52 protein-coding genes and 3 pseudogenes (2 of these 55 cut by a window edge) are annotated in these 57,671 nt (G+C 59.4%); 19 read left to right on the top strand and 36 right to left on the bottom strand.

Annotation, left to right across the window (positions count from 1 at the left end; translation table 11 throughout):
- From BI327_RS35400 to BI327_RS42060, 8 genes and pseudogenes are all read left to right on the top strand, one after another.
- Window positions 1-184 carry the 3' portion of a hypothetical protein gene (locus BI327_RS35400; RefSeq protein ID WP_076865992.1) on the top strand. 185 nt of this gene lie to the left of the window's left edge, so only the last 184 of its 369 coding nucleotides appear in the window; the start codon falls outside the window, past its left edge; it ends in the stop codon at window positions 182-184.
- A gap of 19 nt (window positions 185-203) precedes the next feature.
- The gene (locus BI327_RS35395; protein WP_076865991.1) at window positions 204-506 is read left to right on the top strand and encodes a helix-turn-helix domain-containing protein; all 303 of its coding nucleotides are present in this window, start codon (window positions 204-206) and stop codon (window positions 504-506) included.
- Window positions 507-986: 480 nt separating this feature from the next.
- Window positions 987-1,178: a hypothetical protein gene (locus tag BI327_RS35390; RefSeq protein ID WP_076865990.1), complete on the top strand. Its 192-nt coding sequence runs from the start codon at window positions 987-989 to the stop codon at window positions 1,176-1,178.
- Between the two features lie 235 nt (window positions 1,179-1,413).
- Window positions 1,414-1,770 (top strand): annotated as a pseudogene (locus tag BI327_RS35385) (AMP-binding protein); the annotation flags it as partial.
- A gap of 38 nt (window positions 1,771-1,808) precedes the next feature.
- Window positions 1,809-1,988 (top strand): AMP-binding enzyme, encoded by a 180-nt coding sequence (locus tag BI327_RS43815; RefSeq protein WP_394329908.1) that lies wholly within the window; start codon window positions 1,809-1,811, stop codon window positions 1,986-1,988.
- A gap of 461 nt (window positions 1,989-2,449) precedes the next feature.
- Window positions 2,450-3,379 (top strand): TauD/TfdA dioxygenase family protein, encoded by a 930-nt coding sequence (locus tag BI327_RS35375; RefSeq protein ID WP_076865987.1) that lies wholly within the window; start codon window positions 2,450-2,452, stop codon window positions 3,377-3,379.
- A 466-nt stretch (window positions 3,380-3,845) separates the two neighbouring features.
- Window positions 3,846-4,487 carry a DUF938 domain-containing protein gene (locus tag BI327_RS35370; RefSeq protein WP_245335027.1) on the top strand — a complete coding sequence of 214 codons (642 nt, stop codon included), beginning with the start codon at window positions 3,846-3,848 and terminating at the stop codon, window positions 4,485-4,487.
- A gap of 514 nt (window positions 4,488-5,001) precedes the next feature.
- Complete coding sequence (locus BI327_RS42060) at window positions 5,002-5,370, top strand: hypothetical protein (RefSeq protein WP_143271751.1); 369 nt, start codon at window positions 5,002-5,004, stop codon at window positions 5,368-5,370.
- A 172-nt stretch (window positions 5,371-5,542) separates the two neighbouring features.
- Here the strand turns inward: BI327_RS42060 and noeE are convergent, their stop codons facing one another.
- The 3 genes and pseudogenes from noeE to BI327_RS35355 form a co-directional block, all read right to left on the bottom strand.
- A complete protein-coding gene (gene noeE, locus BI327_RS41410; RefSeq protein ID WP_089025693.1) occupies window positions 5,543-6,703 on the bottom strand; it encodes a nodulation protein NoeE in 1,161 nt (386 codons plus the stop codon).
- 513 nt (window positions 6,704-7,216) lie between these two features.
- Window positions 7,217-7,477, bottom strand: a pseudogene (locus BI327_RS35360) (transposase); the annotation flags it as partial.
- Between the two features lie 31 nt (window positions 7,478-7,508).
- Entirely contained in the window at window positions 7,509-7,703 is a 195-nt protein-coding gene (locus tag BI327_RS35355; protein ID WP_076865984.1) for a hypothetical protein, read from the bottom strand.
- Between the two features lie 1,021 nt (window positions 7,704-8,724).
- Between BI327_RS35355 and BI327_RS43375 the strand changes: the two genes are divergently transcribed.
- Window positions 8,725-8,874: a hypothetical protein gene (locus BI327_RS43375; protein ID WP_245335026.1), complete on the top strand. Its 150-nt coding sequence runs from the start codon at window positions 8,725-8,727 to the stop codon at window positions 8,872-8,874.
- A gap of 157 nt (window positions 8,875-9,031) precedes the next feature.
- Here BI327_RS43375 and ccoS read toward each other — a convergent pair whose 3' ends face one another.
- The 10 genes from ccoS to tssA all read right to left on the bottom strand — a co-directional run bounded on the left by ccoS (window position 9,032) and on the right by tssA (window position 19,313).
- On the bottom strand, window positions 9,032-9,199 hold the full coding sequence (gene ccoS, locus BI327_RS35345) for a cbb3-type cytochrome oxidase assembly protein CcoS (RefSeq protein WP_076865982.1): 168 nt from the start codon (window positions 9,197-9,199) through the stop codon (window positions 9,032-9,034).
- Window positions 9,199-11,385, bottom strand: a complete 2,187-nt coding sequence (locus tag BI327_RS35340; protein WP_076865981.1) for a heavy metal translocating P-type ATPase — start codon at window positions 11,383-11,385, stop codon at window positions 9,199-9,201. Before BI327_RS35340 ends, ccoS begins: the two co-directional genes overlap by 1 nt.
- Window positions 11,386-11,396: 11 nt before the next feature.
- Window positions 11,397-11,897, bottom strand: a complete 501-nt coding sequence (locus BI327_RS35335; RefSeq protein WP_076865980.1) for a FixH family protein — start codon at window positions 11,895-11,897, stop codon at window positions 11,397-11,399.
- A 15-nt stretch (window positions 11,898-11,912) separates the two neighbouring features.
- Entirely contained in the window at window positions 11,913-13,370 is a 1,458-nt protein-coding gene (gene ccoG / locus BI327_RS35330; RefSeq protein ID WP_076865979.1) for a cytochrome c oxidase accessory protein CcoG, read from the bottom strand.
- Between the two features lie 96 nt (window positions 13,371-13,466).
- Window positions 13,467-14,339, bottom strand: coding sequence for a cytochrome-c oxidase, cbb3-type subunit III (ccoP, locus tag BI327_RS35325; protein WP_076865978.1), 873 nt, complete (start codon window positions 14,337-14,339; stop codon window positions 13,467-13,469).
- A 6-nt stretch (window positions 14,340-14,345) separates the two neighbouring features.
- Complete coding sequence (locus BI327_RS35320) at window positions 14,346-14,510, bottom strand: cbb3-type cytochrome c oxidase subunit 3 (RefSeq protein WP_076865977.1); 165 nt, start codon at window positions 14,508-14,510, stop codon at window positions 14,346-14,348.
- Window positions 14,511-14,520: 10 nt separating this feature from the next.
- A complete protein-coding gene (gene ccoO / locus BI327_RS35315) occupies window positions 14,521-15,255 on the bottom strand; it encodes a cytochrome-c oxidase, cbb3-type subunit II (protein ID WP_076865976.1) in 735 nt (244 codons plus the stop codon).
- Between the two features lie 8 nt (window positions 15,256-15,263).
- The gene (gene tssC / locus BI327_RS41200; RefSeq protein ID WP_083742339.1) at window positions 15,264-17,090 is read right to left on the bottom strand and encodes a type VI secretion system contractile sheath large subunit; all 1,827 of its coding nucleotides are present in this window, start codon (window positions 17,088-17,090) and stop codon (window positions 15,264-15,266) included.
- Between the two features lie 36 nt (window positions 17,091-17,126).
- Complete coding sequence (gene tssB / locus BI327_RS35300) at window positions 17,127-17,618, bottom strand: type VI secretion system contractile sheath small subunit (protein WP_076865975.1); 492 nt, start codon at window positions 17,616-17,618, stop codon at window positions 17,127-17,129.
- Window positions 17,619-17,648: 30 nt separating this feature from the next.
- Window positions 17,649-19,313, bottom strand: a complete 1,665-nt coding sequence (tssA, locus tag BI327_RS35295; RefSeq protein WP_076865974.1) for a type VI secretion system protein TssA — start codon at window positions 19,311-19,313, stop codon at window positions 17,649-17,651.
- A gap of 1,527 nt (window positions 19,314-20,840) precedes the next feature.
- Between tssA and BI327_RS35290 the strand changes: the two genes are divergently transcribed.
- From BI327_RS35290 to BI327_RS43370, 3 genes and pseudogenes are all read left to right on the top strand, one after another.
- Entirely contained in the window at window positions 20,841-21,530 is a 690-nt protein-coding gene (locus BI327_RS35290; protein WP_076866113.1) for a response regulator, read from the top strand.
- A 69-nt stretch (window positions 21,531-21,599) separates the two neighbouring features.
- Complete coding sequence (locus tag BI327_RS35285) at window positions 21,600-22,931, top strand: type II and III secretion system protein family protein (protein ID WP_083742357.1); 1,332 nt, start codon at window positions 21,600-21,602, stop codon at window positions 22,929-22,931.
- A pseudogene (locus tag BI327_RS43370) lies at window positions 22,891-23,094 on the top strand (IS21-like element helper ATPase IstB); the annotation flags it as partial. The gene BI327_RS35285 and the pseudogene BI327_RS43370, both read left to right, overlap by 41 nt.
- 324 nt (window positions 23,095-23,418) lie before the next feature.
- On the opposite strand, the gene BI327_RS35275 reads toward BI327_RS43370, so the two are convergent.
- Genes BI327_RS35275 through BI327_RS35265 form a run of 3 tightly spaced genes read right to left on the bottom strand, consistent with a single transcriptional unit; the run spans window position 23,419 to window position 24,880 of the window.
- A complete protein-coding gene (locus BI327_RS35275) occupies window positions 23,419-23,844 on the bottom strand; it encodes a hypothetical protein (RefSeq protein WP_076865973.1) in 426 nt (141 codons plus the stop codon).
- Window positions 23,841-24,521 (bottom strand): nucleotidyltransferase domain-containing protein, encoded by a 681-nt coding sequence (locus tag BI327_RS43000; protein WP_076865972.1) that lies wholly within the window; start codon window positions 24,519-24,521, stop codon window positions 23,841-23,843. Before BI327_RS43000 ends, BI327_RS35275 begins: the two co-directional genes overlap by 4 nt.
- Window positions 24,518-24,880 (bottom strand): type II toxin-antitoxin system RelE/ParE family toxin, encoded by a 363-nt coding sequence (locus BI327_RS35265; protein ID WP_076865971.1) that lies wholly within the window; start codon window positions 24,878-24,880, stop codon window positions 24,518-24,520. The genes BI327_RS43000 and BI327_RS35265 overlap by 4 nt, the downstream gene beginning before the upstream one ends.
- Window positions 24,881-25,168: 288 nt before the next feature.
- On the opposite strand from BI327_RS35265, the gene BI327_RS42515 reads away from it, so the two are divergent.
- Both BI327_RS42515 and BI327_RS35260 read left to right on the top strand, forming a co-directional pair.
- Window positions 25,169-25,324, top strand: a complete 156-nt coding sequence (locus BI327_RS42515; protein ID WP_159450514.1) for a hypothetical protein — start codon at window positions 25,169-25,171, stop codon at window positions 25,322-25,324.
- A gap of 79 nt (window positions 25,325-25,403) precedes the next feature.
- Window positions 25,404-26,645, top strand: coding sequence for a cytochrome P450 (locus tag BI327_RS35260; protein ID WP_076865970.1), 1,242 nt, complete (start codon window positions 25,404-25,406; stop codon window positions 26,643-26,645).
- Between the two features lie 268 nt (window positions 26,646-26,913).
- Here the strand turns inward: BI327_RS35260 and BI327_RS35255 are convergent, their stop codons facing one another.
- From BI327_RS35255 to BI327_RS35215, 9 genes are all read right to left on the bottom strand, one after another.
- On the bottom strand, window positions 26,914-27,219 hold the full coding sequence (locus BI327_RS35255) for a hypothetical protein (RefSeq protein ID WP_076865969.1): 306 nt from the start codon (window positions 27,217-27,219) through the stop codon (window positions 26,914-26,916).
- 247 nt (window positions 27,220-27,466) lie between these two features.
- Window positions 27,467-28,783 carry a nucleotidyl transferase AbiEii/AbiGii toxin family protein gene (locus BI327_RS35250; RefSeq protein WP_076865968.1) on the bottom strand — a complete coding sequence of 439 codons (1,317 nt, stop codon included), beginning with the start codon at window positions 28,781-28,783 and terminating at the stop codon, window positions 27,467-27,469.
- Window positions 28,776-30,296 (bottom strand): group II intron reverse transcriptase/maturase, encoded by a 1,521-nt coding sequence (gene ltrA / locus BI327_RS35245; RefSeq protein WP_076865967.1) that lies wholly within the window; start codon window positions 30,294-30,296, stop codon window positions 28,776-28,778. The genes BI327_RS35250 and ltrA overlap by 8 nt, the downstream gene beginning before the upstream one ends.
- 578 nt (window positions 30,297-30,874) lie before the next feature.
- Complete coding sequence (locus BI327_RS35240) at window positions 30,875-31,111, bottom strand: nucleotidyl transferase AbiEii/AbiGii toxin family protein (protein WP_089025686.1); 237 nt, start codon at window positions 31,109-31,111, stop codon at window positions 30,875-30,877.
- Window positions 31,108-31,920 carry a type IV toxin-antitoxin system AbiEi family antitoxin domain-containing protein gene (locus BI327_RS35235; RefSeq protein ID WP_076865966.1) on the bottom strand — a complete coding sequence of 271 codons (813 nt, stop codon included), beginning with the start codon at window positions 31,918-31,920 and terminating at the stop codon, window positions 31,108-31,110. Before BI327_RS35235 ends, BI327_RS35240 begins: the two co-directional genes overlap by 4 nt.
- A gap of 580 nt (window positions 31,921-32,500) precedes the next feature.
- A complete protein-coding gene (groL, locus tag BI327_RS35230) occupies window positions 32,501-34,150 on the bottom strand; it encodes a chaperonin GroEL (protein WP_076865965.1) in 1,650 nt (549 codons plus the stop codon).
- A gap of 84 nt (window positions 34,151-34,234) precedes the next feature.
- Window positions 34,235-34,549 carry a co-chaperone GroES gene (locus BI327_RS35225; protein ID WP_076865964.1) on the bottom strand — a complete coding sequence of 105 codons (315 nt, stop codon included), beginning with the start codon at window positions 34,547-34,549 and terminating at the stop codon, window positions 34,235-34,237.
- A gap of 676 nt (window positions 34,550-35,225) precedes the next feature.
- Window positions 35,226-37,223 carry a hypothetical protein gene (locus tag BI327_RS42915; protein ID WP_245335025.1) on the bottom strand — a complete coding sequence of 666 codons (1,998 nt, stop codon included), beginning with the start codon at window positions 37,221-37,223 and terminating at the stop codon, window positions 35,226-35,228.
- A 111-nt stretch (window positions 37,224-37,334) separates the two neighbouring features.
- Window positions 37,335-37,586, bottom strand: coding sequence for a hypothetical protein (locus tag BI327_RS35215; RefSeq protein ID WP_076865963.1), 252 nt, complete (start codon window positions 37,584-37,586; stop codon window positions 37,335-37,337).
- 508 nt (window positions 37,587-38,094) lie between these two features.
- Between BI327_RS35215 and BI327_RS35210 the strand changes: the two genes are divergently transcribed.
- A complete protein-coding gene (locus BI327_RS35210) occupies window positions 38,095-38,301 on the top strand; it encodes a cold-shock protein (protein WP_076865962.1) in 207 nt (68 codons plus the stop codon).
- A 351-nt stretch (window positions 38,302-38,652) separates the two neighbouring features.
- Here BI327_RS35210 and BI327_RS35205 read toward each other — a convergent pair whose 3' ends face one another.
- The 3 genes from BI327_RS35205 to BI327_RS35195 all read right to left on the bottom strand — a co-directional run bounded on the left by BI327_RS35205 (window position 38,653) and on the right by BI327_RS35195 (window position 41,939).
- Window positions 38,653-39,756 (bottom strand): radical SAM protein, encoded by a 1,104-nt coding sequence (locus BI327_RS35205; protein ID WP_076865961.1) that lies wholly within the window; start codon window positions 39,754-39,756, stop codon window positions 38,653-38,655.
- Window positions 39,753-41,006, bottom strand: coding sequence for an APC family permease (locus tag BI327_RS35200; protein ID WP_076865960.1), 1,254 nt, complete (start codon window positions 41,004-41,006; stop codon window positions 39,753-39,755). Before BI327_RS35200 ends, BI327_RS35205 begins: the two co-directional genes overlap by 4 nt.
- A 186-nt stretch (window positions 41,007-41,192) precedes the next feature.
- Window positions 41,193-41,939: a YqcI/YcgG family protein gene (locus BI327_RS35195; RefSeq protein WP_159450513.1), complete on the bottom strand. Its 747-nt coding sequence runs from the start codon at window positions 41,937-41,939 to the stop codon at window positions 41,193-41,195.
- A gap of 813 nt (window positions 41,940-42,752) precedes the next feature.
- On the opposite strand from BI327_RS35195, the gene BI327_RS42510 reads away from it, so the two are divergent.
- The 3 genes from BI327_RS42510 to BI327_RS35180 all read left to right on the top strand — a co-directional run bounded on the left by BI327_RS42510 (window position 42,753) and on the right by BI327_RS35180 (window position 45,324).
- Window positions 42,753-44,138 carry a hypothetical protein gene (locus BI327_RS42510; RefSeq protein WP_076865958.1) on the top strand — a complete coding sequence of 462 codons (1,386 nt, stop codon included), beginning with the start codon at window positions 42,753-42,755 and terminating at the stop codon, window positions 44,136-44,138.
- Window positions 44,030-44,719 carry an NEL-type E3 ubiquitin ligase domain-containing protein gene (locus tag BI327_RS42505; RefSeq protein ID WP_076865957.1) on the top strand — a complete coding sequence of 230 codons (690 nt, stop codon included), beginning with the start codon at window positions 44,030-44,032 and terminating at the stop codon, window positions 44,717-44,719. The genes BI327_RS42510 and BI327_RS42505 overlap by 109 nt, the downstream gene beginning before the upstream one ends.
- Window positions 44,720-45,129: 410 nt before the next feature.
- Window positions 45,130-45,324 (top strand): hypothetical protein, encoded by a 195-nt coding sequence (locus BI327_RS35180; protein ID WP_076866112.1) that lies wholly within the window; start codon window positions 45,130-45,132, stop codon window positions 45,322-45,324.
- A 316-nt stretch (window positions 45,325-45,640) separates the two neighbouring features.
- Here BI327_RS35180 and BI327_RS35175 read toward each other — a convergent pair whose 3' ends face one another.
- The 8 genes from BI327_RS35175 to sfnG form a co-directional block, all read right to left on the bottom strand.
- Window positions 45,641-47,602 (bottom strand): putative bifunctional diguanylate cyclase/phosphodiesterase, encoded by a 1,962-nt coding sequence (locus BI327_RS35175; protein WP_076865956.1) that lies wholly within the window; start codon window positions 47,600-47,602, stop codon window positions 45,641-45,643.
- Window positions 47,603-48,902: 1,300 nt separating this feature from the next.
- Window positions 48,903-50,099, bottom strand: coding sequence for an acyl-CoA dehydrogenase family protein (locus tag BI327_RS35170; protein ID WP_076865955.1), 1,197 nt, complete (start codon window positions 50,097-50,099; stop codon window positions 48,903-48,905).
- A 33-nt stretch (window positions 50,100-50,132) separates the two neighbouring features.
- Complete coding sequence (locus BI327_RS35165; RefSeq protein ID WP_089025685.1) at window positions 50,133-50,939, bottom strand: ABC transporter ATP-binding protein; 807 nt, start codon at window positions 50,937-50,939, stop codon at window positions 50,133-50,135.
- Between the two features lie 67 nt (window positions 50,940-51,006).
- Complete coding sequence (locus BI327_RS35160) at window positions 51,007-52,335, bottom strand: ABC transporter substrate-binding protein (RefSeq protein WP_076865954.1); 1,329 nt, start codon at window positions 52,333-52,335, stop codon at window positions 51,007-51,009.
- Between the two features lie 29 nt (window positions 52,336-52,364).
- A complete protein-coding gene (locus BI327_RS35155; RefSeq protein WP_083742335.1) occupies window positions 52,365-53,426 on the bottom strand; it encodes a branched-chain amino acid ABC transporter permease in 1,062 nt (353 codons plus the stop codon).
- A gap of 3 nt (window positions 53,427-53,429) precedes the next feature.
- Entirely contained in the window at window positions 53,430-54,320 is an 891-nt protein-coding gene (locus BI327_RS35150; RefSeq protein WP_076865953.1) for a branched-chain amino acid ABC transporter permease, read from the bottom strand.
- The gene (locus tag BI327_RS35145) at window positions 54,320-55,237 is read right to left on the bottom strand and encodes an ABC transporter ATP-binding protein (RefSeq protein ID WP_083742334.1); all 918 of its coding nucleotides are present in this window, start codon (window positions 55,235-55,237) and stop codon (window positions 54,320-54,322) included. The genes BI327_RS35150 and BI327_RS35145 overlap by 1 nt, the downstream gene beginning before the upstream one ends.
- A gap of 16 nt (window positions 55,238-55,253) precedes the next feature.
- Complete coding sequence (gene sfnG / locus BI327_RS35140) at window positions 55,254-56,360, bottom strand: dimethylsulfone monooxygenase SfnG (RefSeq protein WP_076865952.1); 1,107 nt, start codon at window positions 56,358-56,360, stop codon at window positions 55,254-55,256.
- 833 nt (window positions 56,361-57,193) lie between these two features.
- Here sfnG and aepX point away from each other — a divergent pair.
- On the top strand, window positions 57,194-57,671 hold the 5' portion of the coding sequence (aepX, locus tag BI327_RS35135) for a phosphoenolpyruvate mutase (protein ID WP_076866108.1). 392 nt of this gene lie beyond the right edge of the window; the window shows 478 of its 870 coding nt (coding positions 1-478); its start codon is at window positions 57,194-57,196; its stop codon lies off the right edge, out of view.

Here is a 57,671-nt window from a genome sequence, read left to right as displayed (position 1 = left end):
CTGGCGCGTCATAAGATATTACGCTGCAGAAGACATTCCGATCTTCCTACTGGATTTGTTCGCGGAAGGCGATGTTGTCAATCCAACCAAAACAGAACGGAACGAGTTGAGGGAGGTACTCGCTTCGTTGGTGGACGAGTATCGGGCGTCCACAAGGGATTCGGCTGCGTTGTTGAGAACATAGCAAGCAGGATAGCACCGTCATGACGAAGGCAGGCAGGAGGCTTCTTGATGCCGCCCGGGAGGCAGTCGCAATTGCAAAGGGAGAGAGGACGCCGGCGCGCATTAACGTTCCGCCGGAGATCGACGTTCAATCGATCCGGTCGAGGCTTGGTCTTTCACAGGAGGAATTTGCCGCAAAATTTGGATTTACGTCCAGTCAAATCAAAGACTGGGAGCAAGGTCATTCGCGCCCCCTAGGGAGCGAGCGTGCCTACTTAATGGTTATCAAGCTGAACTCTCAGGCAGTTCTCGACGTATTTCGAGACGCCTCCAAGAGCACATAAGCGCAATTGCCATAGTGGTGGAGAGCTCACCCCACCGGGGGAGGGCCTGCATCTCCACCAGATCGCATGCGAGTTGCGGAAATGGTCGTTTGCCGGCCTCGAAAAGCGTCTGCCAGAGAGATCATCTCGGTCAAGCAAATCACCGACGCAGCATAGTTCGATCCTTGACCCATACGTTGTTTTCCGGAGCCCTGTCGCCGCGATTGCTAGCGGCTTTGCGTCGTGCGCCAATTCATTTTTGCGGTACGGATCCGACGCGCTCGGCGAGCGACGAGTCCTACTATGCACTCTTAAAAGAAGGCCGCGGCCGAGAATATGACCGCTCATGCCGCCGGCGTGATAGCTGTGCCGACGACGTTGCTGCCCTATCCTCCAGGACACTGGTCCTTCGGGAATGCAACAAGCAACGTTCCGAGAAGCTTCACGGTTGGCTAACCCGCGTGAGACCATGTTCATTACGCCTGACGAAGTGGTGCAGCGGTGCCGCAGCAGGTCAACCACATCGTCAACACCTACAAAGGCCTGATATCGGGGGGCAAAAAAGCCAACCCGTTCGTCGTCGCGTTTGCCAAGGTGCAAGTCTACACGATGGTTACCGAGGAGACCGGCATCGGCAGCATCGGCAAGGTTCCGACGTCTGTAACGCCGTCGAGGTCAACTGCATTAACCTGATGCAGTTGATCGTCGCAGAGGACTGGGTGTTATGCGACCCTATGTTCACCGATCGATCCACGAGCAACAAACACCAGACTGACTGCACCCATAGGTATTCGCTGGGCCCCCCGAGCCACGCTTCTTAATCAAGTTACTCAAGGCGCATAACAAATCATCGCAGCGGTTGTCATGAGAATAAGCCCGAAGAATGAGAAACCAATGGCATTGACGTCGAGATACGGAGGAGCAGCGCTGCACCACATCAGGCCGCCCGCTGCCGGGGCTCGAATTTAAGATCCTGGATCCCGTTGGCCGCAAGGAGCAGGCTGACGGCGTCGAACGCGAAATCGCCGTCCGCGGCTACACCGTCATGCGCGGTTACTTCCGTGATCCGAAGGCTACCGCCGCGGCGATCGACGATGGTTGGCTGCTCACCGGAGACCGCGGCTTCCGCCGGCCGGATGGCTTCCTCCAGTTTCTCGGCCGGTACAAGGAGATGCTCAAGGTCGAGGGTGAGAACGTCTCACCCGCCGCGCTCGAGACGGAGTTTCTGGCCCTAGTACCGTCGATCGGACAGGTCGCGGTGGTCGGCGTCCCCGCCCCCGTTTGATCGAGGTGCCCTGCGCCCATGTCGTGCTCAAGCCGAGCATGGAATGTTCGGTCGAGGACGTGAAAGCCCGCTGCAAGAGCAAGATCGCCAGCTTCAAGATTCCGCACTATGTCGTACCAGTCGATCCCCTCCCGATGACCGCCTCGGGCAAAGTGCAACGCGTTCTTCTCCGAGATCGAGCGAAGCAGGAGCTAATCTTCGTTTCAGTAAAGGTCTAGCGATCGCCGAGTGCGCGCTTGAAGGTTCCCGCGCCGGTCGAACCAGCCGGCCGGCCGACGCCTATTGGCTGCACAAGCTGGTGGAATATCCATGCCGTTCCATCCCGGCGTCGATGCGACTGATCGAATGTACTGACATCGGCATAAATGTCCTGTCAGGTTTAAGACACAGCACACAAAAGGCGCGAGATTTTTTGAAGCACAGTCAAACGCTGGGCGTGCCTAGCAGCACTGGCATGGTCATTGCTTTCGCGTTAGCAACAGCAATTTTGGGCTGAGAGCATGCAGCACGAAACGATCAATGTTCAGCGCGATTCGTGCGCGGGGACTCATGCCTCGCGCGAAGCACCACCAACGAGCCGCGTGCGGCAGTTTTCGGCAATTTCAATCTGGCGCTCACCTATTCGCGTCAGCTGAATAACGTTGTTCGACTGAGAAACCCGAAGCTTAGAAGTGCCACCATGAGCGAAGCAGCTCTAATCGATAGTATCATTCCGTGTAGCGACGTCGTCAAACGCGCCGCGCGCATCGGTTCTGAAATCAGCAATATCAAGCTCTCGGGTGATTTGCCGAGCCACACGATTGCTGCAATCAACAGCTTGCTACTGGTCCACAAGGCGATCTTCTTCCGCGATCAGGATCATCTCGACGACGCGGAGCAGGAACGCTTTGCTATTCGCTTGGGAAAGCTTGTACCGCATCCGACGCTCGGTACCACAGAGGGAACGACGTCAATCATCGAGCTCGATTCAGCCCGCGGAGGTAGCCGGGCTGATGTGTGGCACGCCGATGGGACGTTCACCGCGGCCTATCCCAAAATTTCGGTACTGCGAGCCATTGTGATCCCACCTTTTGGCGGCGATACGGTTTGGTCGAACACCGCGGCTGCTTACATGGATCTGCCGCTGCCGCTGCAACGGCTTGCCGATGAACTCTGGGCAATCCACACCAACGCTTTCGATTATGCCGGAACGGCTCGTGTCCGCGAAATCGACAAGAAGCATTTTGATGAGGTCTTTACCAGAACCATCTTTGAGACCGAGCATCCCGTCGTGCGCGTCCATCCCGAGACCGGCGAGCGCGCGCTGGTGCTCGGCGATGTGGTGCAGCGCTTCGTTGACATCCCTAAGCGTGACGGCCAGCAACTGTTCGATCTATTCCAGTCCCATATCACGGCACCCGAAAACACCGTGCGCTGGAACTGGAAGGCGGGTGATGTCGCGATCTGGGACAACCGCGCGACACAGCATTATGCGGTCAATGATTACGGCGACCAGCATCGCGTCATGCGTCGCGCTACGATCGACGGTGATGTGCCCGTCAGCGTCGACGGCCGGACCAGTGTGACGCGCCTCAAGGTCACCAAGCAGCCTCTCATGGAGGCCACCTAGCCCCACTCGAATCCATGGAAAGTTCACTCGTGCAGATTCTACCTTGGCGCACATTCGCTGCTTTCTGAATCCGCAGATCGAGCGGTCCGCACGGCGAAGCAAGTTTCTACCTTAATCGCCGCCGCCCCGTCAGCCGCCTTGGGCTAGCCAGCTTGGAACGGACTAAATTCCGCCGTGCCTGCGGAGCTTGGCGGCGCAGGAACCCTTCTCGGAGAGGGAGTTTGGTCTGTCCAAGCTCAAGCAGGATCCGGTGCATCAGCCGGCGTGTGAACGTCGACCACCGGGAGGGTTCGTCCATCAGGATGATTCTCCATTGCGACACGCTTTCGCTCGCCGACGCCGATAAGGATCCATAGATCCCTTCAGGCCGGCCGTGGCGGGCAGGCCGAGCCAGGCACGCGCTCCAACTTGCCCTGAAAGACGAGCCCGAGCCATGTCTTTCGCAATAGAAGAACGGAGTACGCGATTGTCCGACAACAAACCACATATCGATCCGTATCCGCTCAGCCCTTATGCCGCCTGGGCGGGCAACCGCAATAAGGACGCGATCCTGCACTCGTTCGAAGAGCTCTTTCCTACGAAGGGTGACGCGCTCGAAGTAGCGACGGGTGCAGGATTACATATCAACTACCTCGCGCCGCATTTTCCGAACGTTCGGTTTCAGCCTTCCGATTACGATCAAGGCGTTTTCGAGACCATCAAAGCGAAGCGCCTCAAAGGCAATAACATTGCTGATCCCGCTCTGATCGATCTCACGGTCTCGTCAACCTGGCCGAATGCCGATGAGCGGTTCTACGACGTCATCTTCGTCATCAACATCTTCCATGTTGCCTCCCTCTCGATCGCCGAGGGCATTGCTGCGCTTGGCGCAGAACTCCTGAAACCATCCGGCTTCATCGCAATCTATGGTCCATTTAAGCTTGACGGGAAATACACCACGCCGTCGAACGAGGCATTCGACAGAGAGATCCGAGCGGCCGGCGTGCCCGAATGGGGTCTCAAAGACGTGCGGGATATTGAAAGGGAGACCCGGACGCATGGGCTAGCGCTCAAGCGGCAATTGGATGTTCCGGCCAGCAATTTCATTCTGCTCTTTGGTAGATCCTGAACGGCGGCTCAGCATCTCCAGTGTATGGCGCGCCTAGTCCCGTCATTTCGCACTCATGGCGCCTTCTAGACCTATCGAGTGCCAGACGCTTGGCGATGAATGACTACCGGCTGAGAGTTCGCGACGAGCGCAGGCGTGCAAGGCCCAGGCATGCCGATCGTGCCAACCAGACTCAGCACCTCTTGTTGGCGCGTTTCATTGGCTAGTTGCTCGGGCGCAAGTGCGGCACCTTGGCAAATTCAGGTCGGTGCCGCGTTCTGCTGCGATGAGATTGCATCGTTCATCAAGGCGTTGAGCGAGCATAACCATTCCAATCATCGACATGCAAAGAATGATCAGGACTCATCCAGATCAAGAATATGTTCTATCAAGACAATCGATTTTACCAGTTTTGGCGAATAGCGGATAGCAAACGTCAGCTTAGACAACTCAGGAATATCCGGATGACGATCGCCCTTCACTCAGGCTTCGAAAAGAATTCTCTGGTGTACACCGAGCATCACTAGGAGGCGCGATGTTGGCGCTCATTTTGGCGAGCGGTACCTGCGGATTACTGCTGGGACGCTATTTCAAAGTCTATGTATGCTTCCCTGCAATCCTGATTTTGATCCCGGCAGCCTATTTTGTCGGGCACAGGGACGGTCTGACGCGCGCAATTCTGACCTTCGTCTTAAGTTCCACTGCTATGCAGTTGTGTTATTTGATTGGCGCGGCGAGCGACCTCATCATTGAACGCTTCCGGCCTCAAAGATCTCGAACCGAGATTTCATCTAACAAGTGCGACACGTGCCCGCGACAGTCGGATGCTTGTGGTGAAGCGCCTGCCTTTGCGGCCATAGCGTCGGAAACAAGCAGCATCGGCACAGCTAACCGTAAGAAGTGAAAAAGAGGCCCGGCTCGCTACAGACGTTCGGGTGCGGATGAAGACTCGAGCCGCACGCCAATTGCGACATTCTTCGGCGTGGCAGCATCGCGCCAGCTCGACCGATGTCAGCTCAAGCCGCCGCAACGTCACCAGCAACGTTGAGACGGTCGTCTCGCGATTAGTGTCCAAGTCACGAATCGTGACCGCCTTTCGCAGCCCTCAACGCGTGCTCCAACTGCGCCGCCATGGAGTTCATCAACCGCAAATGCTCTTCCGTCTTCTCAGCCAGTCGTTGGGCCTCGGAAACTGAGGAGCTCTCTCCAGCTTGCCCTACTCCGCCACTCAGCTCACGAGCGTGAGTGGAGACGCCGAACGACGCGCCTCCCGTACCGCCGCGCAAATCCCAGCAGGTTCGAAACAGTTGACGATACGCTTTGGTTACTGCCGGGCCCCGATCGGCAGTCCCGGCTTGCTGTGCGTACCGAAGGTCCTGCTCATAGCCGAGCTCGATCAAGAGCTCGGTGCCGATCAGATCGGTTACCACCTGCATCTCTTCGGTGCTCAATGCGGTTCGCCAGGCCTGGACTGAGCGGTCATCGATCGCCTTTCTCTCCAGGATCTTTCGATCTCCAAAAGTACTTGGCTGGAAAACGTCGGCTTGCTCCACCTTGGCCGATGCAACGTCCGCAGGATCATAGCCTAGTCCTGCGATAACACGCCGGATTTCCTCGTCGGGGCGCGCCACCAGGTGTTCGTACTGCACAACTTGCGTCTGGCGACGGCCACGCAGCGCGGCGAGCGTCGGCAGGCCCAGAACGAGATCAGCCAGACAGGATATGACAGCAGGCGTAGGCAAGCCCCGCGCGAGATCGGTAAGACAAGATGCGATGGCAGACGGGCAACCTGCAGATAGGAGCGGAATATCCCACGTCGATTTCAGTGACGTAGCAATCGCGTATGGATTACGTATTATGAGGATTCGTGGAGCTTCCGGGTAAAGCGAGTCCAAGAAATCGAGCACCATCCAGTAGCGCGGAGTCTTGTCTATAAAGATGCGCTTGCCCGCAACCGCCAAATATTGGCCATAAGCCGCATCGGCGAGAGCTCGGCTAACGACAGCGCGATCTATCCGGTCCAGGAATTCCGAAGTACCGGCCCCGACCAGTGAGCTTCCCGCAGGGTGACGATGGTCCACCGTGCCAAATGCCTCAAGTGCCAGCATCAGCCAAGGCTCAGGCGGGGACATAATATCTGGATGTCGCTGGAGCAGATGCGCCAGCAGCGTCGTGCCCGACCGAGGGAGGCCAAGAAGAAAGCCGACCGCAGGCGAATGGCTAAGATCCCTACTCATGATAAAAGGCCCCTTTGTCTGCACGAGTGATCAACGCCCCAAGGGACGTCACTCGAAGAAATGCGGCAGCGCCGTTGCTCCCGCCATAGTCACGTGAAAAGCGCTTCACCCACCTTGCGGCCGCACAATGAAATTCGATCGACTTGCTCACTGAAACTTTCGACGCTGCGGTCGGCGCTCCAGATCACACGTGAAGTTGAGGGGCGACTCAATTTGTACGAAGATAAGCGACCAATATAGAAAGGCTTGCGGATACTATACGAAGGTTTGCCCGAGCATACGTGATTACCATATGGGTGCACTTTCCGGTCGACTTACGAGCCGATCGAGCCGCGGGGTTGAACGTCCTAACGAAGCAGCGGTCACGCAGGGGCACTTACTTGGGTTACGCGCCAACTAATCAAATACTGACGGAAGGGAAATGGTCAAAGTCCGCCCTGGCAACAACCACCATTGCGCCACGAATGCGGCCGCGAACGCCGTCGAGCCGGTCCGCTTTCGCCACAGTCACCATTTCTTTTCTAACAGGTCCTTCAGCGCCGCATACTCCAGCATGGCGTCGGCCAGCAGCCGCCTCAACCGCGTGTTCTCATCCTCCAGCCTCTGCAACTGCTTGGCTTCTAACATCTCCATCCCACCGAACTTCGCCTTCCATTTGTAAATGCAGGCATCGCTTACGCCGTGCTTGCGGCACAGATCAGCGACCGAAGCGCCGGCCTCGTGCTCCCCCAAAATCTCGTGGATCTGCTCTTGCGAAAAGCGGCTGCACTTCATGTTCTGGTGCTGTCTTGGGCCAGGACGAACTTCATACTGGGTCAAGCCCGCGTAAGGTCAGGTACCTTCTTTCCAGCGCGCTGGTCGTCGGATTGATAATCCGCGTACAGGTGAAATCTTCAGCCTCTCCGCTGTAGACGTCAGCAATATGGTTCAGGTCGCCGTCGAGTTCGTAAGTCACACTCTGGTGTATCGGGAGGACAAATGACGAGAGAATGGCTTCCATTCCAAAGTCTCCTCCCTGATCAGGAACTGCCGATAAGTCAACGAAATTAGACCAGACGCTGGCAAGGAGTGCGGGTTGGTCACCCTCATACCCTGTAGTTACATTCAGCCGCGGGTCTGGCGCATGGCCGCGCGGCGGGTTCCTAACACTTGACATTGAGATCCTTAGACGGTCCGCTCCACGGAGATCATGACGGACGCAAAGGTTAGCGGCGGCGTCACCTCTCGTCCCAAGCGAAAGCGATCAGCCAATCTGCTTAAATCTGGTCTGTCCTGCTCTGCCGGATGAAGGTCGCCAACGGTCTCCAGCGGGCCATCGCGTGTGGATACGAAGTCGATCAACGACTCCACAGTATTCCCCAACGAGGCCACTCATCCTACTGAGCCTAAGACTTGGGACATTCGCACTCTTTTGTTGCTCGTTAGCCGCCGGCTCAAGAGCCTACAACCTGACGCTACGTGCGTTTCAATCCTTTCGAGACCTCTCGCACGCATATTTCTAGATTCGCCTGTCATATGAGGGGGGCTGACAGCTTGCTGACGCCCTAACATTGCCGAAAGTCCAGACCGGGTGGCGAGTTCCTTCATCTTGCCGGCGAGATTGTCCTGGATGCCGGAACACGTGAGCGCGATCTTTGGGTGTGGAGGCAGCATCACCTCAGCCTCGACACGGCACATCACGGCGAGAAGTCTCGCGAAGATCATAGCGGCACACCGCCGACGGGGCGGTAGGCGGACCGGCCCCTACCCAATCTAGGCCCGTTTGATCGTGCGCCGAGTTAAGCGGTTTCATTCATGTACGTCGGAACCTATTGTTTCGGCTACAGGCGATGGCATCCAAGTGGTGCAAGGTTGAGCTACATCAACAATGTCGACCTCCCTATGTGCGACGATCGGGCCGTCGCTTATCAAGCAATCCGAACCGCATGCGTCGAGCATTCACCTCGTGGTTTCGCCGGCTAATCCTGTTGGGATGGCGGGACGTCGCGTCAGCTCCGTTCGACTGTGCGATCGAGCTGGCCGTGATCGACGACGAACAACATCCGCTGGGCTTCCCCTGCGTCCGACGCGCGGAGGGCTGGTTCGATTTGGGCACGATGCAACCGGTGGCGACGGCGCCGACACACTGGCGCTACTGGCAGCCCGATGTGCCGCCGATGAGCTGTTGCTGACCATGGCACGGCTCGCCTCCATCAGCAGGCTGGTTTCTGTCCTGATCTTGCGGCCGCGTGCCGCACGATCCGGCAGGCGAACCGACTGGACATTGATTCTGGCAGTCGTCTGCACGGCGCTGACCATCGCATCCGCGGCCTCATTGGTGTATTTTCACTATTTGGATCCGCGGTGATCGCTGACCGGCTCGTCGTCCGCGATGGCGCGCCAGGCTGCACCATCGAGATCGTCATATTGTCCGCTCTTCAACGACCAGAGGAAGCCGAGAAGGCCGACAAAGCCGAGCGAGAGAGCAAGCGGTACCAGGATGATCAAAACTTCCATCAGACCGCCTCCCGCGCTCGCGCCCTCAATGCGTTGAGCATCACGATGATCGACGAACCCGACATGGCCGCCGCGGCGATCAGCGGCGTGACCAGGCCGGCGATCGCGATCGGCACGGCCAGCACGTTGTAGATCACGGCCAGCCAGAGATTCTGCCTCATGAGCCGCAGCGCCCTGCGGGACACCTTGACCTCCGCCAGCACCGGCGCGAGGCGCTCGCCGAGGAAAACGGCATCGGCGACCGCCCGGCTCAGATGCGTTGCCGTAACGGGCGACATCGAGGCGTGCGCCGCGGCCAATGCCGGAGCATCGTTCAAGCCGTCGCCGACCATCAGCACCTTGCAGCCTTGACGCGCCAATTCCTCGAGCCGGGCAATCTTGTCGACCGGCGAGACCCCGGCTCGCCATTCATGCACCCCAAGCTGCTCGGCCGCGAGCCGAACCGCTGGCTCGCGATCCCCGGACACGATCTCGACGGCGACACCCATGCGCGCCAACCCGGCCACCACCTCGGCCGCATCCGGCCGCAGCCTTTGCCGAACCGCGAAGGCATATCGGCTGTCGCCATGGCTGAACGCGACGACCGAGGCTTCCGGATCGCGGCACAGAATCTCGTTGGCGAGGTCGTCCGCGCCGCAGAATGACGGGCGGCCCAGACGTATCGGACGGCCCTCGTGAAGACCATGGACGCCTTGGCCCGGCTCCTCCTGGATGTCGGGGAGTGGTGAGGCCGCTCCCGCATAGCGCGCCACTGCGGCAGCCACGGGGTGCCGGCTCGAGAGAGCCAACCGGCCCGCGAGCCTAACAACATCGTCCGGGATCTCTGCGAGGTTCGCGACATCGAGCTCAGGCAGCGTCAACGTGCCCGTCTTGTCCAAGATCACCCGATCGATCTCCGCGACGCGCTCGATCGCGTCGCCGGCATTGAGCAGCACGCCCGAACCAAACAGTGCGCCGGACGCCACAGTCTGCACGGCTGGAATGGCCAGACCCAGCGCGCAGGGACAGGTGATGATCAGGACCGCGATCGCCGTCACGATCGAGTCATGAAAACTCGCGCCATAGGCCAGCCAGCCCAGCATCGTGAGCAATGCGGTCGCGTGTACGACTGGGGCATAGAGCCTTGATGCCCGCTCGGCGAGCCGCAAATAGCGCGAGCGCGCCTGCAGTGCGTGATCGAGCAGCCGCGAAATCTCGTCGAGCAACGTACCGCCCGAGGCCGCAGACGCCCGAACACGCAACGTGCCGGACCGAACCAGCGTGCCGGCGAACACGGCGCTGCCGGGCGTGACCATTGCCGGCAAGGTTTCGCCCGTGATCAGGCTCTGATCGACCTCGGAGCGCCCCTCGATCACATTGCCATCGACCGCGCATCGCTCGCCGGGCCGCAGCAGCACGATGTCGCCCGGCCGGATCGCGGCTGCCGGGACGGTGCGGATCTCGGTTGGACTGATGAATTTCGTCGCGGTCTCCGCCTTCAGGGCCGCGAGGTTGCCGGCAAAGGCGCGGGTGCGCCGCCGCATGTTCTGGTCGAGGTAACGGCCGGCGAGCAGGAATGCGATCAGCATGATCGCCGCATCGAAATAGGCGTGTTCGGCGTGATTAATCGTCTCGATCACCGAGGTCGCCAAGGCCAGCACGATGCCGATACTGATCGGCACGTCCATATTGACACCGCGCGCTCGCAGCGCTGACAGCGCCGACGAGAAGAAAGGCTGAGCCGAATAGGCCGCAGCCGGCAGCACGATCAGCGCCGACAGCCAGTGGAAGAAGTCGCGCTGCTCCGGCAACATGTCCGAAACGTTGCCGGACCACACCGGGATCGACAGCATCATCACGTTCATGGCAGCAAAGGCGGCAACGCCCAGCCGGCGTAACAGCCCCTGGGCTCGCTGCGCTTCCAGCGTTTCGGCATCATCCCGCTCGAACGGATAGGCCTTGTAGCCGAGTTCAGCGAGCCGGCTCACGAACAGCGCCGGTTCGAGGGTGCCTGCCTTCCATTCCAGCGCCAGACGGCTGTCGGTGAGGTTGACGCGGGCTGAGGTGACGTCGGGAATGTTCGAGAGGTTGCGCTCGATCTTGGCCATGCAGCCTGCGCAGTTGATGCCCTCGACCGCGAGATCGAGATGGACGAGCCCGGCTCCGGTGTTCTTCAAATAATGCGAGAAATCGATATCCGCGTGCATGCGGCGCGCCTTCAGTTCAGGACAATGCGGTTCTTCGACAGGAACATACGGCGACCGTCAGCATCGCCCTCGATCACAAGGTCCCACTGCCCTGCGGCAACTCCCTCGGCACGACCGCGATAGCTTCCGAGACCGGCCTCAGTGACCTCGATCGCCCGATCGGCCCGGCGATCGATCGGTCGCTCGAGCCGGGCGACGAAACTCATCCCCGTCAGGGGCGTGCCGGCATGGTCGCGCGCCTCGAGCGCGATCGCGGCAGTGCCATTGGGTCGCCGATCAATGTGCGCCTGGACCTGCCAGTCACGCTCGTTCTGCTGCCGCGCGGCCACGATCTCGCGCTGATAGGCGAGGCTCGCGCTGTAGGCACTGTCGACCTCGGTGCCCGGCAGCGTCGTGATGGCAAGCCGCATCATGACCACGTTGACGCCGATGACCACGGCGAAGAACGCGATCGTCGTGATCAGGACGAAACGTCCGGTGATGGGCCGCGCGGCTGGACTTGAGGCTGCCATGATGGAATCTCGCCGTTACGGAAGAACGAAATGGTCGGTTGCCGAGGCGACTTCGCCGAGCCCGATGTCAGTGATACGGAATGTAACCGGCACCGACTTTTCCGCCCTTTCATCGAACGGGGCGGTCACCAGCACACGCAGTTCGGTGGTGGTGTCGCGGCCAAGGACGATCATCGGCCGGTCCGGCGTCACGGAATCCGCGCCGATGACGTGAAGCTTGGCTTCGGCTGGCCCATCGACGTCGATCGCGATCACACGATCGAAGCCGCGCTTGTTGAGGAATCGCAACGTGTAGCCGTTGTGGGTCGCCCCGTCGCTGAGCCGCACCGCGATCGGGTTGCGGTCGTGCAGCACGTTGACGTCGAGCAGGGTCCGCGACATCAAAGCGTAGAGCATCACCGCGCAGACCACCGTGATCAGGCCGGCGTAGACCACCGTCCGTGCCCGAACCGGCTTGAAGATCTCTTCCTTGCCGGCGATGCGGCGCTGGACATTGATGTCGTTGTCGTATCCAATCAGGCGGGTCTTGCGGCTGACCTTGGTCATGACGGCATCGCAGGCATCGATGCACAGGCCACACTGGATGCAGTCGAGCTGCGCGCCATCACGGATGTCGATGCCGGTCGGACACGCGGCGACGCACTGGTTGCAATCGATGCAATCGCCCGCCTTCTCGCCGAGCGCGCGGATGTCGAACGCCTTCTTCACCGAGCAACGCGGCTCGCCGCGATCGTATTTGTAGGTGACGTTGAGCGCCCATTCATCGGTCAGCGCGGCCTGGATCCGCGGCCACGGGCACATATAGACGCAGACCTGCTCGCGCATGTAGCCGGCCAGCAGATAGGTCGACGCGGTCAGGATCGCGATCCAGACATAGGCGATCGCCGGGGCCTGAAAGGTCGCCAGATCGCGAACCAGGGTCGGCGCATCGGCGAAATAAAGCACCCAGGCGCCGCCAGTCCACCAGGCGATCATCAGCCAGATCGCATGCTTCAGCATGCGGCGACCGGCGCGCTTTGCAGTCATCGGGCCGGCATCGGCCTTGATCTGGGCGCGGCGGTCGCCTTCGACCAGACGCTCGACCGCATAGAACAGATCGGTCCAGACCGTCTGCGGACAGAGATAGCCGCACCAGATCCGGCCACCCAGCGCGTTCATCAGAAACAGGGCGAGCGCTGCGAGCACCAGAAGGCCGGTGAAGTAGTAGATCTCCTGCGGCCACAGCTCGATGAAGAAGAAGTAGAAGCGCCGGTTGGGAAAATCGATCAGCACGGCCTGGTCGGGCGCACCGAGGCCGCGATTCCAGCGCACGAAAGGCAGCAAATAGTAGACGCCGAGGCAGACAGCCATTAGTCGCCATTTGATCGAGCGGAAGCGGCCGGAGACGCCCTGCGGGTATACCTTCTTGCGAGGTGCGTAGAGCGGCCCGTCTTCGTCGGTTATGAACTGATCGGGCGACACGGGCTTGTTCATGGGTTGCTCGAATGAGGCTTTCGGTGAAACCTACATCCCCGCACCAGGTCCGGGTTTGACCTCGGTCAATCATCCCGGACGCCCTCGCGGCGGCAGCTATTTGCCGCCGCCCAACGAGTGCACATAGACTGCCAGCGCCTTGACGGTGACCGGGTCGAGACGGCCGACCCAGGCCGGCATCACGCCGGCGCGGCCGTTGGTGATGGTCTCGACCAGCGTCTCCTCGTCGGAGCCATAGAGCCAGATCTGGTCGGTCAGGTTCGGCGCACCGAGTTCCGGATTGCCCTTGCCGTTGTCGCCGTGGCAGCTCGTGCAGTTCTCGGTGAAGAGCTTTTTTCCTGCCGTGGCGTCGAACTTCGGCGCGATGGAAAGGCCAGACAGCGAGCGCACATAGTTGGCGACAGTCACGATCTCGTCCTTCTTCAGGATGCCGTCGCGACCGAACGCCAGCATCTGCCCTTCATGCGTCTTGGCGTGTCCCGACCGCGCGCCGAATTGGATCGTCTGCATGATCTGGTCCAGCGAGCCGCCCCACAGCCAGTCATCGTCGTTCAGGTTGGGAAAGCCCTTGGCGCCGGCGCCGCCGCTGCCGTGACAGGGCGCGCAATTGTCGGCAAACACGGTCTTGCCGCGCGCGCGAGCCAGCGCCAGCAAGGCCGGATCCTTCTCGATGTTGGCAAGCGAGGCGTTGCCGAGCACTGCCATCTTCTCGCCACGCAGCTTCTCCAAATCGGTAAGGTCGGTCGCGACACTGGCGCGGGTGGAATAGTGGAACAGGCCGGTAGTGTAGCCCGAGACCAGCGGCCAGGCCGGATAGACGACCCAGTATCCGATCGCCCAGATGATCGTCGCGTAGAATGTCAGGACCCACCAGCGCGGCAGCGGCGTGTTCAGCTCCTTGATGCCGTCCCACTCATGACCGGTCGTGCTGCGGCCGGAAACGTGGTCGAACTCGTTGTGCTCGCTCATGATTGGTCAGTCCTCCCGCAGCGGCATCCGGGCTGCGGCATCGAAGAGAGATTTGTTGCGGGGCCAAAGCGCGTAGGCGACGATGGCGATGAAGATTCCGACAAAGACGGGGGTCCAGAGCGTGCCGACCAGGCTCGACGCAAAATTCTCGACTTGAATGATCGCTTTCATGCTGGTGCCCTCAGCGCAGATTGGCTTTTTCGTTGTAGAGCTTGAAGTCGACGAGCGTGCCGAGCATCTGCAAATAGGCGATCAGCGCGTCGAGTTCGGTCGATTTGCCGGGCTTGCCGTCGAAGTTGCGAACCAAGGCCTTCGGATAGCGCTTCTGGAACGCGTCTGAACCCGCACTGTCGGGATCGGTCTGCGCTTTCAGGTCGGCGGCCGCGTTGGCGATCTGCTCGTCGGTATAAGGCACGCCGACCGCGCGATTGGTCCGCAGATGAGCCGCGATATCACTTGGATCGATCTCGGTCTTCGCGAGCGCCGGGTACCCCGGCATCACTGATTGCGGGACGATCGACCGCGGATTGATCAGGTGAGTGACGTGCCAATCGTCGGAATATTTGCCGCCGACACGCGCGAGATCCGGCCCAGTGCGCTTGGAGCCCCACTGGAACGGATGGTCGTACATGCTTTCCGCGGCGAGCGAATAGTGCCCATAGCGCTCGACCTCGTCGCGCAGCGGCCGGATCATCTGCGAGTGGCAGAGATAGCAGCCCTCGCGGACATAGATGTTGCGGCCGGCGAGCTCCAGCGGCGTGTAGGGCCGCACGCCGTCGACCGCTTCGATCGTGCTCTTCAGGTAGAACAGCGGCGTGATCTCGACCAGTCCGCCGATGGCAATGACGACGAGAATGCCGGCGATCAGGATGATCGAGTTCTTCTCAAAGATCTTGTGTCGATTCCAGAAAGACATTGGGCGACCTATTCGGCAGGCTGGAGGGCACCGGCCCCCTCGGTTTCGCTGGCTTTGCTGGCATTGACAGTCATCCAGAGATTGACCGCCATGATCAGCGCGCCGATCAGAAACAGGGCGCCGCCGGCTGCACGGATGATGTAGAAGGGATGCATCGCCTCGACCGACTCGATGAAGGAGTATTCGAGGAAGCCGAGCGAGGTGTAGGCCCGCCACATCAGACCTTGCAGGATTCCCGAAACCCACATCGCGGAGATGTAGAGCACGATGCCGATGGTCGAGATCCAGAAGTGCCAGTTGGCGAGCTTCAGGCTGTACAGCTGGCGATTCCATAGCCAGGGGACCAGGCAGTAGAGCGCGCCGAACGAGACGAAGCCAACCCAACCGAGCGCACCGGAATGCACATGGCCAATGGTCCAGTCGGTGTAGTGGCTCAGCGAATTGACCACCTTGATCGACATCATCGGCCCTTCGAAGGTCGACATGCCGTAGAACGCCACCGACACCACCATCATGCGGAGCACCGGATCGGTGCGCAGCTTGTCCCAGGCTCCCGACAGCGTCATCAGGCCGTTGATCATGCCGCCCCAGGACGGCATCCAGAGCATGATCGAGAACGTCATGCCCAGCGTTTGCGCCCAGTCCGGCAGCGCCGTGTAAGGCAGCTGGGTGCCGAGCTTGTAGTTGAGTTCGGCCGTCTTGCCATCCTGGGTGTTTCCGAAATATTTCGGCCTCTGAACAGAGTTTGCCGAGAAGAAAGCGGCATTGTCAGAGCCCTTGCGCATGGTCAGCGCGATGAACCCCTGTTCAGCAAGCTCGAACTCGCGCCTGTCGGAGATGAGAACCTCCGTCGGAACCTTGCTCTGCAACTGGCCCATCGCCTCATAGGTGTGTAGATTGAGGTTTTCGACCGCCCCGCCCGATTGCGGGCCGATGATGTTCGGACACCAGCGATACTTTGCGAAGCTTTCGGTTAGGCGCGTCGCGAAAGCAAAAGCCGCATTGCCCCACAAATAGTTGTTGGTGTCACCATCGGAGGCCTCCTGATAATTGAAGGCCTTGACCGGAACCGTTTCCGGCCCATAGGGCAAGCGCAGCAGGAAACGCGGTAACGTCAAGCCGAGATAGCGAGCGTCCTCGCTCTCGCGAAATGAATTCCACTTGACGTATTTTGGCCCCTCGAAGATCGATTGCAGATCCTTCAGACTTGCGATCTCCTCATGGCGTTCGACGCCGAACATATCCGGCTCGGCGGATGCAATGACCGGCGCATGTGCCATGGCGGCCGTTGCACTCATGTAGCGCATGAGCTTCACGTCCTGGCTGCCACTGCCAAACTCGTAGGCCGATATCATGGCCGCGATGGGCTGGCCGCCGAACTGGCCGAACTCTGCGCTGTAGACGTGTTTGTACAGGCCGGACTTGACGATCTCCGGGCTGTCCTCGAAATCGGTGAGCAGTTCGTCCTTGCTGACGCTGAGAATTTCAACCTTGATGTTCTGACGGAAATCGGTGCGGTCGACCATGAACTTCAGCCCCCGCCAGGCCGACTCGAGCTGCTGGAACTCGTCCGTATGCAGCACGGCGTCAAGCTGAGCCGAGATCTTGCGGTCGATCTCCGCGATCATCCGATCGATCAGTGCGTTGTTGACCTGCTCACTGGCTCTATTCGGCTTGATGAGTTCGGTAACGAAAGCTGCGACGCCACGGCGAGCGAGGTCGTAACCCTCATCTTGCGGGGTAATCTTGGTTTCGACGAGAATCTGATCCAGTAGCGAAACGTCAGTGGCCGACGCGACGACTTCGGCCGATGATTGTGCGCTTGTATCGGTCATCGTGCCCGCACTCCTAAAGACAGCTTGTTGAACCGCTCACTCGTGCTTACTGGAGAGCTCGGTCAGGAGCCGCGGCCGCGCGCCGTGGTCTTCGAGTAAATTCTGGATGGCCTTGCGAAAACCCGGCACGTTGCCGAGCGGGCTCTTCAGGGCAACCAGGGCCGCGCGCAGTTCGGTCAACATGCGCAGTTCCGGGACCTGTTGTGCGATGCGCTCAGGCTCGAAGTCCTTCAGGCTCTCGAATTTCAGCGACACCGACAACTTGCCGGCCTCTGGCGACTCCTCGAGCTTGTTCTCAGCGCTAATATCCAGACTCAGTTCCTGGCTTTTGACAACCTCGCCGAAGTTGTCCTTGTCGATAGTGACGAGCTGACGCTGCTCAATCGGCCGGTCATCGGCCCGCCCTGTGAAGTCGGCCATAACCAGCAATTTGAGCGGCAACTCGACATCCTCCTTGAGGTTGCCGGTTGCGGGCTTGAATCGGATATTGATGCGCTCCTTTGGAGCAACCGTGCTTTCCTGGGCCATATGAGCTTCCCCGACTTATCCCTGACAAAATCAGCTGCGACCGAGTTGGCTGACGCGAGCGATATCGATGCTTGCCACCCGCCTTCGGATCTGTTCAAGCGCGGCGCGACGAGGAGGCTCGTCAATGAGTTGTGGTGCCTCGGGATGGGTCATCGCGCGATAGCGCAGTTCGGCAGCATCGAGCGCGAGCGCAGGTTCCCAGCTTTCGAGCTTGTGCTCGGCAATAACCTGTTCGAGGTGTTCCAGCAGCGGAATGGCTGTCGTGACGAAGCCGGTCTCGACGCAAAACCGCGCCTGCGCAAGCCGGCCGATGAACCGGCCGCGTTCCGAGGTTGCCCCATCTAACACACCCGACAGCTTCTTGAATGCGGCCTGCGGCTGTCCAGCGACGATGAGCCTGTCTGCCTCGGCAACCGTTGCCCCGACGGGATCCCACCGGTCCGCTCCCCCCATGGTGACCCAGGCGCGCGTTTCCTCGTCACCGAACGGCCGGCCGTCGTTGAACTGAAGCTCCAGGATCCGCGGATAACCTCTAACCAACAGAGCGATCGCGGCGCGCACAGCGGTGGCCGCCGGCTCAAATAACGGCCCCATTTTCTCCAGAGCACTTGCAGCGTGCCGGTGAGCGTCGAGCCAGAACGGTTCCGTCCAGGTGATCTCTTCGGCCATATTCACGACTTCGGCGTGCTGATCGGCCGCAACCTTTGCTTCCAACGCAGCCACGTTATTGCCGGGCGGCAGTATCGTCGTGCGGCCATCTGCATCCGCGGGCAGTTCGTCAAAGCGCATCCACGAGCCTACGCGATTGAGCAGATACACTTTCGGGTCTGCGGGCGAGACGACGCGCCGGGCGGCAGCAGCTTGCCGCAGCATATTGAGCAAACGGTCGATCAAGCCGGCCCAGTCGCCGTCGGTACCAACCGAGACGATTTCACCCGGCGCTGACGGTTGGGCAGCGTCAGCCGGTGGAGAGGATTCCGCCGGCGGCGCGGCGGCCTGCTCGGCAGCTTGGGCCGTCTCAGCCGCACGCTCTGCTGCGGCGGCGATCGCGCGCCTGGCTTCTTCGTAATGCGATTTCAGTGCCCTGAACAAATCCCCCAGAGCGACCTGCTCGCCGACGAGCTTCTGGCTGAGTTCGCGAGCGAGGTCGTCAAGGGCATCATAGGCGGCGAGCACAGCCGGACTATCGGCTTCAGTCGGCGCATTCTCGACTATTGCCGACGTGACGCGACCAACGAGCCACTCGACCGCGCCGACCCGCGCACGTTCCCGCGTGATCGGCGGAAACAGCCCCTCCCAATGCACCTCCACCATGCCGCGCAAAACACCCAAGCCTACGGCGAGACCTTGATAGCCTTCGGTGCGAAACAGGCCATAGGTCGCCCAACAGGCAACCAGAATGTCTTTTGACTGCTTCGACAAAATGTCGAGCGACAGCGCATTGACCGTCCGCCAATCAACCGCAACCGGCCCGTCGAAGTCCATGCGCCGCACCTCGGCATCGAGCCGGTCGAATTCGGCTGACTCGCGAATATGACTGCCGGCAGGTGCAGGACCCGGCACGGGCGCAGCGCCCAGCTGCGTGCGCGCATCGATGTTGGCGCGAGTTGCGATCCAGTAGTCAATCACGGCCACAAAACCATGCACGAGCGCGCAGGGCGATAGATCGCCGCATTGGGACAGCCGACGTCCCATCCGCCGCTTAGAATAAACTGAAAAGCGACATTCTCGTAAGCCACCGCTGCCACTCCTTCAGGTCCTACTAGAGGCTGCTCTGTTTCGCCTGCTTCACATCTTCAAGCCTCGTGCCAATTGCGATAGCTTGATTTGTCAAGCTATTGCTCCGTCGGATGTGTCATCGTCCCGACAACACGTTGCAAGTCCGACATCACAGACGTTGGTGCCTTGTCGCCTGCTCAATGATTAGTCCGCCGCAACCTTTAGGCTCAGGTAAGGCGCGCTTCCATCCTGACTGCTGCCGCGGCAGACCATCGAGAGAATTGTCCCCCGAACATCCCAGGCAACTTCCGCTCCGCACGATTGGTCCAACTGTCGTATCGCTGCTCCCTCAGCGAGCGTGCGAGCTTCAAGTTCCCCAACACATCCACGCAACCTTCTCCACGAAGGGGCTTGAATCGTACCCAGCGTCAGATTGTAAGCTTTCTGACACCGCGACAGAATCTACGGTCGCGCGAACGGGTAGCAAGAATTGCGAATGTCTCAAATGTTCAAGGACTCGCCTCTCGATTCCGCCACTCTTCTCGATCACCCCTCTCGAAGGCTTACTGGCGCATATGCGCCACACAAAGCGGTCACCATCGGCGCACCTGTGAGCGGAATGGGTCGAGCACTTCGAGAACACAGCTGGCGCTCTTCGCTCCGCCCTTACCGAGCGGAAGGCCAATCCAGGTTCAAGTTCGAGATCCGAGCAATCCACCGACGTTCGCCGCGAGAGGCGGAATGCAGACGCCGGAACCGACCAAACTACATGCGTGACGGTGCCGGCTCGGAGGCGGTTTCTCCATTGCTTCGCTGTCCCTGCTGGGATGCAACACTGGGAGCGTTGGACGCTACTGAACGTCGAGATTGCCGGCGTTCGGCACGAATCTCATCGGCGATCGAGCCCTCTCAGGTCTAGCCGATACCGATTGGTCGGTTCGTCCTGAAGTGCGGCCTCTGAGTCATCATCCAACCCCGATGCACAATCTGCCTTCGTGCCTGCGGCACTTACCTTTGCCCGAGCCTAGCGGTAGGGGGTCGACGGCATAGCAAGACCGACCGGGGACTCCCGCCAACAAGGGGCGTTTCAGATGGCCATTTCTCTTGTCAATTCAGCTACAAAGCCGGCCATTCTCCCTTGTGCTTCGGGATCGACGACGGGTGCTGGCGACGTTGATGCTGCTATCGGCAGGTCGATGACCGGACGCACTGCGGCGATTGGCGCGCGGATGCGTGACGTTGCTGCCGCGGCCCTAGGGTCTTTGAATGATTCTAGCCTTCTCCGCGGCGCAGAGTTCGAATTGAACATCGCCCGGGATCCCGCAGACCGTCGCAGTCGCCAATCGGCTGACAATGGATCGGATGGGATTCGCCCCGCTGGCCACGACTACTTTCGATCCCGGCTTCCGACACTTAGCCGGAAGCGACTGTTCTTCAGATTCACCCGTGTTCGACGATGATGCGCTTCAATGGCTTTGGCCTGGCGAGACGAGAGGCGACGAAATGCGAGTTCTCCTGGTTGATCATCACTCAGACTTTACGCGCGCCGTGAAAGGAGCGCTCTTGAATTTCGGTTTCGCCGTTGATGTGACACACACTCTGGATGAGGCGGCGGCCGCTCTGGGTTATGCCCGCTACGACATTCTCCTACTCGAGTTGGGCCTACCGGATGGAGACGGCTTGCAGTGGCTGAAACAAATGAGACGCGAGGGAGGTTCGATGCCTGCCATAATGCTGAGTCGCCTCAACGATCTGCGCAGGCGGATCGCGATTTTCAACGGTGGCGCGGACGATTTCTTGCCAAAGCCCGTGTCTACTGAAGAGCTCATCGCCCGCATGCGGGCCATTCTGCGCCGGTCAACGCAAATGACGACCCCCGTCGTTACATTCGGCAATCTAAATTTCGATCCCATCGCCCGCCAGGTTTCAGTCGGCGGTCGACTGCTAAGCATTGCGCGCCGCGAAGTGGGCATCCTCGAGCATCTGCTCAGCCGTGCTGGCCGCACCGTGCCGCGCGCCTCCCTCGAAGACCGCCTTTATGCGTTCGACAATGAGGTCTCCACCAATGCGCTTGAAGTCGGAATCTATCGCCTACGCACTCTTTTGAATCAGTCGGGTGCGACGCTACGGATCACGACCGCGCGCGGCGTCGGCTACGTCCTTGAATTGAATGTCGTTACTTCAGCAGCATAGTCGATGTATCTGAAAGCAAGGGCTCCCTTGTTCGCTCTTCATAGTGATGTTGGCAGCTACCGACAGTCGATGGTCGGCAGCGCCGCGACGTCTGCCGCTCTTCCATATCTTGCCCTGGCCCTGTGCGCGATCGTTCTGCTGTGTCCCGTCGCAGCGGCAGCTCAGATAAAGCGGGATGGTCGTCAGGGGGCCTCGCCTCCGGCTCCGGCTCCGGACAGCCTCAACGCGACACTCAATCTTTCCTCCTCTCAGGGCAAGACAATTCATCTTCCGGCGCCGGCGGCCAGCATCTTTGTTGCCGACCCGACGATCGCGGACTATCAGGCACCATCGAACACGACCATCTTTGTCTTTGGCAAGAAATCGGGACGGACCAGTCTGTTCGCTTTGAACGACAATGGAGAGGCTCTAGCCGAGCTTCGTGTTGTGGTCACCCAGCCGATAGAGGATCTGCGTGCCACGCTGAAGGCCGAGGTCGGCGACTATCCGATCCAGGTCATCTATACCCCGCGCGGCGCGATCCTTAGCGGAACGGCGCCAAATGCCGACGTCGTTGATACCGCTAAGAAGGTTACAGAGCAGTTTCTCGGTGCGGGTGCCCTGGTCGTCAATAAGGTCCAGGTGGCGGGGTCATTACAGGTTAATCTGAGCGTGCGCGTGGCGGAGGTCTCTCGCAGCGCCCTGAAGGAGTTCGGCATCAACCTCTCTGCGTTGGGCCAAAATGGAGCTTTCTCTTTCGGCTTTAGCAGCGGCAAAGGTGGCGGTTCCGGCGCGGCTGGCGGCGGCGGCACGGCAACTATCGGATTTGGCGCTGGCAGTATGAACGTCAGTGCCGTTCTTGATGCGCTCGCCAGCGAGCAGCTCGCTTCGGTACTGGCTGAACCGAGTCTTACAGCTATGTCCGGCGAATCCACGAGCTTCCTTGCCGGTGGCGAATTTCCAATTCCGGTCATGCAGGACAATCGGCAAGTCTCGGTCCAATTCCGTCAATTCGGAATCAGCCTGGAATTCGTCCCGACAGTTCTCAGCAACAATCAGATCAATGTCCGCGTGAAGCCTGAAGTCAGTGAACTTTCGAAAGAGGGTGAAGTCAAAGTGAACGGAATGGCCGTGCCTGCTCTCTCTACGCGGCGTGCCAACACCGTCGTCGAACTCGCCAGCGGGCAAAGCTTCGCAATCGGCGGACTGATCAGGCGCAACTTCAACACTGACATCGATACGTTTCCTTGGCTGGGCGATGTGCCCATCCTCGGTACACTTTTTCGTTCCTCTTCATTCCAAAAGCGCGAGACGGAGCTCGTTATTATTGTCACTCCCTACATCGTGCGGCCCGGATCGAAGCTGAGCCAGATGAGCGCGCCGACTGACCCACCACTGCGACATCGTCGAGACCGGCAATGATAGCTGGCGATTCAAAAGCCGAGACGATGATCACGCCACCCGCACTCGTCTCGCCTCCGCTATCCCGGCCAGCTCCGACGAGACGAGCGCTACCACCAGAACGCGCCGATCAAAGAGGGTCCTTTTGGATGCCGATCGGGGGTCCCAGTCCAACGCCGATTGACACTTAAACCTTCGAACGAGCCGCTCTCTTCTCATCGGTTTCGGCGTCCGATTCCCAGGGAGGAGCGGCGGTGCGAGACACCAAGGAGCACCGTCTCAAGTTCAGACAACCACGTGTGATCCGGACAAGGTGGCGCAAGATGCGTTCGAGACCGGTTGCGCCTCAATATTAACGGCGCCGTTACCCGGGATACTTGTAACCAAGCATCGCCCCACGCGGATTCTGCCAGGCTATGTCGTGACGGACATGTTGCCTGGTGTCCGCTGCGACGACGAACGCGACGTTGAGTGGTAAAGGCCAGGACGCATTCCCCGCAGTGCACGATCACTCTTCGGTCGGTGGCGTCAATGCGGCGACAGCGACTTCGAGTGTCTTCGTGCATCGAATGAGATCGGCCAGCAGTTGCGCGTCAACATCCTGACGCCCCTGATATTCGGCGAGGTTGCGTTCGTTGTGCGCTTTCAGAAAGACCTGAAGATCGGCGGCGCTGGTGCCAACCGTATGAGCGAGCGTCTGGAAGACCGAGATCCTGTTTTCCGAACGGTAGCCTTCGCGGCGCAGAGCCGCGAGCGCCAGCCGATGCGCAGCGCCATAGGCCAGCGTAAACTGGCTATCGGGATCAAGGTCCTTTTGAGCATCGGCTAGGCTCGTGCGCGCCGCGGCCAGCATGCCGTCATACTCCGCACGGGATGGAGACTCTTCTTTCAGCCGCCCAATCTTTGCAAGACTATCGAGTTCTTTCTTGCTCATGCCTGCAAATCTTTTTCCGACCCGACAATGAAGATTTTGGGAAGACCGCTTACCTTCCGGATGAACGAGCCTTTCTGCGACGCCTTCCGTCGCCAGTCGTCCGACGAAAGGAATGTCGGATTGACCTTGCGGTCCAATTTTTGTTCGGCGTCTTGCGAAGCATTATAGAGATTGGAGTAGTCGAGATTGTCGCCAATCACCATCAGATCGATATCGCTGCGCGCTGTAGCCCCTCCCTTGGCGAAGGAGCCATAGACGAATGCGGTCTTGATCATGTCCAGATAGGGCTCAAGGCACTCCTTGAGAGGCTTCGTCAGCGCCGTCTTGACTGGATTTTTGGAAGTCTCTGGCGTTTTCGTGTCACCTAGTTCGCCGAAATTGATGATGTTTACGGCGCCATCAGGAAAGCGCGCGGTCACTTCTAGGGATCCGCCCAAGGCCTCGACATAACGCCGCAAGTTGCTGACATACATATCCGTGCGGCGCTCAAGTTTGGCGACGGCGGGTTGGCCAACCTTCAACTCGTGAGCGAGAAACTCTTGGGACTTTGCGCGAGCCTGACGTAACTCATGCAGAGCCATCTCCGTCTTCAGTTCGGAAACGCGCGATGCCACCCGCTTTTTGCGCTCAGGAGAAAAACCCTTGGTGAGTTCGCTGAATGGGCGATGTCCCGTCATTTGATCAACCCCTCCTTCCTGATTTCGTCGATGTACACGTCGTAGAGCTTGTCTGCGACCGGAATCATCTCATCGTAAAACCGGTCATTCCCCGTTTTGTCTCCGCCAATCAGCAGGATCGCCGCGCGTCTCGGATCGAACGCGTAAAACACCCGGATGGGCCTGCCGCCGCTTTGCACGCGCAATTCCCGCATATGGCTGTGCCTGGAGTTTTCAATTCCGGATGAGTGCGGAAAAGGCAGGTTCGGGCCATGCTCCATCAGAAGCTCCGCGGTTGCGGTGATGTCTTCCTGCTGCGCCTCTGTGAACTCGCCCCACCATTCGGCGAACTCATCCGTATTTTCGACGTTCCACGCCATCGATCATATATTCCATAGAGGGAATAGTCGTCAAGAACTATTCCATCGACGGCATAGTGTCCAGAACAGCAATTAGCTACGTAAAATCAATAAGTTATAAATAACTCAGAGCTTCCCAACGCCGAACTTAAATCGGAGTTTCACTGGCCCGGGTCCAAGACCTTTGACGTGTTGGTTTTTTTGGACGGCCATGACCGAAGCACCTTTTTCATCCGCACGCGCGGACGCCCACGGCTGAGATCATTCAGCTTCGCCCCTCAATACATCCACGTGGCCCGGAGTTGCCTCTTGCTGGCCGTCAATATCTTCGCCGCCGCAAAGAATGTTGCAGTCGAAGAGCGTCGCAGCGTGACGGCGGTTTCGCTCCTGCCGGAAATGGTAGGGGGGCTAGGCTGCGTTTTTGGATATTCTTTGCCTATTCGGGCGAGAACCTATTTCAACTGAAGCACCCGGAACGAGCCTATCCGGTTCCGGGCTTGCAGAGATCATGGGCTCTCCAGAAAGAACCGACCAAGGAGGCCGCATGAAAACGCGCTTGGAAGCACGCGGAGACGAAGATGCGTGCTGCATTCCGTTGACCAATCTGGATGTAAGCGAAGCAAAGCGCTTTGAAGATGACAGCATATGGCCTTGCTTCGAGCGGCTGCGAAGGGAGGATCCCGTTCACTACTGCCAGGACAGCCCATACGGTCCATATTGGTCGATAACCAAATACCGCGATATCGTGGCCGTCGATACAAATCATAAAATATTCACGTCAGAGCAAGGTGTGACGATTGTCGACGTGCCCGAGGAGCATTGGACTCCGAGCTTCATTAAGATGGATCCTCCCAAACATGGCGAGCAGCGCCACACCGTAAGTCCGATAGTCGCACCGGACAATCTGGCGAAGCTCGAAGGATTAATCCGTCGTCGCGTCAAGACGATCCTGGATGGCTTGCCGCGCAATGATACCTTCAACTGGGTCGACATGGTCTCGATTGAGTTGACAACGCAGATGCTGGCCACGCTGTTTGATTTTCCGTTTGAGGATCGGCGGCTCCTGACGTACTGGTCGGACATAGCCGTTACAACTCCGAGAATTGGCCACGCCATCGACAGCTGGGACAAGCGAAGCGCAATCCTGTCCGAGTGCTTGGACTATTTCACTCGGCTTTGGCGTGAACGAATAGACGCCGAGCCACGCGTTGATCTCATTTCGATGATGGCGCACTCATCCGCGACTAGGCATATGGAGCCACGTGAGTTCCTTGGAAATCTCATTCTCCTGATCGTGGGCGGGAACGACACCACGCGCAATTCGATCACCGGAGGCCTGCTGTTCATGAAGGAGCACCCGTCCGAGCTACGAAAGCTGCGGGATAATCCCAGCTTGGTGTCGAGCGCTGTGTCCGAGATTATTCGGTATCAGACGCCGATTGCACACATGCGTCGCAACGCCACGGCTGATACCATCATGGGAGGCAAGCAAATCAGGCAAGGTGACAAGGTCGTCATGTGGTACATCTCCGGTAACCGCGACGATGAGGTCATCGAGGATGCCAACAAATTCGTGATCGACCGCAAGAACGTGCGTCAACATCTCTCGTTCGGATTCGGCATCCATCGTTGCGTTGGTCGGCATCTTGCGGAGCTGCAGCTAAGAATCCTCTGGGAGGAGATGCTGAATGCACGCTTGGAGATCGAGATCGTTGGTGAGCCAGAGCGAGTTGCATCCAACTTCGTGCACGGTTATTCCGCGCTCCCTGTCCGAATCATAGCTTAGTCGTCAGAACCGCTCGGTGCCTCTTGACCAGTTTGCCCACTGCATGCGGACCGGCGCGCCCTGCTGAAGGTTGTCTTCGCGCCAGCGCCGGTACTTCTCGACTAAAACTTGGTCCGCGAGCTCGCCTTCGTGTGACGCATCTTCCAACGGCGTGGAAACTGCAAGCCCCGCCCTCCTCGGGCGTAGGATTACGGTCAGGCGTTTCGCCTGTCGCGATGTCAATGATCCGCTTAGCGAGCTTGGTTGGGGTCTCTGGGTCGCTTGGGCGTCATGGTCGGCTCAGAAAATCATTGCCAAAGCGATCCCGAAATTCCTCAAACTTCTCCTCAAATCTGTCAAACCCCTCCTTCTTCATCTTAGCGGCGAAACCGACGCTTCGCGGGGTCCCTTTCAGAGCTGCCCAGAAATAATCGACCATTCCGACGGCATCGCGCTCCGTCATACGGATAATTGTCAGCCTGATGCCCTGCTTAAGGCTGTTAGAGGCAGTCGGTGACGCTAAAATCGGGTCGAAGACGTGCTCATGGAGATAATCCATGATCGTCTGTTCTTTGGTGCCGAGCGCCTTGGTCATTCCTGAAATATGCGACGTTGACGGTCAACATTCCAGCAGCAAAACAGCGCCACAATCAAACTGACCGCTATCAGCAGTCTACTTTAAGCAGGGTGTTTGCCGAGCCGACGAAGCCTTTTTCAGTGACGGGGTAGCCGCAAGCCTCGAGCAGGTTATGCCCCTCCGAGGGCTGACTGAATTCTCCACGCTCGAAACGACTCAAGAGGACCAGAGCCAGTAGGAGCTTGTTCATACAGCGGCCCAGCTGCTATTTCGTTCGGACATAGGTTCCGTATGTGCCGTAACACTGATAGCCAGCACGGTTCTTGTGGGGCCGCAGCGTGCTGTCGTGGCTCTTGCGCTCGAACAGCTTGCCGCAGATCGTGCAACGAAAGACATAAGTGGTGCCGCTGCTTGACGCACGCGATCGCCGGCGCGTTGAGGCTCGGGGCAGCACAAGGCCGACAGGCCGTGACGTTAGAGGGATCGATTGCGGGCCTGTCGGCGTCAACTCGATCGGATAGCGTGGCGAGAATGTTGTCTGCGTCTGCGAAACTCCTAGAATGCTGTCGAGGCGATAGCTGCGCGGCTGACCGCTATCCGCACGAACTGCCATCAACAGAACATCGCCCGCGCGGGATCGCCGCAAGGAATAGGCTTCGATTGCGCGAGTGGATCGCTTGCCCTGTTGGTCGCGATAGTCGAGATTGACCAGCAAGCGGTTGGCGGCGGCAAAACGAATGGTCTCAATGAAGGTCTGGCCATGTGATCCCGGCGGAAGACCGACGATGCGCTCGCGGATCGCTTCGGCACCAGCACCACCAAGAAGCGGCATCGTCGGCAGCACCGGCGCCGCAACCTGGCCATGAAGCCACCTAAATATCTCCGGCAGGGCGTCCCAGAAGGACACGATCGGCAGCAAAGCCGGAAGCTGATGGTTGAGCATGCCGGACCAGCCGGCCTCAACATCGCCGCGGTGCGGTTCGATGTCGACGAGTTGAGGCAATTGGATGCCTTTGAACGCGCATTTCTCGCGCAGCACCGTGACGAACTGTTGCTGCTCGGGCCGGGCATCGGCGTTGCGGTAGAGGTTGACGACATCGTAGAGATCGCGCGGCCGGGTGCGTTCAGCCAGAGCGCGGAATTTTTCGGCAAAGGCTTCGACGTAGTCGTAGGCGAGCACCTCAATCCCCTCTTCCGGCGCGTCGGAATAGGGATGAAAGATTTCTACCGTCTCGGGTGGCAGGACGACGCGTTCATCGGCGGTCAGGTCGAGCTTGACGCGAGGCAGGGACCGGGTCGGCGAAACCGGCCCCTTGTAACTGATTTTGCCCTGGCATGAGAGATTGCCGCGCGGATTTTTGAGGATTTCGAACTCCTGCTGGTCAGCTGGGATTTCGATGCCGGTCTCGTCGTAAATCCAACCGCCGATTTCGGCAAAGACCCGCCTCAGGAAGGCTTCATCAAGATGCGCCTCGTTACGCAGCGTAAAGTGTAAAAGTAGGCGGTGAGCGCCGCGTCGCGTTTGTGCGATCGGTTTCTCACCGCCTCTTCCCGAACCGGACGTGCGTCTTTCGTTACGCATCCGGCTCTCCAGAAGACGTGGCGAAGGCAGGTGTTTCCATCCAAGCAAGGCGGTACCGGCAGACTGGGGTCCATGCGAGCACAAATTGCTCAATAGGTCCGTCCTGCCAGACCTTACGTGTGCGTCGAAATTGACTTGGCCTGCGTGAGGCCAGAATCTCGTGCACTGCTGCTTTTGGGCGCTTGTACCGCAACCAACGCCATATGCGATCTCCGACATACCAGTCGATGCTGGTGAATACGTCGAACGCATAGGCACAGTAGCGATAGTAGTACGCCCATCCGCGGAGGATGGAATTGATCTCTCGGAGCTTCTCACCAAGCCTGACAAGCGTGGTATTACGCTTTGTCAATTGCTTGATCCGGTGACGCAGGTCAGCAACTTTCGCCTTTGGAATTTGAACGCGCGTGCCGAAGCCAAAGCGTTCATTCCAATAGGCACCGAGATGGAAGCCAAGGAAGTCGAATCCATCTACTAAAGCTGTGATCTTTGTTTTCTCTGGCGACAATTCTAGTCCTGTGCTCTCGCGCAAATAGTCGGCCAACGCGGTTCTTTCCGCTTCGGCCTCCTCTTTTGTGCCCGATACCAGCAGGATGAAGTCGTCAGCATAGCGTACGGGCAAGAACACGCACCGGCCGATCTTGCGATCAGAGATTCGTGTGTGTCTCGCCGCCGTGACCCCGTCGCTTTTGCGGCGAGCATAGAGTTTCGTGCGGTGATACGTCCACCTCTCGTAGCGTTCCTCGATTGCGCTGAGCACAATATTGGAGAGCAAGGGAGAGACGATTCCGCCTTGGGGCGTTCCATTGTCTGTGCGGAGGAACTGGTCTTCCGCAAGGACGCCGGCTTTCAAGAACCGCCCAACCAGCCGTATCACCCGACGATCGCCTACGCGAGCGCGCAGCCGTTTCATCAAGAGGTGATGCGAGATTTGGTCGAAGCAGCTTTTGATGTCGCCTTCGATAACCCATGGGTACGGCAACCGGCTCCGTCGCGTATCCTTGTCGCGTTTCTGCGGCAAGGTTGTTCGACGGAGGTACTCCAAAGCACCATGGCTGTTTCGTCCGGGCCGAAACCCGTAGGAGACGTGCCAGAACTGCGCTTCGAAGACAGGCTCCAATAAGATTTTGACCGCGCCCTGTACGACGCGATCCTTGATCGTGGGAATGCCCAGAGGTCGGAACTGTCCTGGTTTCCCGGCTTTTGGTATGAGGACCCGCTTGGAGGGGCTGGGCCGGTATACGCCGGAGCGCAGCTCGGCTTGTAGTCCCTCCAGAAAGCGGCTCTCTCCCCGTTTAGCCCGAATGCTTCCCACAGTCATCCTGTCGATCCCGGCGGTTCGTGCTCCTCGGTTTGAGGAGACGCGCCGCCAAGCGCAGCGAAGCGTGCGGATGTCAGTTAACCAACCCCACATGTCTCGCCACTGGTCGTCAGGATTTGCCTGACTCCACTGATAGAGCTTGCGCTGAATGCTGAGTATCCAGACCTCGTCGGCCTGACGATCCATGTCCATGGATCATTTCTCCATCATGCAAATCTATCGTCTTCCTGCTTTCCTTCGCCATGTGCATGGCTTTCCCATGCTCGGACTACTACGAAAGCTCCGTCCTCGGTGCACCCATCTCCGGTCGTCGCGGCGAGCCCAGTTTCGAGCTGGGCAGATGTACCGAGTTCCCGCGTTCTGATTTCCAACCTTTGTGTCTTTAGGCGGTGAGCTATACCCCTTGCGACACTGAAGATGGGCTAAGGAGAGCCGCTCCCATCTCGGATGCGTTGAGACACACCCACCAGCGAGGAACATCGAGCCAGGCCGGTTCTGTTCGCATTGCTTGCCTCCCGTGCCATCGCACGACGTGGAGGCATTCTCAGATAAAGAGGTTTCCAGCACTCACTTCGTTATCTCGCCATGGACACTGCGGTAGCCCGACCTACGCTCGATGGGCGCATTCGGTACAGTTAAGGTTGCTCTGCTTATGACACCCCACCGGCGACACCCGGTCGAGCTTTGCAACCCCCTTCTGTCTACTGCTCTCGGTAGACGGGCGGCATTGCAGCCGCCGGTCGAAAATCAGCAGGTTGAGAGAGGACCATCTAACTCATGATCGTCCTCCCGCGCCGTCGCGGCGCACCGAGGTCTTCGGAGAACCGATAGGTCTCGAAGAAGCATTTCTTGAGACAGGTCCCGCCCTTAAATATCCAGTTGTCGGCAAGTTCCTCATGAGCATAGATGCCAGCGAGCATCCAGCCGAGGACGTAGTCCTTCTCGATGACATGCGGGTTGAGCGATGTCTGCGCGGCAAGGTCGAGAATCTCGCGCTTGTCGATCAACCAGGTTCTCCGGATGTCCAGGATGGCGGAATGAGGAGCCGCCATCTTGATATGAGTCGCTTGCAATCCAAAGCAGGATCGAGCTTGGCATTGCCTGCCGTGAGGCGGACGCGGCAGAGTTCAACCAGCGTGGCGCCGTCAGCGCGTCTTTCCGCAAAGAATCCAAGGCGCTTGAACACGGCGCCATTGCCAAGCTGATCGGCGTATTCGATCAGCTTTTGATCGCTGCGGTCGGGCCGTTTGAAATATGCACCCAGGCAATCCGACACATGCTGAACACCCCCGCCGAGCGCAGGGTCATCGAGCATGTCGATGATCGTGCGGTGGACATCGGAGACCGGCACCTTGGTGTTGTGGCGCCAAATGGGCTTGGTGCCGAAGATTTTCTCCGGCTTCAGATGCTTCAGCGTGAAGTCGAACCCCTGGCGCTTCTGATGCCTCTCGCGGATGGCTTGCCCGGTGACGACCACGATGTCTTTGAAAATCTGCTCCGTCAGGTCCCAATGCTCGGCAGCCGTACGGCCGGCGATGTAGCCGGGTGCGAAAAGCGCCGGCACGAGCACCCAGGCATCGTCGAGAACTCGTTCCGAGCCGAGTGTGTCGATCGACGCCGGAACATAGGCACCAGACCCTACCCGGCGCAGCCATCCTTGCTCGCGCCATCGAGCGAGGCGCTTGGCAGCTTCAGTTCGCGAAACAGAGAGCGCCTTTGTCACATCGGCAATGTGGATCACGTCACCCGAGTCGGCGAGAACCTGCCGAAGCTGGGCACGGCCACGGGGCAGCCGTGACTGGATTGAATTGTTCATACGTTGATTTTCGCAAAAATCGTGAATTATTACATATATAGTACACAGGACTAAGCCAGTTAGGCAACACTTAATACGCTGTAATTCGCAATAAACGAGAATTTTAACATTCATAATGTATATAACTGCTCGGGGCCGTGCAGCACCACTTTGATGCACCCCCAGAAGACTCGCCAATATGGCCAAGCAGGCGAAGACCGGGTTCCAGACCAACACGCTTGAGCCGTGGCCAGTCGCGGTTACCGGCGCGGAGATCCTCGCCTGCCACGAGGCCGGCATGACCGTGACTTTGTCCCAACCGTTGACGTCGGACACCAAGGCGGACGGACGCTTCGGTAAACAGGATCGCCTATTTCAAAAGATCATCAGCAAAAGGCCCGATCAACCAATTGCAGCCGCAGCCCGCCGATCCAGGCTTTCGCCAGCGCCCTTTCCAGCCCCCAAACCGCCAGGGGCTACCAACATGCAGAATGGCCTAACAGGACCAAGGCGACGCGTTGTGAGTCCGCACCCCAAGTAGAAAACCCCAGCGTTGCTGCTGGGGTTTTCGCATTTCGTGGTTTGGCGTGACGCAGCTGGATTAGAAGTCCATCCCCCCCATGCCGCCCATGCCGCCTCCCGGAGGCATCGCGGGCCCTGCAGCCGCCTTCTTCGGCAACTCGGCAACCATGGCCTCGGTGGTGATCAGGAGCGCCGCCACGGAGGCGGCGTTCTGGACTGCGGTTCGCACGACCTTGGTCGGATCGATGATACCCTTGGAGACCAGGTTGCTATACTCCCCCGTCTGTGCATCGAAGCCGTATGAGTACTGAGTCTTCTCCAGGACTTTGCCGACCACGACCGAGCCGTCTTCACCGGCGTTGATCGCAATCTGACGCGCCGGCCAGGACAATGCCTTGCGCACGATCTCGACGCCGGTCTTCTGGTCGTCGTTCTTGGTGCGCAGGCCCTTGAGCGCTTCGGTGGCACGCAGCAGAGCGACGCCGCCACCCGGTAGGATGCCTTCCTCGACAGCCGCGCGGGTCGCATGCATCGCGTCATCAACGCGATCCTTGCGCTCCTTCACCTCGACCTCGGTCGCGCCGCCGACGCGGATCACCGCGACGCCGCCTGCGAGCTTGGCGAGACGCTCCTGCAGCTTCTCACGGTCGTAGTCCGAGGTGGTCTCCTCGATCTGCGCCTTGATCTGGGCAACGCGAGCGTCGATGTCGGCCTTCTTGCCGGCGCCGTTGACGATCGTGGTGTTCTCCTTGTCGATCATCACCTTCTTGGCGCGACCGAGCATCTGCAGCGTGACGTTCTCGAGCTTGATGCCGAGGTCTTCCGAGATGGCCTGGCCGCCGGTCAGGATCGCGATGTCCTGCAGCATGGCCTTGCGGCGATCGCCGAAGCCCGGAGCCTTGACGGCCGCGACCTTCAGGCCGCCACGCAGGCGGTTGACGACGAGGGTGGCGAGGGCTTCGCCTTCGACGTCTTCAGCGACGATGACCAGCGGCTTGCCGGTCTGCACCACGGCCTCGAGCAGCGGCAGCAACTCGTTCAGCGAGGAGAGCTTCTTCTCGTTGATCAGGATGTAGGCATCGTCCATCTCAACGCGCATCTTGTCGGCGTTGGTGACGAAGTAGGGCGAGATGTAGCCGCGGTCGAACTGCATGCCCTCGACGACGTCGAGTTCGGTCTCGAGCGACTTGGCTTCCTCGACCGTGATCACGCCCTCGTTGCCGACCTTCTTCATGGCGTCGGCGAGGAACTTGCCGATTTCGGCATCGCCGTTGGCGGAGATGGTACCGACCTGGGCGATCTCCTCGTTCGAGGTGACCTTCTTCGAGTTCTTCTGGAGGTCGGCCACGACGGCTTCGACCGCGATGTCGATACCGCGCTTCAGATCCATCGGGTTCATGCCGGCGGCGACCGACTTGGCGCCCTCGCGGACGATCGCAGCCGCCAGCACGGTCGCCGTGGTGGTGCCGTCGCCGGCCGCGTCAGCGGACTTGGAGGCGACTTCGCGCACCATCTGGGCGCCCATGTTCTCGAACTTGTCCTCGAGCTCGATCTCCTTGGCGACGGTGACGCCGTCCTTGGTGATGCGGGGAGCGCCGAACGACTTCTCGAGCACCACGTTGCGGCCCTTCGGACCGAGCGTGACCTTCACCGCGTTGGCGAGGATGTCGACGCCGCGCAGCATACGGTCGCGCGCCTCGACGGAGAATTTGACTTCTTTGGCTGACATGATGAGTTCCCTGAGTGATGTCTTTCTCACCTTGGCGGGGCGCCCGGCAGGCGCTCCTCAAGGCGAGCGGTGCGAGCGAATGGATTAGGCAGCCTTCTTGCTGGAAGACACGTCGGTGAGAACGCCCATGATGTCGCTCTCCTTCATGATCAACAGCTCATGGCCATCGATTTTGACCTCGGTTCCCGACCATTTTCCGAACAGGACGCGGTCGCCGACCTTGACGTCGATCGGGATCAGCTTGCCAGTTTCGTCGCGGCCACCCGGGCCCACGGCGATGATTTCGCCCTGCGAGGGCTTTTCCTTGGCTGTGTCCGGAATGATGATGCCGCCAGCGGTCTTCTCGTCGGCGTCGATACGCTTGACCACGACGCGGTCGTGAAGCGGACGGAAATTCATGAAGCCCTCCTGAGGATTTGCACAAGTTGACGATTCTTCGATTGCTAGCAATCGACACCTGCGAGTGCTAGCGCAGGCGCGATTGAAATAGGATCAGTTTTTTCGGCGAGCAATAGTCTTGAGGCAGAAAAACTGGACACTCCACCCACCTGATCTGCCAGTTGCGTTAACAGGCCTGTACGTCATGGGACTCGATAGTACGATCCGTACAGTGTGACGCGGACGATGTGCTTATTGGCACGGGCCAGCCGCGCTGCAGCAACAGTCTATATCCGTAACGCCCCACCTATTTCGCATGTGCAAGATGCGTCTGCCGGCCACGGGTCGGCTCGTGCTCCATGTACAACACGACCTCCGTCACTTCGCGCCAACCTCCGTAGAGCTGTCGACGGTCACGCCGCACCGGTGCGTGCGCGAGCAACTCCACCATCCCTTCGCCGGAACAAGTTCCGTCTTCCGTTCAAATCGAGCGGAGCGTTTGAAGATTGCGTATGTGCGATCTTCAGCGACCTTCTGGGTAGATGCGAACGCGTTGCCGGCCACCCGTCTCGTCCAATTCGCCCCTGTAACGCACATCGCGGATGTTGAAATACGTCGGGTTCTCGGCGTCCGGCATCATGCGCTGGCCCTCCAATGCGCGGACAAGGTTAGATGGCAGCAAGCGTTCGCGGTGCTCCTACCCTCCCCGGATGAGATACCCAAGATCGACTGCGCCTTCGTGTGATGCCCCAGCGTCACTCGTCTGCGGCGGATGATGAGGTCGCTGCGAGGGCCCGGCTGCTTCATTCCTCGGCCTGGCGTGAGGATGATGGATAAGACGAACGTCTCCGCGTCCTCCCGTTCCGAGCGTGGCCGAGTAGCGCTCACCGTTGATCGTAAACTGGCTGGGTCCGAACTGGTTTGGCAGCAGATTGATATTACCCAGCACGTCAATCAGGACGTCTGAGGCTGGTCGGGAGCCGTGCTCCCAGCCCTCCCCAACGATAGTTCCGATATCCCGCAGCTCTTCAGAAACCCCTGATGGACCAACGAACGGCGGTGGTCCGGCAATGCCATAGTCCAGCATCGATTGACTGTCGTCGTGCAATTCATCAGGCGTGGGTGGATTCAGATTAACCAGCAACTCAAGATCGCCGTAGACGTCTGACGATGGATGCCGTGCAGATGATGATGAAGCGGGTCCTCCCACTGTTCTCCTCAACAAATCCCAAGCTCCCTCGCTCGATGTAGCCGGCATCGCTGGAAGGTCGTTCAACGAACTGCACTGCGGACCACCGTACGGCGTGGATGATGGGAGTGCAGCTTCTCGGCTCGGCTCCCTCAACAATGTCGGCTGCGTCCCGTCGTAAGGTACGCTCGATGATCGAGAAGGCCCTGGGATCGGCTCCCTCAACAAATCCCAGGCTTCCTCACTTGTGGTGGCAGATGTTGCGGGTAGCGCGTGCGGTGCTCCGCACTCTTGCATGCCTGCCCGACCACCTGAATGCGCTTCGGGAGAAGGCACCCCTAATCCTCGGTTCACATCGAGGACTTGTTGGTATTGGCCAAGCCTCCGCAAATCAGGGTCGAGTTTTGTCTCCTGGGTTTCACGCTTGTACCCCTCAACGTCACTGGCAAACCCATTTGTGGAGAGACGACCAGCCATGGCCCCTCTGTTTTGGGTTTGCAGCCAATCGCTCAGCCTGGAAAGGCGCCGAGCCTGCCTGTCGACATTCCTCGGATCGATCCTGTGTGTCGCCTTTTCTGCCGCAGCCCACATGTCGACGAGAGTAGCGTCTATGGGATAAGGATTCAGGCGGCGGATATCGGCTGACAGCGCCCTTCCGGCGCGGGCCTCCCGGAGCTTGTTCAACGCCGCCTTCATGCGTGTGCCGAGTTTTTTTATCGGCGCATAGGTTTCTGCATCGACATCCAGCCCAGGTGACAACGCCGGGTTGTCAATTCGAGCTGCAATTGACGGCCTCCCGTTCTCGCGCAACAGAGCGCTTAAAGCGCGCAGATTGCCCACCGCATTTCTCAGGGTGCCATCGCTCAAGTTGCCAGTGGCGCTCGCCGCGAACTCCTGAATGATCGGCTCGTCCTCCTCGCGGCCCCCTTGCGTTCGCGTCGGCTGCTTGGCGGGGTCCGCGCGAAACGTGATCGGAGTGAACTCTTGATGCGTCTCAGAGCCGGACGACTTTTCGCTTCCGCTTCCCCCGAACGCTTTTGCAACTCCTGACTTGATGCGCGACCACAGTCCACGTCGTTTGCTGTTCTTGGGTTCGATCGCTGACTGTACCTCTGGAAAGACGTAGCGCGCGCGGCTGAAAAGATCTTCCTGCAAATTGGACCGCGGCGATAGCCGGGTCGGACCTCCGTGGCGCTCACGGGGGATATCCACGCTGCGGCGCGCGCCACTGAACGAATTGTCCCTCGACCGCGAATATGACGGCAACCGCATCAAACCGCCGAGTTCGGCGAGCCGGATATGCCCGGTCCGCGCCTCAGGACTCCCGTCGGGTGAATTCGAGCTTGCGGAACTCGCATCGGGTGAATTGAGTTGCAGCCTCTCGATCGGCTGCTCAAAACCGGTTTGCCGGCTGTCCGGCTGTCGTCCCGCCCGCTGCCTTTGCAGCGTGGCGGCGTATTGCCGCACCCAAGCTCCTGCATCGAATGGGTCGACCGGATCCATCATGCATTCCTTTCTTCGGTAAAGGTCCCGTGCGTTCGCAGACTTATGCTCCACTTTTGCGGGACGCAGGCGGCAGCGGCTCGAGGCGAGAGCGAGACACGGCCTCTATAGGAGTTAGCTGTCGAAAAGCTGACGAGTGTAAGGAATCCAGATCACAATAGCGATCGATCCAGCTTCATCGAAAAATGCCGAAAACTGCTGCGCACTGCCGATGGACTGCCTGAGTGCGCAGAATCGGATGAAATCGCCGACCTTTCGAATTGAGCTCTCCGGGCGCGAGGCATTCTGGCCGGTAGGTCCTCTGTCATTGGCGATATCAACCTGGACTCGCGACTTGCCCTCTTCTGCTTCGGTTGCTGTGGGCATGTGGGCGCGCCGTCGATGACCAAGACCCCCCACTCATCCCGGCTGCATTTTGACCGGGTCGTCAACCACCACGCCGCCAACCGCACACGCCAATGAGCTGATCGGAAAGATCCGGACCATCAAAGATCAGCTTCCTGCAAGGAACAGTCCAGGGTACGAAACGTACACTGCAATGACAGCGCCGCAACGCACCTCAGGAAGACAAGATCGGCGCATGTTGGATGCGCGGCGCACTTTCGGAACTCATTCGCGGCCGTCCACATCGCGATGAGTGCAGGTTCGACGAAAACATACAGTGCTGACATAGTCGCGATCCGCGAGCGGCCGATGATCGATGCCTCAACGCTGCAAGCTGAAGCGAAGTGAACCGAGCCGCTATGCCCGATCCTCTCGACGCCCTACTCGGATCAGGTCCGGGACGACAGAAACGAAGAGCCTCCCAGCACTCGTCTTGATATCGGCCTCGCACCTCGGTTAGATAGGCTGGCTTCAAACTGGAGATACTGCAGTGGCGATGGGTACCGTGAAGTGGTTCAATCCGACCAAGGGATATGGCTTTATCAAACCCGATGATGGGGGACTGGACGTCTTCGTGCACATTAGTGCCGTCGAGAAAGCCGGCCATGACAACCTCGCGGAGGGCGCTCGCATTAGCTATGAACCAAAGAGCGGCCGTTCGGGTAAGGTCTCCGCCGAAGATCTGCGAATTGAATAGGGCATGATCAGGATAGGCCGGGCTGATTTGCCGCGTCCGGCCCTCGACCACCCTTGCATCCATCTGGCCTCAGCGCATTCGTGGTACCGCTGAGGTCGCCTACGCGTCCCGCAATGCGATTACGTTGGCGCGAGGGCCACGGTCGTACAAGAGAACTCTGCAACGAACCGCTTGCGATAGCGAGCAGGGTTTTCAGTCAACTTGACGGACGCGTTGAAGGGTAACAGCCCCCAGGCTGGCAAACAGCGGCACTATCTCCGTGGCAGGGAAAGGGACGGCCTGAACCTGCAACCCACCAAGCTGCGCCCTCAACGTTCTTCCGATGCGGCAATTGAACGTAGCAGATGCCATTCACACTTTCGTTCTCCCATATTCCCTCCACAGCATGACTTCGAGGTCTCCCGGGATATCGAGATGCTCGGGGAAATCTGGGAAGGGAATTGAATTTCCGTCGCGTACGAAGATGGCGAGATCGGTCTCGCTGTTCGTTTCGGCATAATGTTCTCGCCTCACCTTTCCGCGATTGGTGTCGAGCACGAACCGCGTCGAGTTGATCCATGATGGCGAGAACAAGTTGAGCTGATCAGCAATGTGCCAGACGCGCCCCAAACGCACGCGGAAAGCCGCGGAGAAGTTGATCGGATCCGGAATGAAGATCGACAGATTGCGCACGCCCATCCCGTCGAGCCTTTCCAGTAGACGATGAAGTACTAATTGATGATCGTTGGTATTTCGCAGCAATGGAAACTGATTGTAGAGCCTAATCTTGTGCGCTCGAAGATCTGCGATCTTTTCAGAGACCTCTTCGCAAATTTCGTATGGATGCACGATGTGGAAGGTGGTGCGAAGGCCGTGTCTCGCCAGAATATCAATCTTCTCTGCAGTGAACGCCTTGGGTTCATATACGATCGCTCTTGTATGAATTCGGATCGACTTGACCGATGGAACCAATCGAATTCCTTCGATGATTGCCTCCAGCCGCGATGCTGGCAGCATCAAGGGATCTCCCCCTGACAGAATCACCTCAGTGACTTCCGGTTGGCGGCGAAGGTATTCAATCAACAGGCTTAGATCCGCATCTTGATCATTTGGCTCGTCAATAAACGTGTTCTCGCTCAGCACGTCCATGCGGAAACAATACTGACAGTTTCCAAAGCACTTCGAGGTGCTCAAGAAGAGTGCGCGGTCTGGGTATTTTCGCACTATCGAGGTTTTGTTGGCGAGCCCGCAAGCATTTGATCTGTCGTTGACGAAATCCTTTACCTCGTTGGGCGCCCTCAATGAGATTCTGTCCTGCGTTGGGAAGGACACCCGGTGAAGTGGCCCCAGATGGTTGCCTAGCGCCGCAACCTCTTCCTTGATCTTCTTTTCATAGAACGGCGTGACTTTCACAGGTAGCAGGCCCTCTCTCATAGAGACGGCCTTGAACTCCTCATTGATATAGCTTTGATTCATAACAATCTCGCTCGATTGTTGCGGTTCGAAAAATACGCAATGAAGGCAGTAGAGCCGATATAGATGAGCGATGACTTGGTGCTAAGCATGATCGGCGCGGCGGGAATCACAACCAAGCCGGCGAGGAGCCACGAAACTGGTCCTCGCCGCAGTCTAGCCAGCGCCATTGCCGAAATGACGTAAATGGCAAGAAAGTTCATTCCGGCCAAGCAGAACATCATTTCGATATTTAGCAACCGAATCTGATCGGCGATCACGACTGCGATCAGACACGCAGCCACACAATATACGCTGTTACGGGGAGTGCCATTGCGCAAGTAACCGAGGCAGGCGGGAAGAACGCGTTGCCCGGACAGGTAAAGAACAAGCCGCGAGACCGCCACAACCGATCCGAAGAGATTGGCTGCGATCAGCGCTGTCCCAAGCAGTGGAAGCAGCCAGCCTGGCGCAGTTGGTGCGACTTGCAATGCAGCCTGAAATACCGGCGTATCAAAGTTTGATTTGATATCGGAGACATGCACGAGCGCTGCGCTGGTGATGTATAGGCAGCAGACCAGAATGAACGCAAGAAGCATGGCTGGGCCAAAAGTCGTCTTAGGATTGCGAAAGTCGGCGGACAAGTGGGACGCGATCTCCCAGCCGGCGAAAGAGAAGAAGATCAGTGGAATCTGCCCTGCGATCGACGAAAGATCTGCCGGGCCGTTGAATCGGACACCGTTGGCCCGCACCGCCAGCATGAGCAAGACAACAAGCACGCCCACCAAGAGAGATAATGACGAGCCACCCGCGAGCCTTACCCAACTCGCGAGTGTCGCGTTACTCGACAGAGCAAAGCAGGCAGCAAGCAAAATGAATAGCGTAGCAAGGAGATGAACATCCACTCGGGAGCCGGTCAGTTTTTGTAGGTAAGTCGCCCCCACAATCGCGATGGACGGCAAACCCAATACCGTCGCGCCAAGAAAGAGCAGCGATACCAGCAACTCCAGGTACTGACCGAATGCAAGTTTGGCATAATACGCCACCCCGCCAGTGCTCGGATATGCACTACCCAGAAAAACCATTGTTACCAGGATCGGAGCAGAGAGGAGCGAACAGGCTAACCAAGCGTAGATGCCATCTTTGCCGAGCTTTTCGAATACAAGCCCCGGAATCACAAGAATGCCGGATCCAAGGATCACCGTCACGATGAGCAAAAGACCTGAGATCAATCCCAGGTGTCCCTTGAGTTCGCTCTGGAGTTCCTCTTTCACGTCGATCCTCGGAACGAGAGCGGCGTTCGCCGTAGATCGCGATCGCCGCGAACCTCACATTTGCAACCTCTTGCTCCTGCCTGTGTCATTGCCGGCAGGAAAGCGGAGGTATTGCTCGTCTAACGCCTGAGACCAATGGGCGGCACTCAGGATCTTGACGGAGAAAAAACCGAACCTTGCCGTCATTCAGTTGAAGCGCAGAGGACATTGTAGCGGGACATCTTCGTTGTTGTCGGCGATCATGTATTGTGGCCACTGGGCTTCACCAAGAAGGTATGACCCGAGCAACGGGCTATGTGCGACGTCATCGTAGAGATCAATATTGCGTCTGATCTTCGCCGTGACGGCTCTGCCGCGCCGATCGGCGGGAGCTGCGATGTCAAAGATCTTGCGAGGATTGATGACGAAGGCGAGCCCAGCTCCCATGTTTCTGCTCCTGCGGAGAACGTGCGCTGGATGGCTTACATTCACGAAGAGCTCACAGCCGTGGAAGCACATCGTCCACGTGGGGTGCGTGGGATCCTTAGAAACATGCGAAGGCCAGGGTCGCTGATCTTGATCGATCAGATATTGCATCGCTTCGATGAAAATCTGCTTGAACTGATCCCTGGTCGCAAGTGTTGCGACCGGCTCAAAGAGCACAAGTAGTGGACGGTGGCGACTGATATCGAGCGCGTCGATATCGATCTGCTCAATGTAACTGCGTAAGCCACAAGCAAGATGGTCCAGCTCATATCGTGAGTTTTCGGGGTCATATGGGACGAGAAGGAAGCGTAGATTGCCTCGCCTGACCGCGTTTTGCCCGAAGAAGCAGGGAAAACCGGTGCGACTCCCGGCCTCATCTTCGAACTTCGATAGAATGTACGAAATCACTGCATGGCCCCACGCGAATCTTTCAGTGAGGTTGGCGAGTTCATCCTGGTTAATCAGCATGCTCTTTCGCTCTCTATCTAGGGGACGAAGCATTGAGCGGCGATGGCCGACGGGTCGGCACGCCAGATGCATGAGCCCAAGTGGTGGTGAGGTGCTCCGCCGGCACTCAATCCTTCCGGCGAATCATCGCTCATACGGTGCGCATTCAGCCTGTCAGAACCACAAATCAAGATGTGGAACGAAAACGGCGGGATGCGACAAACGTAAGGTGTTCGATCGCCTCGGGACGCGCCCTCTCCGGGGCCGGCACCAGTGTTCGGCGAGCCTGTCATCTGATGCTTTCTCCTCAGTCATGGTGGAGAGCATTTGCGATTAACCCTGCAGGGGGCGTGCCAAATGAGAAAGTCACGTCCGGACAATGAGGTCACTCTGATGATCCCGTTTGATGTCCCCCCTTCGAAACTCCGATGTCGGCAACCGAACAGCTAGGGTCGCTTTGAGACCACAGCTTTATGTGGGAGTGAGCGAGAGCTTCCCAGGACGTATGCAACCAAACAGCCGGGACCGATGTGAGAACTTGTCAATTTGAGGACCCGGACTTGGTGCGGACATGCCGCGTCTGGCTGTAGCCGTTCTGAGGGCCATCAGGCAGCATGTTCGATCGCAACCGGAGCCTTGATTTCGAATGCTTCATCATTCATCAACGCGCATGACCGGGTTCGACGAACGTCGTTCCGCCGTACTTCTTCTGAGTTTGGCTTTCGCAGAGAGATGGTTGATGAACGCAGCACGAGCCCAGCGGATCGCAGGGATTAGTTCCGGCGCTTTCGAACCAGACGCTGGGAAGCTCTCAACCGGCCCAGGATCGAAGCATTGACCGGGGCGCGCGCGAGCCTCGATGCCTCGCCGGCCAGTGAATCATCACTGGACGAAATGCTGGACGCCTGGGCTAGCGCGGATGGGCAAAGCGAGACCGAGGACCGACAAGAGGCGGCGAGACGAACGAGGACTTGGCGGGCGGCTGGCAATGTGGATGAGGCGCTGAATCTGTCACGGCTGTCGCTGACGGCCGTGCCCACCGCGCTCCCGGAGGAACTCCGGGATCTCAATGTCGGCAACAACCGGCTGACCAGTCTACCTGCCGCGCTTCCGGCAGTGCTCCAGACGCTCAGGTGCAACGTCGATCAGATAGTCGGCGCACCTTCCTACCTCCCGGCTCCGCTTCGAAGCCTCTCTGCCAATCACAACGCGCTGAGCAGCCCGCCCGATGTACTCCCGGCAGGACTTCAGGAACTCGATGTGCGCGCAAACCATCTGACCGGCCTGCCCGACACGCTGCCGGCGCAACTCGCACGTCTTGTGGTCGGTAACAACCGGCTGACCAGCCTACCGGCAATCCTCCCACCCAACCTGCGGGCGCTCTATGTCCACCACAATCGGCTGACTGGTCTTCCCGACACTCTTCCGGCTGGGCTTGTATGGCTGGATGCCAGTCGTAATCAGCTGACCAGCCTGCCCGAGGCCCTTCCTGCTGGACTCCAGACGGTCAACGCCGACCGCAACCAGCTAACCAGCCTGCCTGACGCCCTCCCGATCCGGACGCTGCACCTCAGTCACAATCGGCTAACCTGTCTGCCTGAGACACTCGCGGCTGAGCTGCAGAACCTCGTGGTCAGCCATAATCAGCTGACCAGCCTACCGGAGAACCTTCCGGTCCGGCTCCGGACGCTCGAAGCCGCGCACAACAGGCTGACCCGCTTGCCCGAGATCTTGCCGGCCGAGCTTCAATTGCTCGACGTGAGAGGTAACCGACTGACCAGCCTACCGGAAACTATCCTGACACGGCTGGGCCCCTGGTGCAGGGTCGAACTGGACGGCAATCCGCTATCCGAGCGGGTGTTGAGGAACCTTGCAAGGGACATCAATGCGCCGGGCTACGACGGGCCCCGAGTCTCCTTTTCGATGGGCGGACAGGCCGGGCCAAGTCAGCCGCCGCCGTTGCACGTGGCGGTAGCGGATTGGGTTGGCGGCGAGCCGGAGGCAATGGCGATTTGGCAGGGGTTCGCTGAAGAGGAAGGAGCCCAGGAATATGCCCTCTTTCTCGACCGGCTCCGACTTACCGTGAACTATGGCAACGCCGCGTTTCGGCAATGGTGGCTGAGGATCTGCAGCAGGCTGCGACCAGGCCACGATTGCGCGCGCTGTACTTCAGGATGGCCCTCGGTGCGAGCGAGCGCTGCGAGGATCGTATCACTTTGACCTGGAACCGGATGCAGAGCGCACGCCTGACCGCCGACGTCGAGGACGGGGCGTATGACGATCGGCTCGACGAACTCCTCGAGCAGGCTCGTGTCCTGTTCCGGCTGGACGTACTCGAGCGGATCGCCCGCGAGAAGATCGCTTCGCTTCGCTTTGTCGACGAGGTCGAGGTCTATCTCGCCTATCAGGTCAAACTGCGCGAGCGGCTGAATCTGCAGCTGCTCGCCCCCGACATGTGCTTCTTTGGAGCGTCCTTTGTCACCGAGGACGACCTCGCTGCGGCCGAGACGCGGGTGCGGCATGAGGAGGCAACGGAGTTTGACGACCATCTGGCGACCCACTGGGAACCCTGGAACGCTGTGCTGAGCCGCATCGAACCCGAGGCTCACGCAGCGATGGAGGAGCAGCTTCTTGAGGCGATGGAGGAGGAATTCCACGACCGCCTGCAGCACCGGCTCCTGGCTGAAGGCCTAACTGGCGACGAGGCCGAGATACAGCTCGGAGCTTTGATCCGCGAGGAGATCGCCCGAGAGATCAAGGGGGCGCTGACGCGCCAGGTGCGCAGGGACCGCGGCCTCTAGAGATAGGTGAGATCGGCGATCCACGTCTGGTTCAGACATTCGGCCGTGGACCGTCGGTCCAACAGGACCGCTGGCACGGGTCTCGACTGTCGATATCATTCCGCTTCGGTAGCGACGAACATCGGTAGCCTTACCCACAGGCTCACACAAGCGCAGCAGCCGCTCGATACGGTGAAACCTCAACGAATTGGCGATCTTGAAATATTTCCGACACAAGCGGTACGCATTCGTATCGATGCGAGCACTGTTCACCGGATTTGCTGCGGCGAACGGCGATCTTTGTCCAGCTAGCTTTGATAGGATATGCTGTAGGGATTTGCTAACCCATGCAGGCTTACGGAGCTAGTCGCTAACCAATCGACAATCGTTCTGGCAGACTTTCCCGCCGGGACAGTATGGGTAATTCGAACATGACCGGGCTGGCCATTATGGAAAACGTGCGCCGCTACCGCGCAATAGCTTCGCTGTGCCGTCAGGCTGCGACATTCCGACCGGTTCAACGCATCTCCTTGCTGACGCAGGCTGAAGACTGGGAGCGGCGAGCGCTCGTCGAGCTCGAACGACATTTCAGCACTTTAAACGGATGTCGAGCATCTGAGATGTGAGCGCTGAGCCAGCGCTCGTCAGCTTCTCTGGCTCAATCTGGCAGCGTTCCGTACAACGATCTCGCCTAAGTCCTCGTCGCGCTAGTTCTCGTCTGGGTGTCGCGGGTCTACAGGATCATGGTTTGCGTATCGCCAAGGCGGGCGACGCGTCGTTGATATCGGGTATCGCGCGCGCCAAGCTGCACAAGGACGCAGTCGGCAATGCAGCGGATTGTCCAGTCGTCGGAAAAACTCCACCACGCCAGTTGACTGTTCGCCTTAAAGAATGCGGATGTTCGATTTCATCACCGTCGACATTGCGAAGCGACCCCGTCCTTCAAGCTGCGGAGGTCGACCATTGCTTGTTCTGATCGAGCAGAGCGAAAACGTGGTCGGCCGCGACCGGTCGACCGACGAGATATCCTTGCACTTCGTCGCAATTGGTCTGACGCAAATAGTCGAGTTGCTCGGCGGTTTCGACGCCCTCGGCGACCACGCCGATCCGCAGGTCCTGCGCAAGTGAGATGATTGACCTTACGATCGCCGCGCTTTCTGCTCGCCCCAGCATATCCCGTATGAAGGACTGATCGATCTTGATGCGGGTGTAAGGCAATTTCAGCAAATAGGTCAGAGATGAATATCCGGTTCCGAAATCGTCAAGCGCCACCGTCACGCCCAATTGCAGGAGCGAGTTGAGGATCGATGACGCCGGCGCGTACTTCGAAATCAGCATCGACTCGGTTATTTCGATTTCGAGGCGGTGGGGAGCAACTCTGGCTTGGGCGAGCGCCTGTACGATTGTCTGCAGGATGCTGGCGTTATGGAATTGAGCTGCCGAAAAATTCACGGCGACCCTGAGGTCCGACGGCCAGTTCGATAGCGTCGAGCACGCATTTTGGACCACCCACTCGCCGATTCCGTGGATCAATCCGGTTTCTTCGGCGATTGGAATGAACTCGGTCGGAGAAATTACTCCACGGACGGGATGCCGCCAGCGCAGCAAGGCCTCAAAGCCGGTGACCCGGTTTTTGCGAATATCGAAGACCGGTTGGTAGAGGAGGAAAAGCTCGTCTCTGTCGATCGCAAGCTCCAGATCCCGCTGCAGCGCCCTGCGCTCGCGCGCTGATTTGTCATCACTCGTCTCAAAGAAGCGTATCGTTCCCGGCCCCGCTTGCTTGGCGCGATAGAGCGCAATATCGGCATTCCTCAGGAGTTCATGAGGTGCGTCGCCGTCGCGCGGGGCCACTGCAATTCCGACGCTGGTCGCGCCCGCGATCTCGCATTTCTCGATCGGGAACGGTTCGGCGAAGGCGCCGACGAATCGCTCGGCAACTTCCAACGCATCTTCCAGCTTGATGAGATTGGTCATGACAAGCGCAAATTCATCGCCGCCGATGCGCGCAAGGGTATCGATCTGCCGTACGCATCGCTGCAGTCTTGACGCGGCCTGCACCAGAAATTCATCGCCTGCGGGGTGGCCAAACCTGTCGTTCACTTCCTTGAAGCGATCGAGGTCGAGAAGAAGAACCGCGAATTCCTCGCCCGAGCGGGAGAGCCTATTGAGGGCGCCTTCGAGGCTCTCATTGAAGGCGAAGCGGTTCGGCAGTTGGGTCAGGGGATCCCGCCGGCCCCTCCTTTCGGCCTCCAGTTGAGCAATGGTGCGTCTGGTAAATTCGAAGGAATGCGCGAAAACGCCGTGTAGGAGCACGAAGCCATAGGCCACAACCAGGATGGCGACGAGCAGATAGACGAAATCGCCGTTTCTGCCGAGGCAGATTGCCGTACCCACAAAGATCGGAGCCGTGAACGCAACCGCCGCCACCGGAATCGTCGCGAAGGCGAACGCGCCGCCGGCAAGCATCCCAGAGCACAGACATGTTATGACGAGCTGCCCGCCGTTTGAGGCGTTCGCGAAGAAAGCCACCGGAACGATCGCCCAGGCGGTTCCGAGGAGCAACGCATTGCGTACCAGCCGGTGCATGGCCTGGCGCGACACGAACTGGGGCTTGGTCATCCGCCGTGATGAACGCGCCCTCACACCTATCGATAGCGCGCCGCAGACGACGGTCGCCGCCCAGACAAAGGCGACGTTTCGGTCGGGGGAATGCCAAAGGGCAATTGCGAGCACGGTCGCATTGCAGGCGTTGGCCAGCATGATGGCCAGCGAATGGCCCAACACGAGGGAGAACTGCTCGGCACGAATGTATCCTGCGACCGCTTCATCGGTGGTCGGCCCGCCGAATGCCGCCAGGTCTCCGGCTGTCAGCTTCGAAAGATAGGAGTTCAAACATGCCATCATTCTGGGACCCCGCAAGGCTAGCTTCGGCGTTGGCGCCAGCGCTGGAGGGTCGCGGCAAATCTTTGACAAAAGATAAACTCTTGATTGTACCTGCCACCTTACAACACCTATGAGATCCTATCCACAGCACGGCCTCATTGCTGAAGCCTGGACTGGTTATGAATCGAGAATACATCTGTCCGTTTCGTACAGATCCATGACTTTAAGAGATCGCAAATTTGAGCTAACCAGCACGCTGGCAGCCTCAGCACCAAGCCGAATGAAAAGGCCGAACGGTACGAGATCAATCGGGCTCAATGAAGGTGCGGCATTGCGCGGAGAGCACTTGCTCCAATGACTTTCTCTTTGCCTGGACCTTGCGTTCGTCCTGCTGCACGACACGCTAGCCAATAAAAGGGCAGGCCGTCTTTCGGTAGGGGCGCCGACTATTTCCTAGCCTCAAAATCGCACTGTGGCTCTCGGATCTGGCGGCACAATCAGTGCGGGATCACGCTCAATCGCGACCGTATCTCCGACTGCCTTCTGACACTCACCCGGTCTGGCCTCGCGCTGCTTTGCTCGAACCTCGTCGCCTTTGCGCTCACCAAAGCCTCGGCTCGGACTTCGTTTAAGCGGGATTAGTTGGCGGACCGCAACCCGCGCTCACGGATGTTATGCCAATCAATAGAGGCATTTTCCTCCAGCGCACGAAACTCAGCTCTGAGTTTCGACGGCCGTGCAGCGATTAGTCGTCCGGCCGCTGGTCGGAGCCGTAGGAAGCACCGGACAAGGCGTAGCAAGTCTTCCCCGCCCGCCTCCTTTCGCAGAGTTTCCAAAGTATAGTTCTGCGGGGGAGCGACCGCAGGTACGGCGCCGCTTGACCAATTTGCTGAAGACATCGACCGACGTTCTTTCCGCGGGTGGTGCCTTCTACGGAGTTTGCCGGTGTCTGAGTTCGAGCGCCGGTCTCATGATGCGATATCCCCTCGGACACCTTGTCCCAGGACCGCGCGCAACAGGGCGGTCAATTCGGAATCGACCATTCGAACGCCCTCAATCCCTCGATTGCGCCAGCGTGTAGCGGGATAGACACCTGGTTTGCGTGAACCTCGGGGCTCGTATACGGTTCGTCCGCTCCTGTAGAGCTTAGCGCAGCGGTGTGACGGCTAAAGAGCACTTGCGCAAATCGCGGGGCTTGCACTTGCAATGCCGACGGACTGCTCTGGAGCAGTGCTCCGGAAGACCGAAAAGTCCGCAAAACTTACGCGATCGGGCACGCAACGGAACGGGCCCAACCACGATCAGCCACAGAGTTCGACACCTATTCCCCGCCCTCGTAGAACAGCTCGAGCGGCAGGCCGACCAACGACTTTCCGATCCAGTCCCGCGCGATCACGTTCGACGGCCCCATCGCGATCGCCGCGCGCGCATCGCGGAACGAGCGTTCGATTGGCCCGCGCCGATAGCCGTAACCGCCGGTCACGGTCAAGGCCGTTGCCGCAACCTTGTTGGCGACCTCGGCGGCGTGCACCTTGAATTCGGTCAGCGGAATCAGGATCTCGCTCTGCGGCTTGCCGGCCCGCCGCAACTCGTCCAGCCTGGCGGCAAGCTCGTTGCGCCACGGACGCAAGCTTTCCACCAGCACCTTGGCTGCCCCAAGCTCCTGACGGATCGCCTGGTAATCCGACAGGTTCTTGTTCCTGTCCTTGTGCACAAAGCTCGAGGCATGTGCGACCGCCGCATTCAGCGCGCCGCGCGCGACGCCTTCCCATACGGCTCCAAGACCGATGAGGTAGACCGGCGAGACGCCGTCATAGATGATCTCCTTGCCCTGCCCTTCGGCGCCGAGTCGATCGCGGCTCGGGACCTTAACGCCCGCATAGCGGATCGGTCCGGAGTGGTTTGCCTTGACGCCGAGCGCGTCCCAGCGGCCGGGCAGGATTCCAGCCGCCTTGCCGTCGACGATAAAGAAGGAAATATCGGCCTGGTCCTTGGCGCCTGGCGAGCGCGTCTGCACCACGTAGAAGTCGGCCTGACCCGAACTCGTGGTGAACGACTTCTCCGCGTTGAGAACATAGTCCTCGCCGTCACGTGCGGCTTCGGAGAAATTATACCACCAGTGCCCGCCGGTCGCCCGCTCGCTGGTCGAATAGGTGCCCAGCAGGCTGCCGTCCTTTGCTTTCAGCCAACGCTCCTTCTGATCGTCGTTACCAAACAGGTTGATGGTTTGCGCGGCGCCGACATGCATGACATAAACGAGACCTGTCGATGCGTCCTGCCGGCCGATCCGGTAGGCGGCTTCCGCGAAGTCACTGTGGCTGAGCCCAAGCCCGCCGAAACGCGGCTCGTTGAAGACCCCGGTCCAGCCGGACGCTGCCAGCGCCTGCAGATTTTCTCGCGGAAACCGGCCTTCAAGATCATTGCGCTCGGCATGCTGGCTGATCGTGGTCTCGATGATGGCATCGAGCCGGGAATAAAGGTCGTCTGGCGCAACTCTCGCGAGATTGTCCTTGCTCATTGCTATTCTCCTTTGTCTATCCGATGAAACTGTTCACGAGGCCGCGTAGTCGGCCGACGATGGCTCACGCAATGCGGCAAAATGCGCTGCGCTCTCCTCGGGACTTCCGAGGTAGAGTTCCGCGATCTCGGCGCGCCCGCGCAGATCGGCCGCATCTCGGGCCAGCACCGTCGATCCACCGTCGAGCACGACGGCGCGGTCGGCGTAGCGCAGCGCCACCGCCGAGTTCTGTTCGGCGACCAGGATGGATAGCCCCTCTTCGCCATTGAGCCCCTTCAAGGTGCTGAAGATCGTTTCGACCACGAGGGGCGCCAATCCCATCGACGGCTCGTCGAGCACCAGAAGTCGCGGGCGCGCCATCAAGGCACGGCCGATCGCCGTCATTTGCTGCTCGCCCCCCGAGGTGAGGCCCGAGGCCGACCGCCTGCGCTCGCCCAGGCGCGGAAACAATGTGTAGACGCGCTCAAGTCCTGCCGCGACCTCGCGCCGCGATAAGCCGCCTCCAATGCCGCCGGCAACCAGATTCTCCTCGACCGTTAGCGTACGAAAGCAGTGGCGGCCTTCGAGCACCGGGACGAGCCCCAGTCGGACCAATTCAGCTGGCGCGAGCGCGGTGGTATTACGCCCGTCGAATAGAATGTGGCCGCGAGTGAGCTGGCCACGCTCGGCACTTAGCAGATTGGAAATCGCTTTTAGCGTGGTCGATTTGCCCGCCCCATTCGCACCGAGCAGCGCTACGATCTCGCCCCGGCGCATCGTGAGGGAGACGTCCGACAGCGCGCGAATCGCATGGTTGTAGGTCGCAGCCAGGCCTTCGAGGACAAGAAGATGATCGGTCATCGCAATGCTTTGGATTTTCCTGGACCGGGAGCGGACGCTGGCCGCTCCCGCGCCGTCTCCGCTGCCGTTACTGGCTGACTGGCGTTTCGTCGGAGGTACGGACCTTGGTGTTGTGCTCAGCGGCATAAGCCGCCGCCGATTTCTCAATGATCGGGCGCAAGAAAGCCCAGTCGGGTGCGATCCAGTCCGACACCACCTTCCACTTGGTGCCATCCCACTGCTGGAAGGTCACCCGGCCATCACCTTCGTGATTGTCCCAGGTCACATTGATGGAATGGAAGAGGCCCTTGGCGCCCAATGCTTGGACCCGCGCCGGATCAAGTTGCAGATGCTCAAAGCCCCAGCGCACCTCGTCGCCGGTCAGCGTCCGCTGGCCGAATTTCCGCTGCGCGATCCGGATCGCCTCGACGTTCAGAATCCCATTCACGATGCCGAGGTTGTGATAGACGCTGCCGATCCGCTTCTTGTCGTCGAGATTGCCCTTTCCTGCGCCGTAGACCGTCTTGATGATCTCCTGCAGTACCGGGTATTCGGCGCCGGATGCCTGGGTCGTGATCGCGACATAGCCCTTGGCGGCATCGCCGGCGGGAATGACGTCCTCTTCCGAATTTGACCAGACATTGCCGATGATGTGATCGACCGGGAAGCCGACCTTCTGCGCGGTCTTCAGTGCGACCGGATTCATCACGCCCCAGCCACGCAGCACCACATAATCGGGCTTGGCACGCCGGATCGACAGCCACTGCGATTGCTGTTCATTGCCGGGATGGGGCACCTCGATCTGCCCGAGGGAGAAGCCATACTTGTCGGCGAGGAGCTTATAGATCGGGATCGTCTCCTTGCCGTAGGGCGAGCCGTGATAGAGCACGACGATCTTCTTGCCCTTCAGTTTGTCGGCGCCCCCCTCGCGCGAGGCGATGTAGTTCACGATGCCCGACGTCTCACTGTAGGGGTTGAGCAGCAGGGGAAACACGTAAGGAAACACCCGACCGTCGGTTGAATCGGTCCGGCCATGGTTGATGGTGATCAACGGCACCTTGTCCTTGGCGATGCGATCGATCATCGCATAGGCGATCCCGACAGAAAGCGGATTCCAGGCCGCCACCCCCGGATGGCTTTTAAGCCGCTCATAGACTTCGACACCGCGTTCGACCTCGTACTGCGTCTCGCCCTCTTCCCAGGTCAGCTTGACGCCGCCAACGCCTCCGTCGCGAATATTGATGAGGTTCAGATAGTCGATGAAGCCGCCGAAGAAGCCGGTGCCGCCTGCTGCGTACGGACCGACCCGGTAGCTCTGCAATGGGAAGAACTGCTCGTCGGCGTGGGTCGGCAGCGCAGCAGAAAGGCCAATGGCGGCGGCGAGCGCCGCAGCCCGAAGCGATCTTGATAGACGCATGACATTTGTCCTTTGGTTCGAGAGGCTTTTCAAAACTGGGGGGAACGAGGAAGCGGACGAGGAGACCGGCGCAGGACCCGCTCTGCAAGGCGGTCAACCAGCGCGATCAAACCGCGTGGTTCTGCGATCAGAAGGCCGATAATGAGCGCACCGATAACGATGCGCTGGCTCATTTCGAGCACACCGGAATCGAAGACGTTGCCGAGAAGCGCGGCGCCAAGGCGCGAAAGGAGAAGCGGAAACACGACGATGAATGCCGCACCCAGAAACGCTCCCCGGATCGAGGCCAGCCCGCCGATGATGATCATGAACAGGATCTCGAACGAACGATCCAGATTGAATCCGGCCGGCTCCACGGTACGCAGATAGGCGAAGGCCCATAATACGCCTGCGATCCCGATAAAGAACGATGAGACGCCAAAGGCGAGCAGCTTGGTACGCAACAACGGCACGCCGAGCACCTTGGCCGCCGTCTCATGGTCGCGCAGCGCGATGAAATTGCGTCCGACCTGTGAGCGCAGCAGGTGGATGGCAAACAGCGTCGCGATGACGACGACGGTCAGCGAAAAGAGGTAGCGCCCAACCGCGCCCGTGAAGATGATGCCAGCGACCGTCAGCTGCGGCGCATCGATCACCCCGGACGGATTGTTGTTGGAAAACCATCCGAACTTCGTGAGCGCCCACTGCACGAAGAACTGCGCCGCAAGCGTCGAGACCGCGAGGTAGAAGCCGCGCAGCCTAAGGCTCGGCAGACCGAAGATGATCCCGACCGCCGCGGTCACGAGGCCCGCGGCCATGAGGCTCATCAGGAACGACACCCCATGCAGACGCAGGTTGAAATTGTAGGCGGCATAGGCGCCGACCGCGAGAAAGGCTGCCGACCCGAGCGAAACCTGGCCGGCATAGCCCGTAAGCAGATTAAGCCCCAAGGCGGCAAGCCCGAGCGCAAGGAACGGCGTCAGCACTGCATCGAGCAGGTAATCGGAGCCTGCGAACGGAACGACACCATAGGCCACGATCAGAAGAACCGCGGGGGCAAAATGAGGGGCGCTAAGCCAGCCGGTGGCAATCGAGCGAACAGGCCTCGTCATCGATCAGGCCCTTTCAACCAATCTCTGGCCGAACAGCCCGGAAGGGCGAACCAGCAAGAAGCCGAGCGCCACCACGTACGCCGCCCACGCCTCAATTCCGCCGCCGACGAACGGGCCGATGTAGACCTCAGCCAGTTTTTCGATTGCGCCGATCAGGAGGCCTCCGACGATGGCGCCCGCAACCGAGTCAAAGCCGCCGAGTACCAGCACAGGCAGCGCCTTGAGCACGACGAGCGATAGTGAGAACTGCACGCCAAGGCGAGCGCCCCACAGCAGGCCCGCGACAAGCGCGACGATGCCGGCCGCGGTCCATACGGCCGCCCAAACCCGCGACAGGCGCAGCCCCACCGCGAGGGCTGCGAACTGATCATCTGCCACTGCGCGGAACGCGAGGCCTGTTCGGGTGTAACGGAAGAACAGCGCAAAGGCCGTGACCAGCGCGCCCGCGATTGCCGCCGCGAACAGATCGAACCGGCTGATCAGAACGCCACCCAGCTCGAAGGGAACATCGTCGATGCCGAGATCGAGGCCGTGGACCTGCGTGCCCCACAACAACTGTGCGGCCCCCTCTATCACATAGGACAGACCCAGCGTCGCCATAAACAACGTCATTGGTGACTGGTTGACGAGCGGCCGCAGTACCGTCCGCTCGACGGTGATCCCCAGCCCCACCATGATCATCAAAGTGGCGGAGAGGGACAGCCAGAACGGCACGCCGCGCTCGACCAGGCTCACGAAAGTGAGCGCGGCGAACAAGAGCATCGCGCCTTGCGCGAAGTTTAGAATACCGGATGTCTTGTAGATCAGCACGAAGCCGATCGCGACCAGGGAGTACATCACGCCGGACAACAGCCCACCGACGAGAACCTCCACGAAGAACTGGTAATCGAACATCAGATCCCGCGCTCCGTCTCGCCCTCATGGGTCACGCCAAGATAAGCGTCGATCACCGCCTGGTCGGAGCGCACCTCTTCCGGAGTGCCGTCGGCGATCTTGCGGCCATAGTCGAGAACCGCGATCCGGTCGGACAGGCCCATGACGACACCGATGTCGTGCTCGATCAAAACGATCGAGGCACCATAGGCATCGCGCGCATTGCGCACATGTGCCGCGAGCTCCTGCTTCTCGCCCAGCGTGACGCCGGCAAGCGGCTCATCCAGCAGCAACAGCGGCGGGCGCGCGACCAGCGCCCTCGCGAGTTCCACCCGCTTCTGGATTCCGTAAGGCAGACCGCCCGCGAGCCGATGCTTGACGCTACCCAGATGCAGAAACGAGATCACCTCCTCGGCAGCGGCACGGGCCTCGGCCTCCTCGCGGCGCGCCTCTCGCGTCGACAGCATCTGCCGAACGAATCCGGCACTCCTGCGATGCACAAAGCCCATGATGACGTTGTCGAGCACCGGCAGGCCCTTGAACAACGCAAGGTTCTGGAATGTGCGCGCCACCCCGTGAGCAGCAAGGCGCGTGGTCGGCACGTGCGTGAACCGTTCACGAGCGAGCCACACCACGCCCCGGTCGGGACGGTAGAGCCCGCTGACGATGTTGAGGAGCGAGCTTTTGCCGGCACCGTTCGGACCGATAATGGCGCGGATCTCGCCCTGACGAACCGTGAGATCAATGCCGTCGAGCGCAGCGATCCCGCCAAAGCTGAGGCAGACGCTCTCGAGCCGCAGGACGGGCTCGGCGACGCCGGCAACCAACGTCGCCTCGGCGGCCGGACGTGCCGCGTCCGCCTCGCGCACAGCGGCAGCACGCTCCTGCGTGCGCGCCAGAATTATGGCGCCGGCACCCGTTGTCGCAACCAGGCTCATGCGTCGCGCTCCGCTTCTATTCCGCCGCCTGGACGTGCGGCGAGCTATTTGCTTCAAGCTCGCGCACCAGCGGGATCACGTGCTTGCCGAAATACTCGACCTCCTCCTGGAAATGCAGGAAGCCGAGCAGGATCAGGTCGGCGCCGGCGCGCTTGAGCTCGATGATGCGTTCGGCGACCTGCTCTGGCGTACCGATCAGATTCGAGCGGAAGCCATCATTGTACTGAACGAGATCCTGCAAGGTGGACTTGGCCCAATTGCCCTCGCGCTCGGGGCTGGCATTGCCGGCATTCTGGACCTCATGCTGGAAGCCGTGCACCGCTTCCGGGATCGCCTTGTCGAGGATCTCCTGCAAGACGTCCTTGGCTTCCTTCTCTGTTTGCCGGACAATGCCAAATGCATTGATGCCGATCTTGGTGCGCCAGCTTTTGCCGAAGGACTTTTCCTTGGCCCTGATATCCTCGACCTGTGCTTTCAGGCCATCTGGCGTATTGCCATTGGTGAAATACCAATCAGACACGCGAGCGGCCATGTCTCGGGCGGCACGCGAAGACCCGCCTTGAAAGATCTCCGGCAGCGGCTCGAGCGGCTTTGGCTTTAACGAATAGTCGTTGAACCGGTAGAAGTCCCCCTTGACGGTAAAGGTCTCCTCGGTCCAAATGCCGCGCAACGCATTGATGAACTCTTCCGAGCGGCGGTAACGCTCGTCGTGATCGAGCCAAGGCTCGCCGATGGCATGGAATTCACCGCGAAACCAGCCCGAGACAATGTTGACCGCGACCCGTGCATTGGTGAGCTGACTGATGGTCGCGATCTGCTTTGCAGCCAGGGCTGGATTCCAGGGCCCGGGAAGGAGAGCCGCAATCACCTTGAGCTTTTCGGTTGCGGCGAGCAGTGCATGCGAGAAGCTAACGGATTCATGCTGCTTGTCGGCGCCATAGCCTGCAGTGAACCGAATCTGGCTCAAGGCGTAGTCGAAACCGCCTTTCTCCGCGATCTGCGCCAGCTTGCGGTTGTAGTCGATGTCCCAGCTGGTGCGCTGCTCGATCGAGGAAATGACAAGGCCGCCGGAGACGTTCGGGACCCAGTAGGCGAATTTTAGAGGGTTTTCGTTCGTGGTCATGCCGTCACCTCACGTAGATTGGACTGGAATTAAACAGTCGGTGGCTTGGAGCAGGCAGCGCACCGCATTCGCCCCCCTGCTCGAAAAGAGCGTGGCACGACTGCCAGGATTCGATGCTGGGCTATAAGCGAGAGACGAATTGGTGATCTGCGGTGTGAGCGCAGGAACGGGGGATCGTCAACAAGGTGACGCGCGCATCGCACGACAGGACATCGCCGGCGCACAAAAACTTCCCGACACATCGACGAGAATATTGCAAATCATCAGCGCCCCTTTTCTCAATCAACGTTGATTGACGCTCAATACTTTCAGAGACGAAAAGATCCTGCGAGTCCAAGAACCACTCTTTTTCATCGTGTCCGGAAAACTCGCTTTTTTAGATTCCCAATAAACGGCCTGTTTGTTGCCGTGCACCTAAAATCTCTCGCTCACATGCATCTTCGCGACCCGACGGGCCAAAAGCGCCGATAGTTTTCTCTTTCGTGGGAGAGCGATTACAAGAGACTATTCTTCTGCGGAAGGAACTCGAGCATTCTGCTTGGGCGCATGCTCGGTCCAAGCCCAAGTCGTCATAGGTCCACCATCATCCCGCTTGTCGCCCATAACTCGTTGCCAGCCTAGAAGGGCGATGGCGACTGCGCGCCTTGAAGCAAGATGCCCCCGGTCAACTACCAATCCAAGTCGTTGATCCAGATGACGGAACGATGTCACACCTATCGGCGACAACATCGGCCGGCCACACACACCGGCAAGGACTTTGCATGCAAGATCAATTACAACAATCGGCTCTTGCCAACGGCTCTTGTCTTCGCGCCGGCTCCTCACTTCCCGAGATGTTGCGCGATCAAATTTGCTCCAGCAGCGAACTCACCTTCCTCATGGAGGCGCACGACGGTCTCTCCGCCGCGATCGCCGGCCGCGCCGGCTTCAAGGGTCTCTGGGCGTCCGGTTTATCGATTGCCTGCTCGCTCGGATACCGCGACGCCAATGAAGCCTCATGGAGCCAACTCGTCGACGCAGTCGAGCGGATCGTGGACTCGACCGAACTGCCCGTTTTGGTTGACGGGGATGGAGGCTTTGGGAACTTCAACAATGCACGTCTCTTAGCACGGAAATTGCGTCAGCGTGGGGCGGCCGGCGTCGCGCTGGAGGACAGCTGCTTTCCCAAGATGAACTCGCTTATATGCGACCGACACCCCCTCGCCGATATCGACGAATTCTCCGGTCGTTTGCGTGCCGTAAAGGACACGGTCGCGGACGATCTGATCCTCGTGGCCCGTATCGAGGCGTTGATTGCCGGCCACGACATGG

The organism is Bradyrhizobium mercantei, assembly GCF_001982635.1.
Taxonomy (GTDB): Bacteria; Pseudomonadota; Alphaproteobacteria; order Rhizobiales; family Xanthobacteraceae; genus Bradyrhizobium; species Bradyrhizobium mercantei.
This window is presented reverse-complemented; position numbering and strand designations above follow the sequence as displayed.

Coding starts and splice junctions, on each gene's coding strand:
- BI327_RS35395 (WP_076865991.1), top strand. CDS start 204: ATGACGAAGGCAGGCAGGAGGCTTCTTGATGCCGCCCGGGAGGCAGTC.
- BI327_RS43815 (WP_394329908.1), top strand. CDS start 1,809: ATGGAATGTTCGGTCGAGGACGTGAAAGCCCGCTGCAAGAGCAAGATC.
- BI327_RS35375 (WP_076865987.1), top strand. CDS start 2,450: ATGAGCGAAGCAGCTCTAATCGATAGTATCATTCCGTGTAGCGACGTC.
- BI327_RS42060 (WP_143271751.1), top strand. CDS start 5,002: ATGTTGGCGCTCATTTTGGCGAGCGGTACCTGCGGATTACTGCTGGGA.
- noeE (WP_089025693.1), bottom strand. CDS start 6,703: ATGAGTAGGGATCTTAGCCATTCGCCTGCGGTCGGCTTTCTTCTTGGC.
- BI327_RS35355 (WP_076865984.1), bottom strand. CDS start 7,703: ATGGAAGCCATTCTCTCGTCATTTGTCCTCCCGATACACCAGAGTGTG.
- ccoS (WP_076865982.1), bottom strand. CDS start 9,199: ATGGAAGTTTTGATCATCCTGGTACCGCTTGCTCTCTCGCTCGGCTTT.
- BI327_RS35340 (WP_076865981.1), bottom strand. CDS start 11,385: ATGCACGCGGATATCGATTTCTCGCATTATTTGAAGAACACCGGAGCC.
- BI327_RS35335 (WP_076865980.1), bottom strand. CDS start 11,897: ATGGCAGCCTCAAGTCCAGCCGCGCGGCCCATCACCGGACGTTTCGTC.
- ccoG (WP_076865979.1), bottom strand. CDS start 13,370: ATGAACAAGCCCGTGTCGCCCGATCAGTTCATAACCGACGAAGACGGG.
- ccoP (WP_076865978.1), bottom strand. CDS start 14,339: ATGAGCGAGCACAACGAGTTCGACCACGTTTCCGGCCGCAGCACGACC.
- BI327_RS35320 (WP_076865977.1), bottom strand. CDS start 14,510: ATGAAAGCGATCATTCAAGTCGAGAATTTTGCGTCGAGCCTGGTCGGC.
- ccoO (WP_076865976.1), bottom strand. CDS start 15,255: ATGTCTTTCTGGAATCGACACAAGATCTTTGAGAAGAACTCGATCATC.
- tssC (WP_083742339.1), bottom strand. CDS start 17,090: ATGACCGATACAAGCGCACAATCATCGGCCGAAGTCGTCGCGTCGGCC.
- tssB (WP_076865975.1), bottom strand. CDS start 17,618: ATGGCCCAGGAAAGCACGGTTGCTCCAAAGGAGCGCATCAATATCCGA.
- tssA (WP_076865974.1), bottom strand. CDS start 19,313: ATGGGACGTCGGCTGTCCCAATGCGGCGATCTATCGCCCTGCGCGCTC.
- BI327_RS35290 (WP_076866113.1), top strand. CDS start 20,841: ATGCGAGTTCTCCTGGTTGATCATCACTCAGACTTTACGCGCGCCGTG.
- BI327_RS35285 (WP_083742357.1), top strand. CDS start 21,600: ATGGTCGGCAGCGCCGCGACGTCTGCCGCTCTTCCATATCTTGCCCTG.
- BI327_RS35275 (WP_076865973.1), bottom strand. CDS start 23,844: ATGAGCAAGAAAGAACTCGATAGTCTTGCAAAGATTGGGCGGCTGAAA.
- BI327_RS43000 (WP_076865972.1), bottom strand. CDS start 24,521: ATGACGGGACATCGCCCATTCAGCGAACTCACCAAGGGTTTTTCTCCT.
- BI327_RS35265 (WP_076865971.1), bottom strand. CDS start 24,880: ATGGCGTGGAACGTCGAAAATACGGATGAGTTCGCCGAATGGTGGGGC.
- BI327_RS35260 (WP_076865970.1), top strand. CDS start 25,404: ATGAAAACGCGCTTGGAAGCACGCGGAGACGAAGATGCGTGCTGCATT.
- BI327_RS35255 (WP_076865969.1), bottom strand. CDS start 27,219: ATGACCAAGGCGCTCGGCACCAAAGAACAGACGATCATGGATTATCTC.
- BI327_RS35250 (WP_076865968.1), bottom strand. CDS start 28,783: ATGCGTAACGAAAGACGCACGTCCGGTTCGGGAAGAGGCGGTGAGAAA.
- ltrA (WP_076865967.1), bottom strand. CDS start 30,296: ATGGACATGGATCGTCAGGCCGACGAGGTCTGGATACTCAGCATTCAG.
- BI327_RS35235 (WP_076865966.1), bottom strand. CDS start 31,920: ATGAACAATTCAATCCAGTCACGGCTGCCCCGTGGCCGTGCCCAGCTT.
- groL (WP_076865965.1), bottom strand. CDS start 34,150: ATGTCAGCCAAAGAAGTCAAATTCTCCGTCGAGGCGCGCGACCGTATG.
- BI327_RS35225 (WP_076865964.1), bottom strand. CDS start 34,549: ATGAATTTCCGTCCGCTTCACGACCGCGTCGTGGTCAAGCGTATCGAC.
- BI327_RS42915 (WP_245335025.1), bottom strand. CDS start 37,223: ATGATGGATCCGGTCGACCCATTCGATGCAGGAGCTTGGGTGCGGCAA.
- BI327_RS35215 (WP_076865963.1), bottom strand. CDS start 37,586: ATGCCCACAGCAACCGAAGCAGAAGAGGGCAAGTCGCGAGTCCAGGTT.
- BI327_RS35205 (WP_076865961.1), bottom strand. CDS start 39,756: ATGAATCAAAGCTATATCAATGAGGAGTTCAAGGCCGTCTCTATGAGA.
- BI327_RS35195 (WP_159450513.1), bottom strand. CDS start 41,939: ATGCTGATTAACCAGGATGAACTCGCCAACCTCACTGAAAGATTCGCG.
- BI327_RS42505 (WP_076865957.1), top strand. CDS start 44,030: ATGGTGGCTGAGGATCTGCAGCAGGCTGCGACCAGGCCACGATTGCGC.
- BI327_RS35180 (WP_076866112.1), top strand. CDS start 45,130: ATGACCGGGCTGGCCATTATGGAAAACGTGCGCCGCTACCGCGCAATA.
- BI327_RS35175 (WP_076865956.1), bottom strand. CDS start 47,602: ATGATGGCATGTTTGAACTCCTATCTTTCGAAGCTGACAGCCGGAGAC.
- BI327_RS35170 (WP_076865955.1), bottom strand. CDS start 50,099: ATGAGCAAGGACAATCTCGCGAGAGTTGCGCCAGACGACCTTTATTCC.
- BI327_RS35165 (WP_089025685.1), bottom strand. CDS start 50,939: ATGACCGATCATCTTCTTGTCCTCGAAGGCCTGGCTGCGACCTACAAC.
- BI327_RS35160 (WP_076865954.1), bottom strand. CDS start 52,335: ATGCGTCTATCAAGATCGCTTCGGGCTGCGGCGCTCGCCGCCGCCATT.
- BI327_RS35155 (WP_083742335.1), bottom strand. CDS start 53,426: ATGACGAGGCCTGTTCGCTCGATTGCCACCGGCTGGCTTAGCGCCCCT.
- BI327_RS35150 (WP_076865953.1), bottom strand. CDS start 54,320: ATGTTCGATTACCAGTTCTTCGTGGAGGTTCTCGTCGGTGGGCTGTTG.
- BI327_RS35145 (WP_083742334.1), bottom strand. CDS start 55,237: ATGAGCCTGGTTGCGACAACGGGTGCCGGCGCCATAATTCTGGCGCGC.
- sfnG (WP_076865952.1), bottom strand. CDS start 56,360: ATGACCACGAACGAAAACCCTCTAAAATTCGCCTACTGGGTCCCGAAC.